The sequence below is a fragment of the Bifidobacterium sp. UTCIF-38 genome (assembly GCF_006454495.1).
In the GTDB taxonomy this organism is placed as follows: Bacteria; Actinomycetota; Actinomycetes; order Actinomycetales; family Bifidobacteriaceae; genus Bifidobacterium; species Bifidobacterium callitrichos.
The window spans coordinates 57,672-115,342 of sequence record NZ_JFAL01000012.1; the positions used below are offsets into that span (position 1 = coordinate 57,672).

At 65.0% G+C, this 57,671-nt stretch carries 38 protein-coding genes and 2 tRNA genes (2 of these 40 cut by a window edge); 15 read left to right on the top strand and 25 right to left on the bottom strand.

The window, feature by feature from the left end; genetic code table 11:
* A protein-coding gene (locus tag BW11_RS05035; protein ID WP_140444908.1) for a hydroxyacid dehydrogenase crosses the window boundary here: on the bottom strand, positions 1–89 show its beginning. 919 nt of this gene lie to the left of the window's left edge; only the first 89 of its 1,008 coding nucleotides appear in the window; the start codon lies at positions 87–89; its stop codon lies beyond the left edge, outside the window.
* 70 nt (positions 90–159) lie between these two features.
* Entirely contained in the window at positions 160–1,431 is a 1,272-nt protein-coding gene (locus tag BW11_RS05040) for an AGE family epimerase/isomerase (protein WP_140444909.1), read from the bottom strand.
* Between the two features lie 122 nt (positions 1,432–1,553).
* Here BW11_RS05040 and BW11_RS05045 point away from each other — a divergent pair, with 122 nt between their 5' ends.
* On the top strand, positions 1,554–2,213 hold the full coding sequence (locus BW11_RS05045; protein WP_140444910.1) for a YitT family protein: 660 nt from the start codon (positions 1,554–1,556) through the stop codon (positions 2,211–2,213).
* An 89-nt stretch (positions 2,214–2,302) separates the two neighbouring features.
* Positions 2,303–4,168 (top strand): dihydroxy-acid dehydratase, encoded by a 1,866-nt coding sequence (ilvD, locus tag BW11_RS05050; RefSeq protein WP_140444911.1) that lies wholly within the window; start codon positions 2,303–2,305, stop codon positions 4,166–4,168.
* Between the two features lie 83 nt (positions 4,169–4,251).
* Here the strand turns inward: ilvD and BW11_RS05055 are convergent, their stop codons facing one another.
* The gene (locus BW11_RS05055; RefSeq protein ID WP_043165173.1) at positions 4,252–4,617 is read right to left on the bottom strand and encodes a phage holin family protein; all 366 of its coding nucleotides are present in this window, start codon (positions 4,615–4,617) and stop codon (positions 4,252–4,254) included.
* A gap of 162 nt (positions 4,618–4,779) precedes the next feature.
* On the opposite strand from BW11_RS05055, the gene BW11_RS05060 reads away from it, so the two are divergent.
* The 6 genes from BW11_RS05060 to BW11_RS05085 all read left to right on the top strand — a co-directional run bounded on the left by BW11_RS05060 (position 4,780) and on the right by BW11_RS05085 (position 12,781).
* Positions 4,780–5,859, top strand: coding sequence for a LacI family DNA-binding transcriptional regulator (locus BW11_RS05060; RefSeq protein ID WP_140444912.1), 1,080 nt, complete (start codon positions 4,780–4,782; stop codon positions 5,857–5,859).
* A gap of 299 nt (positions 5,860–6,158) precedes the next feature.
* Complete coding sequence (locus BW11_RS05065; protein WP_043165165.1) at positions 6,159–7,505, top strand: MFS transporter; 1,347 nt, start codon at positions 6,159–6,161, stop codon at positions 7,503–7,505.
* Between the two features lie 126 nt (positions 7,506–7,631).
* Positions 7,632–9,209, top strand: coding sequence for a GH32 C-terminal domain-containing protein (locus BW11_RS05070; RefSeq protein WP_140444913.1), 1,578 nt, complete (start codon positions 7,632–7,634; stop codon positions 9,207–9,209).
* Positions 9,210–9,369: 160 nt separating this feature from the next.
* Entirely contained in the window at positions 9,370–10,152 is a 783-nt protein-coding gene (locus BW11_RS05075; protein ID WP_107044126.1) for an ABC transporter permease, read from the top strand.
* 219 nt (positions 10,153–10,371) lie between these two features.
* Positions 10,372–11,442 (top strand): ABC transporter substrate-binding protein, encoded by a 1,071-nt coding sequence (locus BW11_RS05080; protein WP_043165159.1) that lies wholly within the window; start codon positions 10,372–10,374, stop codon positions 11,440–11,442.
* Between the two features lie 82 nt (positions 11,443–11,524).
* Complete coding sequence (locus BW11_RS05085; protein WP_140444914.1) at positions 11,525–12,781, top strand: nucleoside hydrolase; 1,257 nt, start codon at positions 11,525–11,527, stop codon at positions 12,779–12,781.
* Between the two features lie 190 nt (positions 12,782–12,971).
* On the opposite strand, the gene BW11_RS05090 is transcribed toward BW11_RS05085, so the two are convergent.
* The 6 genes from BW11_RS05090 to BW11_RS05115 form a co-directional block, all read right to left on the bottom strand.
* A complete protein-coding gene (locus BW11_RS05090; protein ID WP_043165158.1) occupies positions 12,972–13,763 on the bottom strand; it encodes an isoprenyl transferase in 792 nt (263 codons plus the stop codon).
* 5 nt (positions 13,764–13,768) lie between these two features.
* A complete protein-coding gene (recO, locus tag BW11_RS05095) occupies positions 13,769–14,518 on the bottom strand; it encodes a DNA repair protein RecO (RefSeq protein WP_140444915.1) in 750 nt (249 codons plus the stop codon).
* A 16-nt stretch (positions 14,519–14,534) separates the two neighbouring features.
* Positions 14,535–16,262 carry a S9 family peptidase gene (locus tag BW11_RS05100; RefSeq protein ID WP_258184562.1) on the bottom strand — a complete coding sequence of 576 codons (1,728 nt, stop codon included), beginning with the start codon at positions 16,260–16,262 and terminating at the stop codon, positions 14,535–14,537.
* A 78-nt stretch (positions 16,263–16,340) separates the two neighbouring features.
* On the bottom strand, positions 16,341–17,576 hold the full coding sequence (gene ispG, locus BW11_RS05105; protein WP_181162512.1) for a flavodoxin-dependent (E)-4-hydroxy-3-methylbut-2-enyl-diphosphate synthase: 1,236 nt from the start codon (positions 17,574–17,576) through the stop codon (positions 16,341–16,343).
* Complete coding sequence (gene dxr / locus BW11_RS05110; protein ID WP_140444955.1) at positions 17,576–18,757, bottom strand: 1-deoxy-D-xylulose-5-phosphate reductoisomerase; 1,182 nt, start codon at positions 18,755–18,757, stop codon at positions 17,576–17,578. The genes ispG and dxr overlap by 1 nt, the downstream gene beginning before the upstream one ends.
* Positions 18,757–20,493, bottom strand: coding sequence for a DivIVA domain-containing protein (locus BW11_RS05115; RefSeq protein ID WP_140444917.1), 1,737 nt, complete (start codon positions 20,491–20,493; stop codon positions 18,757–18,759). The genes dxr and BW11_RS05115 overlap by 1 nt, the downstream gene beginning before the upstream one ends.
* 266 nt (positions 20,494–20,759) lie before the next feature.
* On the opposite strand from BW11_RS05115, the gene BW11_RS05120 reads away from it, so the two are divergent.
* Positions 20,760–20,833: transfer RNA gene (locus tag BW11_RS05120), tRNA-Val, on the top strand.
* A 160-nt stretch (positions 20,834–20,993) separates the two neighbouring features.
* On the opposite strand, the gene BW11_RS05125 is transcribed toward BW11_RS05120, so the two are convergent.
* Together BW11_RS05125 and BW11_RS05130 are read right to left on the bottom strand one after the other, a co-directional pair.
* Positions 20,994–21,410 (bottom strand): DUF3052 domain-containing protein, encoded by a 417-nt coding sequence (locus BW11_RS05125; RefSeq protein ID WP_043165149.1) that lies wholly within the window; start codon positions 21,408–21,410, stop codon positions 20,994–20,996.
* Positions 21,411–21,482: 72 nt separating this feature from the next.
* Positions 21,483–22,418, bottom strand: a complete 936-nt coding sequence (locus BW11_RS05130) for a PDZ domain-containing protein (RefSeq protein WP_140444918.1) — start codon at positions 22,416–22,418, stop codon at positions 21,483–21,485.
* A gap of 106 nt (positions 22,419–22,524) precedes the next feature.
* Between BW11_RS05130 and BW11_RS05135 the strand changes: the two genes are divergently transcribed.
* Positions 22,525–24,315 carry a zinc-dependent metalloprotease gene (locus tag BW11_RS05135; RefSeq protein ID WP_140444919.1) on the top strand — a complete coding sequence of 597 codons (1,791 nt, stop codon included), beginning with the start codon at positions 22,525–22,527 and terminating at the stop codon, positions 24,313–24,315.
* Between the two features lie 20 nt (positions 24,316–24,335).
* Here the strand turns inward: BW11_RS05135 and BW11_RS05140 are convergent, their stop codons facing one another.
* The 6 genes from BW11_RS05140 to BW11_RS05165 form a co-directional block, all read right to left on the bottom strand.
* The gene (locus BW11_RS05140; protein ID WP_140444920.1) at positions 24,336–26,396 is read right to left on the bottom strand and encodes an ABC transporter ATP-binding protein; all 2,061 of its coding nucleotides are present in this window, start codon (positions 26,394–26,396) and stop codon (positions 24,336–24,338) included.
* Positions 26,393–28,189, bottom strand: a complete 1,797-nt coding sequence (locus BW11_RS05145; protein WP_258184564.1) for an ABC transporter ATP-binding protein — start codon at positions 28,187–28,189, stop codon at positions 26,393–26,395. Before BW11_RS05145 ends, BW11_RS05140 begins: the two co-directional genes overlap by 4 nt.
* Positions 28,190–28,329: 140 nt before the next feature.
* Positions 28,330–28,893: a MarR family winged helix-turn-helix transcriptional regulator gene (locus tag BW11_RS05150; protein ID WP_081887438.1), complete on the bottom strand. Its 564-nt coding sequence runs from the start codon at positions 28,891–28,893 to the stop codon at positions 28,330–28,332.
* 794 nt (positions 28,894–29,687) lie between these two features.
* Complete coding sequence (locus BW11_RS05155; RefSeq protein WP_140444922.1) at positions 29,688–32,096, bottom strand: glycoside hydrolase family 3 N-terminal domain-containing protein; 2,409 nt, start codon at positions 32,094–32,096, stop codon at positions 29,688–29,690.
* Positions 32,097–32,212: 116 nt separating this feature from the next.
* On the bottom strand, positions 32,213–33,490 hold the full coding sequence (locus BW11_RS05160) for a glutamate-cysteine ligase family protein (RefSeq protein WP_140444923.1): 1,278 nt from the start codon (positions 33,488–33,490) through the stop codon (positions 32,213–32,215).
* 113 nt (positions 33,491–33,603) lie between these two features.
* Positions 33,604–38,823 (bottom strand): acyl-CoA dehydratase activase-related protein, encoded by a 5,220-nt coding sequence (locus tag BW11_RS05165; RefSeq protein ID WP_140444924.1) that lies wholly within the window; start codon positions 38,821–38,823, stop codon positions 33,604–33,606.
* Between the two features lie 3,143 nt (positions 38,824–41,966).
* On the opposite strand from BW11_RS05165, the gene BW11_RS05170 reads away from it, so the two are divergent.
* The gene (locus BW11_RS05170; RefSeq protein WP_140444925.1) at positions 41,967–43,298 is read left to right on the top strand and encodes an MFS transporter; all 1,332 of its coding nucleotides are present in this window, start codon (positions 41,967–41,969) and stop codon (positions 43,296–43,298) included.
* Positions 43,299–43,845: 547 nt separating this feature from the next.
* On the opposite strand, the gene nrdG is transcribed toward BW11_RS05170, so the two are convergent.
* The 5 genes from nrdG to BW11_RS05195 form a co-directional block, all read right to left on the bottom strand.
* Positions 43,846–44,544 carry an anaerobic ribonucleoside-triphosphate reductase activating protein gene (nrdG, locus tag BW11_RS05175; RefSeq protein WP_140444926.1) on the bottom strand — a complete coding sequence of 233 codons (699 nt, stop codon included), beginning with the start codon at positions 44,542–44,544 and terminating at the stop codon, positions 43,846–43,848.
* A gap of 188 nt (positions 44,545–44,732) precedes the next feature.
* Positions 44,733–47,132: an anaerobic ribonucleoside-triphosphate reductase gene (gene nrdD / locus BW11_RS05180; RefSeq protein WP_043165132.1), complete on the bottom strand. Its 2,400-nt coding sequence runs from the start codon at positions 47,130–47,132 to the stop codon at positions 44,733–44,735.
* Between the two features lie 373 nt (positions 47,133–47,505).
* The gene (locus tag BW11_RS05185; RefSeq protein ID WP_140444927.1) at positions 47,506–47,847 is read right to left on the bottom strand and encodes an exodeoxyribonuclease VII small subunit; all 342 of its coding nucleotides are present in this window, start codon (positions 47,845–47,847) and stop codon (positions 47,506–47,508) included.
* A gap of 127 nt (positions 47,848–47,974) precedes the next feature.
* Positions 47,975–49,318 (bottom strand): exodeoxyribonuclease VII large subunit, encoded by a 1,344-nt coding sequence (xseA, locus tag BW11_RS05190; protein ID WP_140444928.1) that lies wholly within the window; start codon positions 49,316–49,318, stop codon positions 47,975–47,977.
* Positions 49,319–49,381: 63 nt separating this feature from the next.
* Positions 49,382–50,344 carry an endonuclease/exonuclease/phosphatase family protein gene (locus BW11_RS05195; protein ID WP_181162516.1) on the bottom strand — a complete coding sequence of 321 codons (963 nt, stop codon included), beginning with the start codon at positions 50,342–50,344 and terminating at the stop codon, positions 49,382–49,384.
* A 628-nt stretch (positions 50,345–50,972) separates the two neighbouring features.
* Between BW11_RS05195 and BW11_RS05200 the strand changes: the two genes are divergently transcribed.
* From BW11_RS05200 to BW11_RS05210, 3 genes are all read left to right on the top strand, one after another.
* A tRNA-Arg gene (locus tag BW11_RS05200) sits at positions 50,973–51,048 on the top strand.
* Positions 51,049–51,269: 221 nt separating this feature from the next.
* Positions 51,270–52,280, top strand: a complete 1,011-nt coding sequence (locus tag BW11_RS05205; RefSeq protein WP_140444930.1) for a DNA-processing protein DprA — start codon at positions 51,270–51,272, stop codon at positions 52,278–52,280.
* A gap of 195 nt (positions 52,281–52,475) precedes the next feature.
* Positions 52,476–53,102 (top strand): hypothetical protein, encoded by a 627-nt coding sequence (locus tag BW11_RS05210; RefSeq protein WP_258184551.1) that lies wholly within the window; start codon positions 52,476–52,478, stop codon positions 53,100–53,102.
* 866 nt (positions 53,103–53,968) lie between these two features.
* On the opposite strand, the gene BW11_RS05215 is transcribed toward BW11_RS05210, so the two are convergent.
* Genes BW11_RS05215 through BW11_RS05225 form a run of 3 tightly spaced genes read right to left on the bottom strand, consistent with a single transcriptional unit; the run spans position 53,969 to position 57,049 of the window.
* Positions 53,969–54,835: an aldo/keto reductase gene (locus tag BW11_RS05215; RefSeq protein WP_258184552.1), complete on the bottom strand. Its 867-nt coding sequence runs from the start codon at positions 54,833–54,835 to the stop codon at positions 53,969–53,971.
* An 11-nt stretch (positions 54,836–54,846) separates the two neighbouring features.
* Positions 54,847–55,815, bottom strand: a complete 969-nt coding sequence (locus tag BW11_RS05220; protein WP_043165123.1) for a Ppx/GppA phosphatase family protein — start codon at positions 55,813–55,815, stop codon at positions 54,847–54,849.
* Positions 55,816–55,873: 58 nt separating this feature from the next.
* The gene (locus tag BW11_RS05225; RefSeq protein ID WP_181162517.1) at positions 55,874–57,049 is read right to left on the bottom strand and encodes a pyridoxal phosphate-dependent aminotransferase; all 1,176 of its coding nucleotides are present in this window, start codon (positions 57,047–57,049) and stop codon (positions 55,874–55,876) included.
* A 201-nt stretch (positions 57,050–57,250) separates the two neighbouring features.
* Between BW11_RS05225 and BW11_RS05230 the strand changes: the two genes are divergently transcribed.
* Positions 57,251–57,671, top strand: partial view of a Gfo/Idh/MocA family protein gene (locus BW11_RS05230; protein WP_140444932.1) — the beginning only. The gene runs 650 nt beyond the window's last position; 421 of the gene's 1,071 nt are visible here — the first part of the coding sequence; it begins with the start codon at positions 57,251–57,253; its stop codon lies beyond the right edge, outside the window.

Sequence of the window (57,671 nt, forward strand, 5' to 3'; positions counted from 1 at the left end):
AGACGAGCCCACTGGGTGTCGTTCATGAGCTTGTCCACCAGCTCCGGCGGCTGCATGGTCAGGACGACTTTCGGCTTGGATTTGGTCATGGTGTATGCACTTCCTTTGATTGCCTGTAATTCTTGCTATTTGGTGAGTCTAGGTCTATCGGACGCTATTTCAGAACGCCTTACCGGCCTTCTTGGCCTCGCCGAGGGCGGGCACGACGGACAGAGCCGGATCAAGGCGCGGGATCAGCGTGGACTGGGTGGCGTGGTACAGGTCGGACTTGCCTGGCCACACGGTGCCGATCACGTGGTTGTCGCGATCGAGCTGGTGGAACCAGGAGCCCTTGACATGGTCGACGACGCACTCGTCGATGTACTTGCAGAACCGCGCGTAGTACTCGTCGTAGAACGGATCGCCGGTCACCTTGGCGAGCGTGGCGGAGGTGTTGACGGCCTCGGCGATGGTCCAGTGCATGCGGTCGTGGACGACGGGCCTGCCCTCCCAGTCGGTGGTGTAGACGATGCCGGGCTGGCCGTCGGCGTCCCAGCCGTCGGCGACGGCGCGGCGGAACAGCTGTTCGGCGGCCTCGACGTACGGCTTGCGGGCGGCCTCGTCGTCCGGGTAGGTGGACAGCGCCCACTGGGTGATCAGACGCGCCCATTCGATGCCGTGGCCCGGGGTGGCGCCGTACGGCTTGAACTGGTCGTCCTTCTTGTCCGCGTTGAACTCGAGCTGCGGCTCCCAGCCGGAGTTGAAGTGCTCCGGGATGCGCCAGCCGTTGTTCCGGGCCCAGCCCAGCACGTGGTCGATGATGCGGCCGGCGCGCACGCGGTAGGAGTTGTCGCCAGTCACGTCGGCGACGGCGAGGAACGCCTCGGTGGTATGCATGTTGGCGTTGAGTCCGCGGTACGGGTCGAGCTCGGTGAACTCGGTGTTCCACGTGTCGACGGCGAGTCCGAGCTTGTCGTCCCAGAAGTGCTCGTCGTAGGTCCTGAGCGCGAGGTCAAGCAGCTCCTTGGCGCCGGGGCGGTCGACGTAGACGGCGGAGGTGGCGGCGAGAATCACGAAGGCGTGGGCGTAGCAGACCTTGCCCGGAGCGTGGGTGCCGTCGGTGAAGACCTGCGGGTACCAGCCGCCGTGCTCGTCGTCGTGCAGGATGCCGGTCAGGCCCTTGAGGGCGGCGTCGACGAGTTCCTCGGAGCCCGGGTGGCCGTAGAGGACGCCCAGCGAGTAGACGTGCGCCATGCGGGAGGTGATCCAGGTCTCGACGCCGTGGGAGAGATCCGGGTTGCCGTTCTCATCCAGCCATGTGGATCCGCCGTCCTTGTACGGGAAGCGCTTTCCAAAATTGAGCAGATCGTTGGTCTCCTCGTCAAGGAACGCCGTGTTCTCGGTGGTTCCGCGCTGATACTTCACACTTAGCTCTTCTTGACCTTGCGTCATTGTGATATTCCTTTCGCAGCTTTGCGGTAAGCCCTTACCGAAAACAAGTGTACAATGATCCCTGACATCTGTCGACCGGGTTTGGGAAAAAATCGGAAAAAACTGTAAGGGCTTGCTGAACTATGCCGTACATCATCAAACGTTTCCTCTGCTTCATCGCCGGAATCAGCATCGAATCCTTCGGCATCGCACTCATCACGAAAAGCGCGCTCGGCACCTCGCCGATCTCCAGCATCGCGTGGGTCGTCGCCCTGCGATTCCCACAGATCAGCTTCGGCGTGACCACCTTCGCGATGAACGTGATCTTCGTGATCATCGAGGTGATCCTGCTGCGACGCGATTTCCACGCCTTCCAGTACCTCCAGCTGGCCGTCACCTTCTGGTTCAGCGCCGTGCTGGACGTGAGCATGACCATCCTCGGCTGGTTCGACCCGGATACGTGGTGGATGCAGGGCGCGGGGCTGCTGCTCGGCTGCTTCGTCCTCGCCCTCGGCATCTGCATGGAGGTGGCACCGGGGATCATCATGGTGCCCGGCGAGGGCATCGTGCACGCCTTCTCCGTGGTGACCAAGGTCCGCTTCGGCACGGTCAAGGTGTACTTCGACGTCTCGCTGATCATCATCGCCGGCGTGCTCTCATTCGTCTTCTTCCACCGGCTCAACGGCCTCGGCGTCGGCACCGTCGTGGTTGCGGTCATCACCGGCCAGATCGTCAACCTGCTCAACCGGCACTTCCGCTTCGTGCCGGCGATCCGCAAGACGCAGGCCGTGCGGGAGGCGTGAGGGAGCCGAGTGTTTGGTAACATCCTCGTGAATTCCATATTCTGACTCTTGACAAAACGCGTGTCCCGATTAGGGACTTGAATGGAAGCATGACTGAAATGCGTTCTGCCAAACTCATGTCGGGCCGCGTCTTCGCAGGTGCCCGAGCCCTCTACCGTGCCGCAGGCGTCAGCGGCGACGACATGGGCAAGAAGCCCATCATCGCCATCGCCAACTCCTTCGACGAGTTCCTCCCCGGCCACGTCCACCTCAACAAGGTCGGCCGCATCGTCTCCGAAGCCATCAAGGAGGCCGGCGGCATCCCGCGCGAGTTCAACACCATGGCCGTCGACGACGGCATCGCCATGGGCCACACCGGCATGCTGTACTCCCTGCCTTCCCGCGACATCATCGCGGACACCGTCGAATACCAGTGCAACGCGCACTGCGCCGACGCCCTGATCTGCATCCCGAACTGCGACAAGGTCGTCCCCGGCATGCTGATGGCGGCCCTTCGCCTCAACATCCCGACCGTGTTCGTCTCCGGCGGCCCGATGGAGGCCGGCACCACCGTCCTCGCCGACGGCACCGTCAAGAAGAACACCGACCTCATCTCCGTGATGTACGCCTCCGCCGACAACAGCGTCTCCGAGGAGGACCTGCTCAACTACGAGAAGACCGTCTGCCCGACCTGCGGCTCCTGCGCCGGCATGTTCACCGCCAACTCGATGAACTGCCTGACCGAGGCCATCGGTCTCGCCCTGCCCGGCAACGGCACGATCCTCGCCTCCCACGGCTTCCGCAAGGAGCTGTTCCGCAAGGCCGCGCGCCAGGTCGTCAAGATCGCCAACCAGTACTACAAGGACGACGACGATTCCGTGCTGCCGCGCTCCATCGCCACCAAGGAGGCGTTCGAGAACGCGATGACGATGGACGTCGCGATGGGCGGCTCCACCAACACCGTGCTGCACATCCTCGCGATGGCGCAGTCCGCGGACGTCGACTTCACGCTCGACGACATCGAGCGCATCTCCCACACCGTGCCGTGCATCTGCAAGGCCGCACCGTCCGGCAAGTGGGAGATCTCCGACGTACACCGCGCGGGCGGCATCTGCGGCATCCTCGGCGAGCTTGACCGCGCCGGCAAGCTGCACAGGAACGTCCATTCGATCGACTACCCGACGCTCGAGGACAAGCTCGCCGACTGGGACATCATGCGCGACACCTGCACCGAGGAGGCCAAGACCCTCTACCACGCGGCGCCGGGCCACATCATCTCCCCCGAGCCGTGGACGCACGAGACCCTGTTCGACTCCCTCGACACCGACCGCGTCAACGGCGCGATCCACGACATCGACCACCCGGAGATCCACGAGGGCGGTCTCGCCGTGCTGCGCGGCAACCTCGCGCCCGACGGCTGCGTCGTCAAGACCGCCGGCGTGCCGCAGGAGATCTGGAAGTTCCGCGGACCGGCTCTGGTCGTCGAATCCCAGGAGGAGGCCATCAAGGTCATCCTCGACGACACGTTGAAGCCGGGCATGGCGCTCGTGATCCGCTACGAGGGCCCGAAGGGCGGCCCGGGCATGCAGGAGATGCTCTACCCGACCTCCTTCGTCAAGGGCAAGGGCATCGGCAAGCAGGTCGCCATGCTCACCGACGGCCGCTACTCCGGCGGCTCCTCCGGCCTCGCGATCGGCCACATGGCCCCGGAGGCCGCGAACAAGGGCCCGGTGGCGCTCATCAAGAACGGCGACATCATCGACATCGACATCGAGGCCCGTTCCGTCAACGTCGAGCTGACCGACGAGCAGCTCGCCGAGCGCCGCCGCGAGCTCGAGGCCGGAGACGGCTACGTCGCGCACCGCGACCGCAAGGTCTCGCAGGCCCTCAAGGCCTACGCCGCCTTCGCTCGTTCCGCCGACAAGGGTGCGACTCGTGATCCGGAACTCATCAACAAGCTTTCCGGCCTCGCCTGATCGGCTGGCGACATCAGCTGACGAATAGACGAAAAGCCCCGCGGTTCAAAGCCGCGGGGCTTTTCATATGTCTGAAATTCATATCAGTCGCCGATGATCGCGCCGACGATGCCGGAGACGATGGCCATGATGATCGAGCCGATCGTCGCCCACAGGAAGCCGTGCACGTAGACGCCGACGCCGAACAGGCTCAGCGCGAACCACGACGCCAATCGCATGCACAGCCAGTTGACCACCAGATAGAACACGCCGAACGTGAGGATCGTGATCGGCAGGGAGACCAGCTGCATCACCGGCTTGACGGATGCATTGATCAGCGCCATGAACAGGGAGAACACGGCGATGCCGAGGATCGGCGGCTCCCCCACCGTCGTCATGCCGGGCAGCAGCACCACCATCACGGCGGCGGCCACGGTCAGTATCAGCCATTGCGTCAGAAACTGTCTCATAGCCCCATGCTATCCGCGAGGCCGGCTCTGGCATGGCCGGATCGGACCTTGTTTCACACAAGACCCCTATCTCCATGCATCAATCGATCTTCCATGCGTACGAATGTACGTATAGCGAGTCAGTTCGGGAGCACGCCAGACATACGGTGTATCGTTTGACGTATGGTTACGATGAAGCAGATCGCGCAGGAGACGGGGGTTTCGGTTTCGACGGTGTCGCTGGTGATGAACCACCGCGACGAGGGGCGCGTCAAGCCGGCGATCGCCTCGCACGTGCGCGCGGTGGCCGAACGCCTCGGCTACAGGGTCAACCCGATGGCAAGCTCCCTGAGAACGAACCGCACGCACATCCTCGGCTTCATCAGCGAGGAGGTCGCCACCACCCCATACGCCGGCGGCATGATCCTCGGCGCGCAGTCCGCCGCCAGCCAGTACGGTTACATGCTCATCACCGTCAGCACCGACGGCGGCATGGACGAGGACGACGAGATCGCCGCCCTGAAACGCTACGGCGCCGACGGGTTCCTCTACGCGAAGATGTCGAACCGCATCACCGACGTGCCGCAGGCGCTCGCCGACCTGCCAGTCGTGCTCGTCGACGCCACCGATCGCAACGATGGAGACAGCCTCGCCGATGGCACCGGTTCAGCTCCGGTCCCCAGCGTCGAACCGGACGAGTTCCGCATCGGCTACGACGCGACCCGCCGGCTCATCGACGCCGGATGCGAGCGCATCGCGTACGTCGGCTGCAGCGAGGACATGATCGCCCAGCACGGGCGTCTCGCCGGCTATCGCGCCGCGCTTGAGGACGTCGGCCACAAGCCCGACGACCGGCTCGTCGTCAACGTGCTCAACAACGGTCCGGCACTCGCGGCCGTATCCGACCTGTTCGACTGGGAGCGGCCGGACGGCTTCTTCTGCTTCAACGACGCACGCGCCTGGTACGTGTACGAGTGCGCGGCGCGGCGCGGGATGACGGTGGGGCGCGACCTGTCCGTCGTGGGCGTCGACAACCACCGCGTGTTCGCCGAGACCCTCTCCCCGCAGCTGACGACGATCGAGCTGCCGCACTTCGAGATGGGATACTGGGCCGCGGCGAAGCTGATCTCGCTGATCGAGGGACGCGATCTCGACGAGAGCGAGTGGCCGAGGACGACCGCGCCGATCCCGCCGCTCAACGCACCCGCGCCGGCGAAGATCCACTGCACCCTGATCGAAAAGGAGTCGGTCAGAAGGGGCTGACTTTGTTCTTCCGAGCCTGCGACACGCCGGAGTGTTGCGGGCTCTCGTTTTGGGACGGTCGACAAAAACGGCGTTATATCAATCGTTTGACGCGTTGACTCGTCTGTTGTCGAACCGGTTTACATAGAACGTTTGACGTAAATCGTTTGATGCGTTATATTGATAACCGTCAACACGATTCCCCACACGGCGTGGCAGCCGCGGGAGGAACCCCAGCCGGCATCCGGCACCGATACGACAAAACGCCATACAAAAGGTCCATCCGCACGGCAGCGGATGGGAGAGACAAGGGAATACACATGGCAAGCACATCCAAGTCCGCATGGAGGAACCCCTCCTATCTGCAGAGCTCCTTCGGCATCTTCATGTTCTTCTGCTCCTGGGGCATCTGGTGGTCCTTCTTCTCGAGGTGGCTGACCGACCCGACGCACGGCCTCGGCATGACCTCCGCCGAGCAGGGCCAGATCTACTCGATCAACTCGCTGGCCACGCTGATCATCATGTTCGTCTACGGCGTGATCCAGGACCAGCTCGGCATCAAGCGCAAGCTGGTCGTCTTCATCTCGATCATCGCCGCGCTCGTCGGACCGTTCGTCCAGTTCATCTACATGCCGATGCTCACCGCCGGCGGCACCACGCGCTTCCTGGGCGTTCTGATCGGCTCGATCGTCCTGTCCGCGGGCTTCATGTCCGGATGCTCCCTGTTCGAGGCGGTCACCGAACGCTACTCGCGCAAGTTCGGCTTCGAGTACGGCCAGTCCCGCGCCTGGGGCTCCTTCGGCTACGCGATCGTCGCCCTGTGCGCCGGCTTCCTGTTCAACATCAACCCGCTGATCAACTTCTGGGTCGGCTCCGCCTGCGGCCTCGGCATGCTGCTCATCTACGCGTTCTGGATCCCGTCCGAGCAGCGTGAGGAGCTCAAGAAGGAGGCCGATCCGAACGCCGCCCCGACCAACCCGTCCTTCAAGGAGATGCTCGGCGTCCTCAAGATGCCGACCCTGTGGATCCTCGTCGTCTTCATGCTGTTCACCAACACCTTCTACGTCGTGTTCGACCAGCAGATGTTCCCGAACTACTACGCCGGCCTGTTCCCGACCACCGAGATGGGCAACAGCACCTACGGCGTGCTCAACAGCTTCCAGGTCTTCCTCGAGTCCGCGATGATGGGCGTCGTGCCGATCATCATGAAGAAGATCGGCGTGCGCAACGCCCTGCTGCTCGGCGCGTTCGTCATGTTCGCCCGCATCGGCCTGTGCGGCGTGTTCCACGACCCGATCACCGTCTCCATCGTCAAGCTGTTCCACTCCATCGAGGTGCCGCTGTTCTGCCTGCCGGCGTTCCGCTACTTCACCCTGCACTTCGACACCAAGCTGTCCGCCACGCTCTACATGGTCGGCTTCCAGATCGCCTCGCAGATCGGCCAGGTCATCTTCTCCACCCCGATGGGTGCCTTCCACGACTACATGGCCGCCCTCATGCCGGCCAACGACATGGGCTCCCGCGTGACCTTCTGGGTGATCTCCGGCATCGTCCTGCTCGCCCTGATCTACGGCTTCTTCATCATCAAGAAGGACGATCAGGAGGTCGGCGGCGACCCGTTCTACACCGATCGCCAGCTCAAGGCCATGGAAGCGGCCAAGGCCTGATCGCACACCACACTTGCGTCCGACCGTGACGGTTCCCCCTTCCCCGTCCGGTCGGGCGCAATCCCACATCCGCACCGAACCGCAACCACACCCGCAACCACACCCATACTCACAAGGAAGTGCATCATGACCACCGACTTCACCCCCGACTCCCCCGTGCTCACCCCGATCCGCGACCACGCCGCCGAACTCGCCCGCGCCGAGGAGGGCGTCGCCGCGCTCGCCGCCAAGCGCAACGACCGCTGGTACCCGAAGTTCCACATCGCCTCGAACGGCGGCTGGATCAACGACCCGAACGGCCTGTGCTACTACAAGGGACGCTGGCACGTCTTCTACCAGCTGCACCCGTACGGCACCCAGTGGGGACCGTGCCACTGGGGCCATGTCTCCTCCACCGACATGGTCAACTGGAAGCGCGAGCCGATCATGTTCGCGCCCTCGCTCGAGCAGGAGAAGGACGGCGTGTTCTCCGGCTCCGCCGTGATCGACGACAACGGCGATCTCAAGTTCTACTACACCGGCCACCGCTGGGCCAACGGCCACGACAACACCGGCGGCGACTGGCAGGTGCAGATGCTCGCCACCCCTGACAACGACGAGCTCACCTCCGCCACCAAGCAGGGCATGATCATCGACTGCCCGACCGACAAGGTCGACCACCACTACCGCGACCCGAAGGTGTGGAAGACCGGCGACAAGTGGTACATGACCTTCGGCGTCTCCTCCGCCGAGCGCCGCGGCCAGATGTGGCTGTTCTCCTCCGACGACATGGTGCGCTGGACCTACGAGCGCGTGCTGTTCGAGCACCCGGACCCGGACGTGTTCATGCTCGAATGCCCCGACTTCTTCCCGATCCGTGACGAACACGGCGTCACCAAGTGGGTCATCGGCTTCTCCGCGATGGGCTCCAAGCCGAAGGGCTTCATGAACCGCAACGTCAACAACGCCGGCTACATGATCGGCACCTGGGAGCCGGGCGAGGCGTTCCAGCCCGAGACCGAGTTCCGCCTGTGGGATTGCGGCCACAACTACTACGCGCCGCAGTCGTTCCACGTCGACGGTCCGGAGCACGGCGGCGAGGGCCGTCAGATCGTCTACGGCTGGATGAGCCCGTTCGTCCAGCCGATCCCGATGGAGGAGGACGGCTGGTGCGGCCAGCTGACCCTGCCGCGCGAGATCACCCTGCGTGACGGCGACGTCGTCACCGCGCCGGCCGCCGAGATGGAGGGCCTGCGCGCCGACACGTTCGACCACGGCGCGATCACCCTCGACACGGACGGCGAGCGCACGATCGCCGACGACGCCGAGGCGGTCGAGATCGAGATGACGATCGACCTCGACGCCTCCACCGCCGAGCGCGCTGGCCTGCGCGTCCACGCCACCGAGGACGGCGCATACACGTCGGTCGCGTACGACGACCAGCTGGGTGCGGTCGTCGTGGACCGTGGTGCGATGAGGAACGGCGACCGCGGCTACCGCGTCGCCCCGCTGACCGAGGCCGAGCTCGCCTCCGGCAGGCTCGAGCTGCGCGTGTTCGTCGACCGCGGCTCGGTCGAGGTGTACGTCAACGGCGGCCGTCAGGTGCTGAGCTCCTACTCGTACGCCTCCGAGGGCCCGCGCGCGATCAGGCTCGCCGCCGAATCCGGCTCGCTCAAGGTCGACTCGCTCAAGCTCCACCACCTGAAGTCCATCGGACTGGAGTAAGCCTCTCCCAAAACCATCCCCTTGCCGGACTAACCGCGTCGCTATACTGTGACGCGGTTAGTCATGTCCGGCTGGCGCGCAGGCTCCTCACCTTACTGCTCCACGCCCCGGCATCAGGCGTCGGACAGGCCGGCGCCACGGAAGGCAAGGTGAACCTCACATGTCCATCGTCGCGCGCGTCAGACGCCGCATCCCCACCATCATCGCCGTCATCGCACTGTTCTCCATCTGGGAGGCGTGGGTGCGCATCGGACACGTGCCCTCGACGATGATCCCCGCGCCGAGCGAGATCGCGCAGGCCACCATCGAGGTGTGGCCCACGCTCGGACCGGCCGCCGCCGTGACCACCTACGAGGGTGTGACCGGCTTCCTGTTCGCCGTGCTGCTCGGCATTCTCATCGGCATCGGCCTGTACTGTTCGCGCGTGTTCAACGCGGCGTTCTATCCGCTGCTCGCCGCCGCGCAGACGATGCCGCTCATCTCCATCGCCCCGCTGTTCCTCATCTGGTTCGGATTCGAGACCGAGGGCAAGATCGTCATCACGGCCGTGTTCGGCCTGTTCCCCGTCGCCGTGCAGACCGTGCGCGGACTGGAGGCGGTGCCGCAGTTCTACGAGGACGTGGCATTGACCTGCGGCGCCACGCGCGTGTGGACGCTGTGGCATGTCAAGCTGCGCGTCGCCGCCCGCCAGATCTACGGAGGCATTCGCGTGACCGCCGCCTACATCTTCGCCACCGCCTCGACGGCCGAGTATCTGGGCGCGCGCAAGGGTCTCGGCATCTGGCTGCAGGCCGCGTACAACTCGTTCCGCACGCCGCTGATCTTCTCCGCCACGTTCACGATCATCGCGATGACGTGTCTGCTGCTCATCGCCGTGAACATCAGCGAGCGCGTGCTGCTCGGCCCGGTGGGCGAGGACGCGGATCCGGATGCGGATCAGTGAGGGGCCGCCGGCAGGAGAGGTAGTGCCTGTCCCCTATAATGGGGGGCGCTTGTCCGACGTGTGGCAAACGGCCTCTCCCCCTTTTCTAGCGCTTCGACCGGGAGACGCCGGGGCGTCGGTCGGGCGGATCGTCAGGCCCTCCATATCGTTCTCTGCCGATCATCCGCCCGAAGCGTCACCCAGAGAACGATCGAGAGAACAACGAACTAGGGATTCATCATGAAGCACAGCCTTGTGAACAAGGCCATCGCCCTCGTGGGCGCCCTCGCCATGACCATCGGTCTTGCGGCGTGCGGCCAGAGCAACGACACCTCTTCCTCCTCCGCTTCGAACGGCGACCTCAAGAAGGTCACGTTCATGCTGTCCTGGGCTCCCGACACCAACCACATCGGCGTCTACGTCGCCAAGAACAAGGGCTGGTTCAAGGATCAGGGCCTCGACGTCGACATCGTGGCCGTGGCGCAGGCCGGCGCCGAGCAGGCCGTGAACAACGGCAACGCCGACTTCGCGCTGTCCAACCTCACCAACGTGGGCATGTACAACATCAAGGGCGCGCACCTCAAGCAGGTGCTGCAGGTCCAGCAGAAGCCGAGCGCCATCTGGTGCGCGCTCGCCTCCAACACCGCCATCAAGTCCCCGAAGGACCTCGACGGCAAGACCTTCGCCACGTTCGGCTCCAACGAGTCCGACGCCGTGGTGCGACGCATGATCCAGACCGACGGCGGCAAGGGCGAGTTCGACAAGGTCACCGTCGGCACCTCCACGTTCCAGACGCTCCAGTCCGGCAAGGCCGACTTCGGCGGCTTCTACGCCACCTGGGAGGGCGTGCAGGCCGAAATGTACGGCCCGAAGCTCAACTGCTTCACCGAGCCCGACTACGGCGTTCCCGGCAACGCGGACGCCATCGGCGTGATCACCAGCGACAAGACCATCAAGGAGAACCCGGATCTGGTCAAGAAGTTCACGCAGGCCACGCAGAAGGGCTACGAGTACGCCTACTCGCACCCGGACGACGCCGCGCAGATCCTCGTCGACGAGGCTCCGGAGGCCAACCTCAAGGTCGACTTCGTCAAGAAGAGCATGCAGACCATCGTCGACGGCCAGTACTGGGGAGACCCGGCCAAGATCAAGGACGGCTCGTTCGTGCTCGGCACCAACGACTTCGTCGAACCGCAGAAGTACTTCGACTTCCTCGCCGAGGAGGACGCCTACACGGACAGCCACGACAAGGTGATCCACGAGGCGCCGAACACCAAGGACTTCGCCACCAACGAGTTCCTTGGCAAGTAGTCCCGCGATCTGGGAACACAATGAGCAGCAAAGCGCCCGTTCGCGGGCGCTTTGTCGTCACGGCACTGAAAGGAGACATGCCATGCCCCACTCCCCCACCCGCATCGTCGCCTGCGTCGACACCGGCGTTGACGACGCGATGGCGCTGGCGTATCTGCTCGCCTTGACGCACGAATGCGAGTTGCTCGGCGTGCTCGCCGGCTACGGCAACGTGGACGCGGCCACGGCCGAACGCAACACGCGCCTCGTGCTCGACCTGTTCGACCATACCGACATCCCGGTGTTTCGTTCGTCGACGCATCCCTCATGGGCCGACTCGTTCATTCCCGACGCCGGATGCGCCAAGTTCCACGGTACGGACGGATTGGGCGGATTGAGCGGACGGACCGCGGTCCGCACCGACACCGCCGCACATGTCGTCACGGCGCATGGCCCGGCACGCGGCTCGCATCCGCAGACCACACAATCCGCATGGCCCACGCATTCGCAGCCGCACGGCATCGTATCGGTAGGCGGGTATCCGCTGGACGACCCGCATGCGAATCCGGCCGTGCCGGCCGCCCCACCGCACGAGACCGGTATCGGAACCGTCACCGGGACCGCCACCGATATCGCCACCGAGCCGGCGGCACGACTCTCGTCGGAGCAGGACGTCCCCTGTGGCATCGACTTCCTCATCGAACAGGTGCGCGCATACGGGCGTGACGTGACCGTGCTCGCCACCGGACCGCTGACCGACGTGGATGCGGCCCTTGCCAAGGCGCCGGATATCGCACCGAAGCTGCGACTCGTGATGATGGGCGGCACGCTCACCCAGCCGGGCAACTGCTGGGATGCGGTCGCCGAAACGAACGTCATCCAGGATCCCGAGGCCGCGGACCGCGTATTCCATTCGGGCGCGGACGTGACGATGGTCGGTCTCGACGTGACGCATCAGTGTCTGCTGTCCAGAGACGCCGCCGCACGGTGGCGGGCCGCCGGAGAGACGGCGGCGGAAGTCCGTGGCCGTTTCCTCGCCGGTCTCGCCGAGTTCTCCATCGCGGCGAATCTCGAGGCCGATCCGGCGATCTTCGCCGGAGGCATGCCGCTGCATGATCCATTGGCGGCCGCGGTCGCCCTCGACCCGACGCTCGTCGGCTGCTTCGACATCGCCTTAAAGGCCGAGACCGCGACCGGCGACTTCCACGGCGTGCGTGGGCGCACCACGGGAGACCCCGCGGACCTCGTCATCCCGGACGCCCCGCGCGTCCACGTGGCTCTTCAGGTCGATGCGCAGCGGTTCCTCGAGGAATTCACCGACCGTCTGGCATCCCTATGCCGTTCCGTCGGCGTTTCCTAGGCACTTTTTGCATTTCCTAGGCAGATGTCGTCGGAAACCGGATACGGAACCGACTCCAAAACTTAAGGAAATCAAAGACATTCCGAAACGCGGCTTCCAATTCACTGCGGACGGACCTGCCTAGGAAACGCAAAGTGTGCCTAGGAAACGCGGTTTCTCCCCCAGTCAGCTCGCTGCCAGGCCTCGCGTCCTACTTCTTGACGCCGCCGAAGCGACGGTCGCGGTGGATGTAGTGGTCGATCGAACGCCACAGGACCTCGCGGCCGCAGTCGGGGAACAGTTCGGGCACGAAGTCGAGCTCGGCGTAGGCGGCCTCCCACGGCAGGAAGTTCGACGTGCGCTGCTCGCCGGACGTGCGGATCACGAGATCGCAGTCCGGGATGTCCGGATTGTAGAGGTGGTCGGCGATCATCTTCTCGGTGACGCGGTCGCCGGAGATGCGCCCGTCGCGCACCTCGCGCGCGATCGCGGCGCAGGCGTCGGCGATCTCCGCGCGGCCGCCGTAGTTGATGCAGAACACCACGTCGATGACCTTGTTGTGCTTGGTGCGCTCCATCGCGACCTCAAGCTCGTCGATAACCGACTTCCACAGCTTCGGACGGCGTCCGGACCAGCGCACGCGCACGCCCCAGTCGTCCATCTGCGCGACGCGGCGGTGGATGATCTCACGTGAGAAGCCCATGAGGAAGCGCACCTCCTGCGGGCTGCGCTTCCAGTTCTCGGTCGAGAACGTGTACAGGCTCAGATAGCGCACGCCGGCCTCGATCGCGCCGGCGATCGTGTCGAAGACGACCGGTTCGGCGGCCTGATGGCCGTTGGTGCGGATCATGCCGCGCTGCTTGGCCCAGCGTCCGTTGCCGTCCATGATGACGCCCACGTGGCGAGGCACCTTGTCCTTGGGAAAATCGGGGATGCGCGAAGGGTCGGAGAATGGTGCCGCGGGAATGTCCAGCGAAGTGTAGTCGACGTTTTCGAAAGCCATGACTGTCAATCTAGCAGTCGCATGGAACGTAGGGGGCGTTCGAGATAGTACTCGGCCCATTCCTCCACTTCGCGTTCGGTTTCCTGCGCGAGCTCGGTGCCGTCGAGCGTGGCCCAGTCGCCGTCGACGAGCGCGCGCAGCTGCGTGAGCGCGAGCGGCGAGAGCCGGTGCGAGTCGGGCGTGTGGTCCTTGCCGCACATGAGACCGCCGGCCGGCATCGACAGGTACATGCCGAAGGCGAAGCCGTTCGATTGATCGTCCATCGCGGGTCTCTCCCCGCACACCACGCAGGTCCTGAGGCGCGGCTCCCAGCCGGCGAGCGCGAGCGCGCGCATCACGTAGGACGCGGAGATGTGCGATGGCGCGTGCGCATGTCTGGCGAGCGCGTTCAACGCCCCGACGAGCAGCCGGTATTGTCCGGCGACGCGCTCCTCCTCGGTGCTCACGAGCTTGTCGACCGTTTCGACGATGACGTTCGCGGCGGTGTACGCGTCGTAGTCGGCGCTGATCGGACCGGCGTAGGCGGCGATCGATTCGGCCTGCGAGACGACGTCGAGCGAGTGTCCCTGCGCGATGAGCAGATCGGCGCGCATGAACGGTTCGAGGCGCGCTCCGAATCGCGATTTGGTGCGCCGCACGCCTTTGGCGACGGCACGCACCTTGCCGTGGCCTTTGGTCAGCAGGGTGATGATGCGGTCGGCCTCCCCCAGCTTCGCGGTGCGCAGCACCACCCCTTCATCCCTGTACAACGGCATGGACGATTGATCTCCCTCAGTAGACGAACAGGCCCCAGAAGGCGAAGAAGAACAGCACGTGAAGCATCGTGACGGCGGTGAGCCAGAACAGCACGCGGCCGAAGCGCGTGGTGGCGAGCACCGGTTCGGCTCCGCTGACCACACCGCGGATCGATCCCGCCCGCGGCGGCCAGGCGAGGATGCCGCGTTCGGTGGCCACTTCGATGAGCCGGGCGAACACGCGCGACCACGCCCAGACGACGAGCGTGCACACGATCTGGATGACCGGCCAGCTCCACCACATGACCCCGGGCTCCTCGGCCGGCGCGGCGCCCCATGCGAGCCTGACCACGCCCATGATGACCTGCCCCAGACCGGAGGCGAACAGCAGCAGCGTGGCCATCGTGGTGACGGCGAGGGTGATGAGGGCGCTGCCGAATCCGTGCCGGAATCCCAGCCCCGGATAGCGTACGCCACGGTTGGCGCGGTGCAGTCGGAACGCCGCGTGCCGCCACAGCGCCGCAAGCCATGCGAGCGCCGTGGCGACGAGCAGCACCAGCATTCCCGCGTGCAGGATCGCACCGTAGACGGTCAGCGACCGTCTGGGCGTCAGATCGTCGGGCACGGCGATCGACTGGTAGATCACATCGCCGGCGACGCGCTCGCTGGTCTGCGTGAGTCCCGCGACGGTGCCCAGCGCCCACGAGGTGACGTCGTCGACGTACTGGTCGGCGAACTTCGTGCCGGTTTCCGCCTCGTCGCCGACGCGCAGCACGTGGTTGGCCACCGGGTAGCTGCGGACGGTGACGTCCCAGTTGCCGGCCCGGTGCGCTTCGAGGAGGATGTGTTTGACGCCTTCGACCTGTGCGGTCATCACGTCCTTCGACCCGTAGGCGACGAGCGTCGGTATCGCGTAGGCGTGCGATTCGGGCAGGTCGAGGTCGAAGTTGGTCAGGCCGAACAGGGCGGTGTCGGCGTTGAACACGCGCCGGACGATCGACTGGTAGCCGTCGTTGGCGCCGACGAGCGCGAAGTCCTGGGAGATGAAGAAGCCGAGCGATCGGCGGGGCGTGAACACCATGGGGCTCAACAGCACCTGGAAGGCGATGTCCGGATCGTCGGCGAGCAGGTACTGGCTGATCCACGTCGATTCGCTGGTCGCGTAGATGCCGACCTTGTCGGCGTCCACGTTCTCGAAGCCGCGCAGCAGGTCGATGGCGGCGGCGTAGACGCGCGCGGACGCCGGATAGTCGCGGGTGACGTCGGAGGTGGACCAGACGGGCTTGTCGATGACGGCGGTGACGAATCCGGCGGAGGCGAGCGTGGTGGCCATGTCGCCGAACGAATTGTATGCGGTGCCGAATCCGGCGCCGTGCATGAAGACCACGCCCGGACGCCTGACCGGTTTGCCCGAGGCCTCGACCGGCTCGCGTATCAGCACGGTGATGGTCTGCGTCTCGTCCGCGCCCGATCCCTGCACCTTCCAGGTGTCGTCCGCGTCCGGGTCGACGGCGACACTGCGCGGTCCGCCGACCTGCGTGCCGTCGCGGCGCATGGTCAGTTCGATGGCTCGCTCCTCGACCTCGTACGTGCCCGCACGGTCGAGCGTGCGCCCGGCCGTACCGCCCGCGCCGCCGGCACCGCCCGCCGCGTCCGTGTCGAACGTGACGGCCGTGTCGTCGGTGAGCGTGGCGATGGTCTGTCCGGTGGGATCGTTGTTCCACGGGACGGTGGTGAGGTTGGAAACGGAGACGAGCAGCCCCATCAGGATGATGAAGATGGGCAGGCTGACCGTCAGCCGACGCCAGAAGGACCACGGGGCAGGATCGGTCAAGGCGCGTCCTCAGCCGTTGCGGCGGTTGGGGTGCTGGATGGGCACGACGACCGGGCCGGTGGAACCGTCCGGCACCTTGCCTTCGGCCTCCATCTGCGCGGCCATGTCGTTGGCGATCTCGAGCAGCGTGTCGACGATCTGATCCTCGGGCACGGTCTTGATGACCTTGCCCTTGATGAAGATCTGGCCCTTGCCGTTGCCGGAGGCGACGCCGAGATCGGCCTCGCGCGCCTCGCCGGGGCCGTTGACGATGCAGCCCATGACGGCCACGCGGATCGGGGCGGTCACGTTTTTGAGGCCCTCGGTCACGGCGGAGGCGAGCTGGATCACGTCCACCTGCGCGCGACCGCAGCTCGGGCAGGAGATGATGTCGAACTTGCGGGGCCTCAGGCCCATGTATTCGAGCAGCTTGCAGCCGACCTTGACCTCCTCGACCGGCGGGGCGGACAGGGAGACGCGGATCGTGTCGCCGATGCCCTCGGCCAGCAGCGCGCCGAACGCGAGGCACGACTTGATCGTGCCCTGCCATTGCGGTCCGGCCTCGGTGACGCCCAGATGCAGCGGCCAGTCGCCCTTCGAGGCGAGCAGACGGTAGGTCTGGACCATGGTGATCACGTCATGGTGCTTGACGGAGATCTTGAAGTCATGGAAGCCGACGTCCTCGAACATGTGGGCCTCCTTCAGCGCGGAGGCGACGAGCGCCTCGGGCGTGGGGCCGCCGTACTTGGCGTACAGCTCCTTGTCGAGGGATCCGGCGTTGACGCCGATGCGCAGGGAGATGCCCGCGTCGGTCGCCGCCTTGCAGATGTCGGGGCCTACAGACTCGAACTTGCGGATGTTGCCCGGGTTGACGCGCACGGCCGCGCATCCGGCGTCGATCGCCTGGAAGACGTACTTCGACTGGAAGTGGATGTCCGCGATGACCGGGATCGGCGACTTCCTGCAGATCTCGGGCAGCGCGTCGGCGTCGTCCTGGCTGGGCACGGCCACGCGCACGATGTCGCAGCCGGCGGCGGTCAGCTCGGCGATCTGCTGGAGCGTGGCCGGCACGTCCGCGGTGAGCGTGTTCGTCATCGACTGGACGGAGATCGGCGCCCCTCCGCCGACCGGCACCGGGCCGACCATGATGCGGCGCGACTTGCGACGCGGGTGCAGCGGCGACTCGCTCGTGAGCGCGACCGGGTCGCCGGTCTTGCGGAACGGCTTGGAAACGGGATCGGTATTCAACGTGTTCAACGTATTCATCACTGCTTGTCTATCAGGTCGTCTGCCAGGCGGCGGGCCTCGCGCTCGAGCTGTTCCATTTCCTCCACGTCACGGAACAGCGGGTCGCCTCGCAGTTCGGCGTCCATCTGGTCGAGCACGGCCTTGACCGTGTCGACGATGCCGAGATACGGGAGACGATGGTCGAGGAAGGCATGCACGGCCTGCTCGTTGGCGGCGTTGAGGACCGCGGTGTGCTTCTCCGACGCCGTCAGGCAGTGGCGCGCGAGCGAGACGGCGGGGAACGCCTCGTCGTCGAGCGGCTCGAACGTCCACGAGGCCGCCTTGGTCCAATCGCATGCGGCGGCCACGTTCGTCATGCGATCCGGCGCGGACAGGCCCAGCGCGATGGGCAGGCGCATGTCCGGCGGCGACGCCTGCGCGATGGTGGCACCGTCGACGAACTCGACCATCGAATGCACGATGGACTGCGGATGGACCGTCACGTCGATGCGATCCGGCGGCACGTTGAACAGGCGCGACGCCTCGATGACCTCGAGGCCCTTGTTCATCAGGGTGGACGAGTTGATGGTGACGACCGGACCCATGTTCCACGTGGGGTGGTGCAGCGCCTGCTCGGGGGTGATGTCGGTCATCTGCTCGCGCTTCATGCCGCGGAACGGGCCGCCGGAGGCGGTGACGATGAGGCGGGCGACCTCGGCGTGCGTGCCGGAGCGCAGCGACTGCCAGATCGCGGAGTGCTCGGAGTCGACCGGATTGATCTGGTCCTCGCGCACGCGCGCGCCGAACAGGAGGTGTCCGCCGGCGACGACGGACTCCTTGTTGGCCAGAGCCAGCTGCGATCCGGCCTTCAGGGCGGCGATCGACGGTTCGAGGCCGATCGAGCCGGTGATGCCGTTGAGGACGACCGAGGCGCCGAAGCCGGCCATCGCGACGACGGCGTCGTGGCCGGCCTGCACCTGCGTGTAGGGGGCGCCGGCCTGATTGAGGGCCTCACGCAGCTCCTTGACCTTGGACGTGTCGTTGATGACGACCTGCGGCACACGGAAGCGAGCCGCCTGGCGGGCGAGCAGATCGATGTGCGAACCGCCGGCCGCAAGGCCGACGATGGTGAATCGTTCGGGATGACGGGAGATGACGTCAAGAGCCTGGGTACCGATCGAACCGGTGGACCCGAGTACGACGACGGTGTTGCTGTGGATCACTGTTCCTTCTTTGTCGTGTCCTGTATCTCATCCGACATGTTTCCGTTGATGGACGGGAACGAGAGGTCGGGGATGCCGAGATCGTGGTTGTTGGCCGACAGCAGCGAGAAGGGCGGCTGCGGGGGTTGCGTGGAGCCGCGTTCCGGCTTCGCGGCGGGCGCGAAGGACGGGATCGCGGCGGACGTGGAGACCGACGGTGAGGTGGATGATGGGGTGGGTGATGCCGTGGCGGAGGACGCGACGGGCGCGGACGGCGCCGAGGCCGGGGCGGACGGCGTGACCGCCGGCATCGAGGTGAAGGTGTTGGGCACGTCGAGGCTCGGCATATGCGGCTCGAACGGGGAGGTGCCGTTCACTTTCGGAAATTCCTGTGAGGCCTCGGCCATCTGCGCAAGCGCATCCAGCGAGGAGGTCGTGTACTTGTCGTCCGACTGTGCGGGAGCCGGGGATGCCGGTTTCGGCGACGCGGACGGGGCGAAGGACGGGGACGGCGGCGTCGCGAACGACGGCGGCATCTCGATCGGAGCCGTCGGCGTGGTGTACGACGCCGGCGCCGACGCCGACGAAGGCGTCACGGGTGCCGCAGCGACCGGGACGACGGGAGAGACGATCGGAGCAGTCGAGGCGACCGAGACGGCCGAGGCAGTCGATGCGGTCGGGGCTGCGGCGGAGGTCGTGGGCGCGGCCGAGGCGGCCGGGAAGAGCGGCGCCACCGGAGTCGATGCGACCGACGCGACCGGTTCGACTAGCGGCACGGACGGTGTCGACGCCGATGCCGCGCTTCCGGCCGATGCCGAGAACAGGCTCTGCTCGGCCTGGCTCAGCGCGTTGAAGCTTGCCGCCTCGTCAGCCTTGACGGACGGCGCGTAGCCGTGCGGGGTGTCGTCGTCACCGTCGGTCGAACGGCGTCGGGCGTCGGCGGAGAACAGGGGCGCGACCTGTCCGCCGGCGATCGCGGTGGCCGACTGCGCGGCGGAGGATGCGGCGTTCGCAGCGGATGCGACGGGTTGCGCGGCGGATGCGATGGACGCCTCTGCCTCCATCGGCACCGCGCGGGGGCGCGGCTGGGAGCCGATCGAGGCGGCGGAACCGTCGGCGTCGCCGTCGGCGGTGATGTAGTCGGAGATGCGGTCGAAGGATTCGATGCGGCTCAGCAGCTCCACGCAGGAGTTGAGGAAGTAGTCGACCTGACGTTCGTCATAGCCCTTCCTGCCCTTGCGCTGGGTGAACACGGAGTCCGCCACGTAATCGGGGGTGATGACGTCGAGCTTGGGATCCTTCTCGGCACCGTCCACGCCGAGTTCGGCGGCGCATTTGTCGACGATCCGGTCGATCAGGCGATCGACCTGTTTGCGATCGTAGGAGGGGGACTTTCCCCGCCCTGGCGCGAACCGCTCGCCCTCCCCTCGGTCGGCATGGCCGGCGATCTCGCGGTACAGCTCCTCGGTGCGCGCCTTCCACGCCACGCGACCCTGCTTGGAGATCTCCCATGTGGTCTGCTTGTCGACCACCGCGCGCTCCAGCCTGGCGAGCGCCGCATCGACCTGCGCGATGACGTATCCGCCCCTCTTCAATTCGAAGGACACGTTCTGAATGTCCTGCTGGGTCAGCTGCGCGTCGTCGCTCTCGTACAGCTTGTGCGCCTTATCCAGAAACTCGTCCACCTGATCGGGGTCGTATCCCCACTTGCGCTTGCCCGCCCTGGGGATTCCGGCTTCGGATTGCTGCGCCATGGGCTTCAAACCTCCTCAAGGAACATACGATACTGTGTGCCACATTACGTGACTGTTGAGACGCATGAGCGCATTCGGCGTCGATCAACAGGGAAATAACACGGCGTTTTCACCACCGGGCCGCCGTTTTCCCGCCGGCGAAGGCTGCCAATAGGGGCGTTTCCTCCACTACCGGCGTTTTTTCGCGTTGCTTCCCCCATCCGGCTCCATCCGCCCCCATCAGGCTTGCGGCTTGTGCCCGGGTTGCGCTATGGTTAATTGTCTGCGGGCGATTAGCTCAGTTGGTTAGAGCGCCACCTTTACACGGTGGATGTCACAGGTTCGAGTCCTGTATCGCCCACATAGTAAAAGGCCCGGAATCCCAACGATTCCAGGCCTTCGTCATAGGTCAGTCGGATGTCTTGCCCACATTTTACCCACACCGTGACAACGGTATGACAACAATCGTCTTCGTCTCACCAGCATCATGCCCGTCGGACGAAGACGTTCGTTTCGCGGGCTCAGCGGCCCTTGCCGAAGGCGCGCAGGCGGATGCCGTTCCAGTCGGGACTGACGGTCAGCGGAGTCGCTGCGTTCATGCCGGCGGTCTTCGCGGCGGACTGGACGGTCGAGGAGCTGGCGGCACCCGGGCGGCCGGGCTTGGGGGTCAGGACCCACAGCGGACCGTCGTTGCCGACGACCGCGTACGCGTCGACGATCGTGTCGGACAGCTCGTCCTCGTCATCGCCGTCGCGCCACCACAGAATCACGCCGTCCACGGCGGAATCGTAGTCCTCGTCGACGAGATCCTCACCGGTCAGATTCTCGATCTTCTCCCTGATCGAGTCATCCACGTCATCATCCCACAGCCATTCCTGCACGATGTCGCCGGGCTTGAAGCCAAATTCCTCTGCGTTCTGTGATGCGGTTTCATTCACGAGAGTCAAGAATAGCAATACACGACGAACAGCGGCGTTAACACGCGATTAAATCGCTGAAATATGGGACGGCTACCGCTTGATCTGTTTGTCGACCGTGTCGACCGTGCAGTGAGGCAGGGAGTCGCCCTTGCCCTGGCCGATCGCGACGAGCGCGTCGTACGCCTCGTCGAGCGTCGAGACCTTCACGTCGCGCAGGCCGGATGGCACGTGGCCGACGACCTCGCCGCAGTTGGCCTTAGGGGCAAGGAACCATGTGGCGCCGTCGCGCTTGGCGCCGAGCATCTTGAGCCTGATACCGCCGATCGACCCGACCTTGCCCTTGGCGTCGATCGTGCCGGTGCCGGCGATCGTCTTGCCGCCGGTCTCGTCGGCGGGCGTGAGCTTGTCGATCAGGCCCAGCGTGTACATCATGCCGGCGGACGGACCGCCGATGTCGTCGACATGCATCGAGACCTTGAGCTTGGACAGATCGGCGCCCGTCAGACCGGCCGATTCGGCGACGTCCGCATTCGCTGCAAGGAAGCGTTCGGCGGCCTTGATCGCGTTCGACTGCGAGCTGGACATCTCCCTGTCGGTCTCCTTCTTGTACTCCTGCGTGGTCTGGCCGACCGGCACGACGGCCTCGCGCGGCATGACGACGCGATCGGGGGCGATCCAGCCCCACAACACCTCGGCGTTGGTCACCGGATAGCCGGGCACGCCGTTGGCGGAGACGGTGACGAGCAACAGCCTGCCGGAGTCCTTGTGCGTGTCGGCGCCGGAGACCTGAATCACCTGATCGTCGACGGACTTGCCGTCGCCGCCGACCGTGCCGAGCACGTCGCGCGTCGGCCCGGGCCATTCGACCGAGTAGGCGCTCGGCAGGCACATCACCAGCACGCACAGGGCGACGGCGAGGAAACCCGCGAGGAATCGGGGCGAACGGGTGGTCAGGTACCTGCCGATTGCGGCCGGGATCTTCGGCACGCGGCGCAGGATATCGACGATCGAATTCAGGAACGGCATACCGCGCATGATACCAGCGCTTGCTTTACGCGGAAAAACATGCGGCCGGACGCCTGTGCCCCCTAGAATGGCAGGAAAAGACCGCGAACGACCAAGAGGTTCCGATATGGACGAGAACGCAATTCACGAGTGGCTGATCAAATGCTTCGGCCCGGTCCAGGGCGAGATGGCGTGGCAGCAGATCTCCCAGCTGCCCGATTCGATCCGCGAGCAACTCATGAGCCAGGATCCGAGCACGCTGCCGAATCCGGCCGAGGTGCAGCAGATGATGGCCGCGTTCACGGCCGGCGGCCTCAACACGATGGGCGACATGGCCCACGTGGTCGAGGAGGGGCCGATCAACGTGAAGCTCGCCAAGTCGCTGGCATTGCAGCAGGCGAACGCGAACGGCTCGCGCACGTCGGTCTCCGCCGTGGAGGGCGGTGAGGTGCGTCGCGCGATGAGCGAGGCGAACCTGTGGCTCGACACCGCGTGCGAGTTCGATCCGGCGCCGGGAGAGGCGCAGGCGCTCACCCGCGCCGGTTGGGTGGAGGGCACGCTCGACGCGTGGGCGAAGTTCGCCTCCCCCGTGGCCGCGTCGATGGGCGATGCCCTGGCCGCGGTGATCTCGGAGCGTCTGGGCGATTCGTTCAACGGCGAGGTCGCAGGCATGTTCGCCGGCCCGATCCCGATTCCGATCCCGGACGGCATGAAGGACCCGAAGCAGCTGGTCAAGCTGCTGGGCAACACCTCGTTCGCGATGCAGCTGGGCAACGCGGCCGGCACGCTGAGCCGCGAGGTGCACGGCGGCTTCGACCAGGGCATCGCGCTGCTGTCCAATCCGGCGGGCGCACTGGTCGTGGAGAACGTCGAGGAGTACACGAAGCAGCTCAACGGCGAGGCCGGGGACGGAGTTGAGGCCGGCGACGTCGGTGCCGGCGATACCACCAGCAATGGCACCGGCAATCAGATCGGGTTCACGTCGGCCGCCGCCCCGCAGGCCGAACCCAAGTCGGACGGCGGTGCCGACAACGACGCCGACAACGACGGCACCGATGCCGAGGGCACCGGTACGCCGCATCACCCGGCGTCAGACCCGCAGACCGAGGCGCTGTTCGCCGAGATCGTGCGCCCGAACGACACGATTCCGGCCGACGAGGTCATGTCGTTCCTCGCTCTGCGCGAGGCCGCGCACGCACGCCTCTACTCCGCCGTGCCGTGGCTGATGCCGCGATTCGAGGCGCTGATCGGCAAGTACGCGCGCGGCATCTCCATCGATCTGGACGCGATGGAGGAGCAGCTGCGCGACGCCGGCGCGCTCGACCCGGATTCGATCTCCGACGCGGTGAACCTCACGAAGGTCGGCATTCCGGACACACCCGAGCAGAAGGAGGCGCTGCGCTCGCTCGAAACCATGCTCGCGATGGTCGAGGGATGGGTCGACTGCGTGGTGTGGCGCGCCGGCATGGCGCACCTGCCGCATATCGAGCAACTGCGTGAGATGATGCGCCGCGAGCGCGCGACCGGAGGCCCGGCCGAGCGCACCTTCGAAAGCCTGCTCGGTCTGGAGCTGCGTCCGAAGCGCATGCGCGAGGCCGCGGCCCTGTGGGAGATGATCACCTCCGCCGAGGGCGTCGAGGGACGCGACTCGAAGTGGTCGCACCCGGACCTGCTGCCGACGCTGGCCGACGATACGACGGCGGCCGGCTCCGCGGGCACGGCCGGCACCGGCCCGGATGCCGGCACCGCCGACTCCTCCAAGGGGGAATCCTCCACCCAGTCGGGTGCGCAGGACTCCCCCACGACCGGCGGGTCCTCCGGGGCCGGCTCCACCGGCACCGACTGGGACGCCGAACTCTCCAAGCTCCTCGGCGAGGAGGGCGGCGAGGACGACGGCGACGCCGGCAAGGCCGACTGATTGCTCCTGATTGCTCCTGATTACTCCAGCTCCACCGCGCCGGTGTAGAGCTGATAGTACTCGCCCTTCAGGGCGATGAGCTCGTCGTGGTTGCCACGCTCGATGATGCGGCCATGGTCGAGGACCATGATCACGTCGGCGTTGCGCACGGTGGACAGGCGGTGGGCGATGACGAACACCGTGCGCCCCTTCATCAGCGCGTCCATGCCGGCCTGCACGACCTCCTCGGTGCGCGTGTCGATCGACGAGGTGGCCTCGTCGAGGATCAGCGCCGGGGAGTCGGCCACGGCGGCGCGGGCGATCGAGATCAGCTGGCGCTGACCCTGCGACAGGCCCGAACCATCGCCCTCGAGCACGGTGGAGTACCCCTGTGGCAGCATGCGGATGAAGCCGTCGGCGTTCACCAGCTTCGCCGCGGCGATGCACTCCTCGTCGGTGGCGTCGAGTCGACCGTAGCGGATGTTGTCCATCACGGTGCCGGTGAACAGGTTCACGTCCTGCAGCACGATGCCGAGCGAACGGCGCAGATCGGGCTTGGCGATGTTCTTCACGTCGATGCCGTCGTAGAGGATCTGGCCCTCCTGGATGTCGTAGAACCGGTTGATGAGGTTCGTGACGGTGGTCTTGCCGGCACCGGTCGCGCCCACGAGCGCCATCTTCTGACCCGGCTTGGCGAACCAGGTGATGTCGTGCAGGACCGGCTTGTCGGGGTTGTAGCCGAACGTGACGTCGGTGAAGCGCACATCGCCCTGCAGCAGGGTGAGACGCCCGTCGGGCGAGGTGATGGCGTGTTCCCTGGCCTTGAGCGCGACCTCACGGGCCTTGCCGTGCAGCTTCTCGGCGGCCTTGATCGAACGCGTGCCGTCGTCGCCGGCCTCGCGCTTCCACGCCCAGTGGCCGGTCTCGTGGTCGACCTCGCGCATCGTCACGCCGTCCTCGCCGAGCTCGACGTTGACGAGCGTCACGGTGCCGCCGTCGGTCTCGACCGGCTCGTCCATCAGCGCGAAGATGCGGGATGCGCCGGCCAGGGCCATCATCACCATGTTGAGCTGCATGGAGACCTGTCCGAGCGGGTTGATGTACGAGCGGGACAAGGTCAGCAGGGAGACCAGCGTGCCGATGGTCAGCGGGCCGGAGCCGGACAGGCCGAAGTTGCCCACGCCCGCCAGCGCCATCGCGCCGCCGATGATGGCGAGCAGGATGTAGAGCACGTAGCCCATGTTGCCGACGACCGGCATCGTGACGTTGCCCCACGTGTTCGCCTCGGCGGATGCGGCGAACAGCTCGTCGTTCTTCTCGTCGAAGGTCCTCTGCGTGGCGTCCTCGTGGTTGAAGACCTTGATGACCTTCTGTCCGTTGACGGACTCCTCGACGAACGCGTTGACGTCGCCGATCCAGCGCTGCTGCTGGACGAAGAAGCGTCCGGCGCGGCCGACGATCGCCCTGATGATGAAGAACAGCATCACGGTGAACGCGAGCACGAACAGGGTCAGCGGCACGGACAGCCACAGCATCGAGATGACCGCGGCGAGCGCGGAGATCAGCGAGGCGAACATCTGCGGGAACGACTGGCTGATCGCCTGACGCAGGGTGTCGGTGTCGTTGGTGTAGTGGCTCATGATGTCGCCGTGCTCGTTGGTGTCGAAGTAGCGGATCGGCAGCTTCTGCTGGTGGGCGAACATGTCGTCGCGGATCTTCTTCAGGGTGCCCTGCTCGACGGCAACGATGAGGTACTGCCAAGCCCACGACGCGACGATGCCGGCCACGTACAGGCAGCCCATCAGGGTGATGGCGCGGATCAGCGGGTTCCAGTCGGGGTTCGTTTCGCCGACCATCGGGATGATGTACGTGTCGATGAGCGACTGGAGGAACAGCGCCGATCCGGCCTGCGCCACCGCGCCGATGAGGATGCATGTGACGATGGTGACGACATGCCAGCGGTAGGAGAGGATGTAGCCGAAGAGGCGCTTGGTGGTGCCCGGCGCCGGCTTGCCCATGGCCGGCTTGCGGCCGTTGAAGGTCTGCTTGTCCCGCGCGTCGCGCGCGTCGCGGGTGTCGCGCTTGGTGTCGTTGCCGCTCATCGGGTCTCCTCCTTTGCTTCCTGGTCCTTTGCTTCCTGTTCTGCCTGTTCGAGCCGGTCGAGTTCGGCCTGTCCGGCGGCGGTGTTGCGGGTCTGCGACTCGTAGATGGATCGGTATTCGTCGCAGGTCTTGAGCAGCTCGTCGTGCGTGCCGCGCGCCATGATGCGTCCGTTGTCCATGACGAGGATCATGTCGGATTCCTGCACGGAGGCGACGCGCTGGGCGATGATGATCTTCGTCGTGTCCGGGATCTCGTGGTGGAAGGCCTCGCGGATGAGCTTGTCGGTCTTCGTGTCGACGGCCGAAGTGGAGTCGTCGAGGATGAGGATCTTCGGCTTCTTCAGGAGCGCGCGGGCGATGCACAGACGCTGGCGCTGGCCGCCGGAGACGTTGGTGCCGCCCTGTTCGATGTACGTGTCGTAGCCCTTGGGGAACTCGCTGACGAATCCGTCGGCCTGCGCGAGCTGGCAGGCATGGCGGATCTCCTCGTCCGTGGCCTTGGGGTTGCCCCACTTGAGGTTCTCGGTGATCGTGCCGGAGAAGAGGATGTTCTTCTGCAGCACCATCGCCACCTGATCGCGCAGGGTCTCCAGATCGTAGTCGCGCACGTCGCGGCCGCCGACCTTGAGGCAGCCGCCGGTCACGTCGTAGAGGCGCGGGATGAGCTGGACGAGGCTCGACTTGGCGGAGCCGGTGCCGCCGACGATGCCGACGGTCGCGCCGGACGGGATCGTCAGGTTGATGTCGTCGAGCACCGGATTCTCGGAGTTGTCCGAGTAGCGGAACATGACGTGGGCGAATTCGATGGAGCCGTCGGCGACCTCCATGACCGGCTCGGCCGGGTCGACGACGGTGCTCTCCTCCTGCAGCACCTGGCAGATGCGTTCGGCGGAGGCCTGGGAGATGATGATCATGACGAAGATCATCGAGAGCATCATCATGGACATGAGGATCTGCATCGCGTAGGTGACGAGGGCCGTCAGGTCGCCGGTGGTCAGTCCCATGGCGGCGTTGTTGCCGGAGGCGACGATCTGCTGGGCGCCCATCCACGAGATCATGATCATCGAGGCGTAGATGCAGAACATCATGATCGGGCTGTTGAAGCTCATGATGCGTTCGGCGAGCTTGAAGTCCTTGAAGATGCGCTGCGAGATGCGGTCGAACTTGGAGACCTCGAAATCCTCGCGGTTGTAGGACTTGACCACGCGGATGCCCTGCAGGTTCTCGTCGACGACGTTGTTCAGGGCGTCGTACGTGTGGAACACGCGCTCGAAGACCGGATGGACGAGCACGGCGAGTCCGCACAGGCCGATCGCCAGGATCGGGATGCAGGCGAGGAACACCATCGAGATCGACGGGGAGATGCGGAACGAGAAAATCCAGGCGACGACAACCATGATCGGGGCCCGCACGCCCATGCGGATCATCATGCCGTACGCCATCTGCAGGTTCGTCACGTCGGTCGTCAGACGGGTGATGATCGAGCCGGTGGAGAAGCGGTCGATGTTGGTGAAGCTGAACGCCTGCACCTTCTCGAACTGATCGTGGCGCAGGTTCCTGGCGAAGCCGGCGGCCGCGATCGCCGCGAACTTTCCGGCGAGGAAGCCGGTGATGAGCGAGACCGCCGAGCAGCACAGGAGGATCAGGCCGAACTTGACGATGGCGTTCATGTTGCCGCCGGTGACGCCCTGGTCGATCAGCGAGGCCATGATCGTGGGGATCACGATCTCCAGCACGCTCTCGACGACGACGAACAGCGGCGTCAGCAGGCTTTCCTTCTTGTATTCGCGCATCGATCCGGCCAACGTGCGGATGATGTGCTTCGGCCTGGCGGGTGCCACGGCCTTGCGGGACCTTTCGATCGCGGCCTCGGTCGCGGCCGCCTCGGCGTCCGTGCCCGCCGCGGCCGCGGTCTTCGTTGGAGTGTTGTCGCTCACTCGTGCTCCTCCTTCGTTTCGTTCGTATCCATGTCGTTTTCTTCGGCCCTGTCGGCTCCGTCGCTGGCGAATCCACCGGTGCCGGCAGTCCCGTCATCGGCGGATTCGCGTTCCTCGAACTCGCACCGCGCGGCGTCGATGTTCGCCCGCATGCGCTCGACGTAGCCGGCGAGCGCCGCACGCTCCTCGTCCGAGAACCCCTCGACCAGCCGCTGTTCGATCCGCTCGCCGTTCTCGACGAGGATGCTGACGATGGCGTCGGCCTTGTCGGTCAGGACGATTTTCTTGAGCCGGGCGTCATGCTCCACCGGCACGCGTTCGATCAGACCCTTCTTCTCCATCAGCGCAAGCACGCGCGAGGCGGTGGACCGCGTGATGCAGAATTTCTGTTCGATCGTGTGCTGGTAGATGTCGCGATCGCGGTTGCGGGCGAGGAACATGATGATGCGGGCGTTGCCGCCGGTGGCGATGCGCGCCGTTTCGGGCATCGTCTCGCTCAGCAGGCGGTTGAGCGATTTGACCAGGGCCCTCAGGTCGAAGCTGAGGATGTGTTTGTCCATATCTCCTCACTTCACTGCCGTTGATCCGCGACGAACCGTCTTGACGTACTGCCCTGCACTGCAGGACCCTGCAGGGCGGTGTCGCACTTGCGTCGACGGTCCATCACAGATGAATTGTTGCATATGCAACCTTTACCGACGGCCATGGTAATACGTTCCGTATACAACAGTTGCATATGCAACAATCGGCGTGTCGCGCGACCGAGGACCGCCGACGACACGGCATCGGGGCACAACATCGGCCTTCACGCGGGGAGACCTTCGCCAGTCACAATCACCTGTCTCCGTTTCAGCGGCGGACGTGGAAAACCCTGCTTCGCCACCTTCACGCCCGTTGCCATAACCCGATCATTGCGGCCGTATTGGCGTGATGTGGCAAAATCCGCTGCCACAAGTGTTCGAAAACGGGATTCCGGGCGAGTCGTGACAGCATGCTCCAGAAGCACTTGAGGACCGATTCAAATAAAATGGCGGAATTCCAAGGATTCGGCAATGGGAGGTACGCCACGACGCTTGCATTACGCCGATTTCGTCGTGTTGTGGCCGGACCTGTTGCCACAAGTGTTCGAAAAAGCGAAATCGTCGATCCCGTGGCAGGGATTCCCGCCACAGGATCGCACAAGTACGGTTCCGGTCGTGTTGTGGAAACGCAGGGGGCCACAACAGCGCGGAATCGGCGCGCAGTGCAAGTTGTGGCAGAAACGCCCCGACACCGAGTGCCTTTTTCTTTCCCGCCGGCAACACGACTGCCGGCAAGAGTCACCGGACACCGCAGAGGACGCGAAGCGACACTGTCACGCCACGGTGAAGGTGGTGCACTTCAGGTCCTCGCGCCTCGACGAGTGGCCGATGAGCAATTCGAACTCGCCGGGTTCGACGATGCGGTTGGCGTCCGGGTCGACGATCGTGCAGTCGGCGACCGGGATGTCGAACGTGACGGTCCGGGTCTCGCCGGGCTCGAGCTCGACGCGACGGAAGGCCTTGAGCTCGCGGTCCGTCCAGCTGTACGAGGTGATGAGGTCGCCGATGTACGCCTGCACGATCTCGGTGCCCTCGCGCTCGCCCGTGTTGGTCAGGGTGATTTCGGCGTGCACGGTGTCGGTCTCGGCGAACGTGCCGTCGGCGTTGCTCGCGCCGCCGGTGATGACCGGCTCTCCGTACTCGAACGTCGTGTAGGACAGGCCCTCGCCGAACGCGAACGCCGGATCCTGCGTGAGATCGGCGTAGCGGTTGCCGTGCTGGCCGCGGATCTGGTTGTAGTAGACAGGCAGCTGGCCCACGTGGCGCGGGAAGGTGATCGGCAGCCTGCCGGACGGCTCGGTGACACCCAGCACGATCTCGGCGACGGCGCGGCCGCCCTCCATGCCCGGGTTGGCGGCCCACAGGATCGATCCGATGCCGGACTCGGGGTCGCTCACGCGCTTGGCGAAGACGCCGTTCTCGCCGGCGATGGAGGCGGGGAACACCTGCGGCTTGGAGCTGACCAGCACGGTGACCATCGGCTTGCCGGTCTCCCTGGACACGGCCGCGAGCGCGTCGAGCAGCGCGTTCTGGCCGCCGAGCAGGTCGAGGGTGGCGGTGGAGCAGCCTTCGCCGATCAACTGGACCACGTCTCCGACCACGGCGACGATCAGGTCGGACCGGCGGGCGTTGGCAACCGCCTCGTCGATGAGCTTGCGGTCGACGGATGCGGCCACGCCGACCTTCGGGCGCGGCTGTCCGTCCGGATAGAACTCGCCCGCCGGGTCGGGGACGAGGTCGATGATGTTCGCGCCGCGCGAGTAGACGACCTCGCATTCGTCGCCGGCGATCTGGCGGAAGCCGTCGAGCACGGTGGCGATCATGTCGCGCGGCTGGCCGTCCGGCATCCAGGAGACCTGTCCGGAGTTGCCGGTCCAATCGCCCAGCTGGTTCTGCGCGTCGTCGGCGAGCGGTCCGATCACGGCGATGCGCCGCTTGCGTCCATCGTCGGCGCCGTCATCGGCGCCGTCGGCGTTGGCGTCGAACGGCAGGCCGCCGTCGTTGCGCAGCAGTACGACGGACTCGCGGGCGAGTTCGAGGTTGGCCCGGCGATGCGCCTCGCATCCGATGACGGCCTTGATGCGCTCCTCGTCCGGCAGGCGAGGATCCTCGAACAGGCCGAGACGGAACTTGAGCGCGAGGATGCGGGAGACGGCCTCGTCAATCAGCGATTCGTCCAGCAGACCAGTGCGCACGGCCTCGATCGCTCCCTCGTAGAACTGCGGGGTGGTCATGATCAGGTCGTTGCCGGCCTTGACGGCGTCGGCCGCGGCGTGCACGTAGTCCGGCTTGACGTGCTGCTCCCAGACGGAGCGTCCCACGTTGTCCCAGTCGGTGATGAGCGTGCCGTTGTACTGCCATGCGCCGCGCAGCTTGTCGGTGAGCAGCCACTTGTTGAACGTGACGGGCACGCCGTCGATGGACTCGTAGCCGAGCATGAACGTGCCGCATCCCTCCTTGGCCACTCGCTCGAACGGTGGCAGGAACCACGATTCGAGCTTGCGGTGGCTCAGGTCGGCCTCCGAGGCGTCGCGGCCTCCCTGGGTTTCGGAGTAGCCGGCGAAGTGCTTGGCGCAGGCGAGGATCGCATCCTTGGGCAGGGGTTCACCGGCCTTGGCACCGCCCTGATAGCCCCTGACCATGGCGGAGGCGAATTCGCCGATCAGTGTCGGATCCTCGCCGAAGGTCTCGTCGACGCGGCCCCAACGGGTGTCGCGGGCGATGCACAGGACCGGGGAGAACGTCCAGTGCACGCCGGTGCAGGACACCTCTTCGGCGGTGGCGCGTGCGGCCGCCTCGACCTTGGCGGGGTCCCAGCTGACGGCCATGCCCAGCTGGGAGGGGAAGATCGTGGCGCCGGGCCAGAACGAGTAGCCGTGGATGCAGTCGTCGCCGATGATCAGGGGGATGCCGAGTCGGGTCTTCTCGTTGACGATGTCGACGGCGAGCGACAGATCCTTGCGGCTGGTGTGCAGGATGGATCCGACGTGCCTGTTCACGATGAGATCGTTGAGATCGTTGCTGCGCGCGTCGAGCTGCATCATCTGCCCGACCTTCTCCTCGAGGCTCATGCGGGAGATGAGGTCGGCGATGCGCTCGGATACGGGCAGATCGGGGTTCCTGTATGGCGCGTCGGCGGTGACGGGTGCGTATGGGGTCTGGTTGGCCGTTTCCTTGGTCATGGCTGTGTTCCTTTCGGCTGGGATGAGCGGAAAGCAAATGGGCGAGGTGACCAGCGGTGTCACCTCGCCCATGCACGAGCCCATAGTATCCCTTTTGAGATCCCTTTGAGATCCCTTTAGCCCTGGAACACCTCGGGGTGCTTCGGATCGCCGGGGATGTCCTCGAGCAGGCCTTCGAGGCCGAGGAACTCGCGCCAGAAGTCGAGCGGCTGGCCGTAAGGGTTGGAATCGCGGCCATGGGCCTGGATGTTGGCCTTGGCCTCGAACACGTCCTCCTCGGTGAGCCCGTCGAAGTAGCTTTCGAGGCGGATGCGGTTGGACGGCACGTAGTACAGCGAGTTGATGATCTCGGTGAGCCTCTCGGCGCGTTCGATCGGCAGGGAGTCCCAGTGGCGGAACTCGATGAAGTTCTTGAGACGCACGTCGTTGAAGTGCGTGGAGATGATGTGGTTGATCTCGTACGCGTTGAGCTCGCGATCCGGGTACACCTCGCCCGCGTTCTCGCGGAACGCCGCGTGATGCAGCTCCTTGCGGCTCAGCCCGGCCTCGACGGCCTCGGGCGTGTGCGTCAGATCGGCGAACATGAGCGGCGTGGACAGCACGTCGATCGCGTAGTCCTCCCAGCCGAATCGCTGGTCATACAGGCCCGGGATCACGTTCGTGCGCTGGAAGTCGAGGTAGTCCCACATGCGCTGACGCAGCAGCGGATACGGGTTGAGACGCCCCTCGAAGTACGGGGTGTTGCGGAAGAACCATGCGAGGATCGGGCCGATCGCGGTGCCGACGCGCATCTTGTCGATCGAATCCTTCTCGTCGACGAAGTCGATGCTCACCTGCGTGGAGGCGGAGCAGCGCATCATACACGGGCCGAACTGGCCGACACGTCCCAGATAGTCGGTCATCGCATCGTAGCGGTCCTTCGGATTGACCGGCACGTCGGCGAAGCTGGACTTGGGCTGGTAGCCGTAGTTGACCAGACGGAAACCGAGTTCGTCGAGCACCGGGTCGACCTCGCGGCGGAAGGTCGCGTACGTCTGCAGCAGATCCTCCGGCTTGTGCAGGATGCCGATCGAGGTCTCGACCTGGCCGCCCGGCTCGAGCGACACGGCGATGCCGGGGCGCGAAAGGCCCACCAGATGATCGTTCTCCCAGTACTCCTTGTCGTGATCGTAATACGGGGCGATGCGCTTCAACAGCGCCTCGATGCCATTCGGCTCGTAGTAGCTCACCGCCGTATCGTCGCTGTTGTGCACCGGCAGATGCTCGATCTCGACACCGAAGCCACCGGTGCCGCGCTCGGACCGGCCCGCCTCGAAGAACTTCAGGAGACTTTCGACATGCTTCGGATTCGGCTTGGCGAGCAGGTGCGCGTAACTGATTCTGGGAGTAACCATAAGCGGTATGGTATCGGCCCTCCGGCCGCGCCCCGCCGTACGCCCGCCAATCGGCTATACCTTTTTCCGATAGCGGGCGATTTCCATGGGTTTCCGGCCAACGCAGCCGACGTTCAGTCGGCGGTCGTGAAGCCCTGCGGCTCGTCGCCGTCGGCGAACTTGGCCTTGTGCGCCTTCTTCGCCGCCGCGATCATGAGCTTGATGCGGTTGAGCTGGTTGGCCTCGGAGGCGCCCGGATCGTAGTCGATCGAGACGATGTTGGCCTCCGGGTGCAGTCGGCGGATCTTGCCGAACATGCCGCGGCCGGTCACGTGGTTCGGCAGGCAGGCGAACGGCTGCGCGCAGATCACGTTCGGGCAGCCCTGTTCGATGAGTTCGAGGATCTCGGCCGTCAGCAGCCATCCCTCGCCGGCCTGCACGCCGATCGACGTGACCTCGGCGGCCTTCTTGACGAGCTCCGGCATCGGCTCGTCGCGGCGGAACTTGCCGTGCGAGGTGTCGAGCGCGGCGTTGATCGGCGCGAAGTAGCGGTCGAGGCCCCAGCGCATCACGGCGTAGGCGAACTGGTTGCCGCCCATGCCGAGGTTGTGCTCGTTCCAGTCGGTGATGTACGGCTTGGTGGTCATGAACTCCATGATGCCGGGCACCACGGCCTCGCAGTCCTGCGATTCGATGACGTCGACGACGTGGTTGTTCGCGTCCGGCTGGTACTTGACGAGGATCTCGCCGACCACGCCGACGCGCACCTTGCGCGGGATGTCCTTCAAGGGCAGGGCGTCGAACGACTTGACGATCTCCTTGGCGAGGGTCGGGTACGGCAGCCAGCCCTTCTTCAGCCACGGGGTCTTCGCACCGGTCTTCGAGTAGCCGTGATGCTCGATCGTCTCGCGCACGATCGTGTCCCACTGCTCGTAGAGCCTGTTCGCCGAGCCCTTCTCCACCTCGTACGGGCGCACGCGGTAGAGGCACTTCATCAGGAGGTCTCCCAGGATCAGCGCCTTGACCGCGCGATGCAGCATCGGCACGGTGGCCTTGAATCCGGGGTTGTCCTCCAAGCCTTGCGTGGAGATGGCGATGATCGGGATCTGCGGGTAGCCCGCGTCGATCAGGGCCTTGCGGATCAGACCGAAGTAGTTGGTCGCACGGCACATGCCGCCGGTCTGGGTGATGGCGAGCGCCACGTGGTCCGGATCGTACTTGCCTTCGAGGATCGCGTCGATGAGCTGGCCGATGACCATGATGGCCGGGTAGCAGGCGTCGTTGTTGACGTATTTGAGGCCGGTCTCCACATCCGCGCGGGAGGCGTGCTTCAGGACGTCGAACTTGTAGCCGCCGGAGCGGATGACCGATTCGACGAGCGAGAGGTGGATCGGGCTCATCTGCGGGGCGACGATCGTGTAGTTCTTCTTCATGTCCTTGACGAACTTCTCGCGATGCGCGTAGCGGGACATGGTGGCGTTGTTGTGGCCCTTGGTCTTCCCGTTGCCGGCGGACTTGCCGGTCTTCTCGGCATCGGAGGTGGTGCCTTCGCCGAGCGCGGCGAGGCGGGCGGCCTCGATGTCGCGTTTGGCGGCGCGCTTGGACGCCTCGCGCATGCGTTCGGTGAGCTTCGGGTTGGCGGCCATCGTCGTGTCGAGGAGGATCTGGCGGCCGGGGGTCGGCGCCTTGGATCCGGTCCTGCGGAATCCGGTGGACTTCGGCGCGCCGGCGGGAACGGAGCCGGAGACGTCACCGGACGCGTCGCCGGACGCATCACCGGACGCGTCGGAGGCGGCCTGCTCGGCCTTGACCTTGGCCTCGGCGGCGTCGACGGCGGCCTGCGCCTCGGCGAGTGCGGCCTTCGCGGCGGCCAGATCGGCTTCGGCCTTGGCCTGCGCCTTGCGACGTTCCTCCATCTGTGCCTCCAGTTCTGCGGATTTCGCGGCGATCGCCCTGTCATCCAGCAGCGGCTGATCGCGCTTGTCGACGCCGGCGGACCGGGCCGCCTCAAGGGCGCGTGTCGCCTGCTCCTCGCGGCGCTTGTTGGCCTCGCGCTCCTCGACGGCGGCCTTGAGCGAGCGCAGGCGGATCTTGGCGGCGCCGAGGTTGGAGACCTCGTCGATCTTGAGCAGCGTGTACACGTCGGCCTTGTCCGCGAGGATCTCGGCGACCTGATCGGTGGTGATCGCGTCGAGACCGCAGCCGAACGAGTTGAGCTGGACGAGCTCGAGCCCCGGATAGGAGGCGACGAAGTGGGCCGCCGCGTACAGGCGGGAGTGGTAGGCCCACTGGTTGGTCACGCGCAGCGGCATGCGCGTGACGGTGCGGTCGCCGACATGGCGGAACCCGTTGGCGTTCTTCCTGCGCGGATCCTCCTCGCCTTGCGCGAGGAATTCGGTCAGGTTGAGCTTCTCCCCCGGCTGCAGCTCGCAGATCGAATCCTCGGAGAGGACGACCATGCCGAGCGCGCAGATGGTCTCGGGGATGCCGTGGTTGATCTCCGGGTCGATGTGGTAGGGGCGGCCGGCGAGCACGATGCCGCGGCAGTTGTGCTCCTTCATATAGGCGAGGGCCTTGAGGCCCTCCTGCTGCACGTCGTGCTTGAAGACCTTGTCCTCGGCGTAGGCGGCCTTGACGGCGGTCTCCGCCTCCTCACGCGTGACGTTCGCCCACGCGAACTCCTCGACGATGCGGTCGACCATGAGCTCGTGGTTGGCGAGGTTGAAGTAGGGGTGCATGTAGCGCACGCCCTCCTCGCGCAGTTCGGGCATGTTCGCGCCGACGACGAGCGGGTAGTTCGCCACGACCGGGCAGTTGTAGTGGTTGTCCGTGTTGGGCACGAGGTTCTCCTCGTAGCTCACGCACGGGTAGAAGATCGTCTTGACGCCCTTGCCCAGCAGCCACTTGATGTGGCCGTGCACGAGCTTGGCCGGGTAGCAGATGTTCTCGGAGGCGATCGATTCGATGCCGGTCTCGAACAGTTCGTGGCTGGATCGTCCGGAGATCATCACCTTGAAGCCCAGGGAGGTCAGCAGCGTAAACCAGAACGGGTAGTTCTCGTACATGTTGAGGGCGCGGGGGATGCCGATCTCGCCGCGCGTGGCCTTCTTGTCGGTGAGCCTGCGGTAGGCGAAGCAGCGCTTGTACTTGTAGTCGTAGAGGTTCGGACGGTCGGAGCGCTGCTTCTTCGCGTCGCCGCCGCGCTCGCAGCGGTTGCCTGTCACGAAGCGCGAACCGTCGGAGAACGTGGTGATGGTGAGCTTGCAGTGGTTCTGGCACAGCTTGCACACGTCGCGTTCGGTGGTCATCGACATGTTGTCGAGCGCGTCGCCGGTGAGAATCGACGAGGCGGTGTGGTGCACGCCGTCGATGACGACCTCACCCTCGTGCGCGTCGGCGTTGGGCGTGTCGCCCGCAGCGGACTCCTCGGCCTCGGCCTCGGCCGAATCGGTCGCGCCGGCCGAATCGCCCGCGTCCTCGAGGGAGGTGCCGTCCGCCGCGACGTGATCGTGGTCGTCGTCCGCGACGTCCTCATAGTGCATGCGAGCGGTCAGGGCCGCGCCGTACGCGCCCATGAGTCCCGCGATGTTCGGGCGGGTCACCTCACGGCCCGTGAGCAGTTCGAACGCACGCAGCACGGCGTCGTTGAGGAACGTGCCGCCCTGCACGACGACCGTGTCGCCGAGCTCGCCAGCGTCGCGCAGCTTGATCACCTTGTACAGGGCGTTGCGCACGACGGAATAGCACAGGCCGGCGGCGATGTCCTCGATCGAGGCGCCCTCCTTCTGCGCCTGCTTGACCGACGAGTTCATGAACACGGTGCATCGCGATCCCAGATCGACCGGATGCGTGGAGGCGAGCGCCTTGGCCGTGAACTCCTGGATCGTCAGTCCCATCGACATGGCGAAGGTCTGCAGGAACGAGCCACAGCCGGACGAGCACGCCTCGTTGACGGCGATCGAGTCGATGACGCCGTCGGTGATGGCGAGGTACTTCATGTCCTGGCCGCCGATGTCGATGACGGCGGTGACGCCGGGGCTGACCATTTCGGCGCCGCGGTAGTGGGCCATCGTCTCGACGACGCCCTCGTCCAGATGCAGGCCTGTGGTGATGAGCCCCTCGCCGTAGCCTGTGGCGCACGAGCGGGCGATCCACGCGTCGGCCGGCAGTTCGGACTGGATCTGTTTGACGATGTTGATGGCGGCGGTCAGCGGGCTGCCCTCGTTGTTCGCGTACGAGGACCAGACGATCTCGCGATCGTCGTTGACGAGCGTGGCCTTGATGGTGGTCGATCCGGCGTCGATACCAAGGAAGTGCGGACCGTGCGCGTCCTCGAGCGTGCCGATGTGGATGTGCTCGCGGTGGTGGCGTTCGTTGAACGCCTCGCGATCGGCCTCGGTGGGGAACAGCGGCGGCATGGTCGGGGTATTGGAGGGCAGGTTCTTGAGCTCCTCCAAGCGCTTCAAGATATCGGCGCAGGAATGCGCTTCGAAGTGATGGCCCTCGTCGTCGACGTCGGTCTCGGCCTGCAGGGCCGCGCCGTACGCGACGTACAGGTGGGCGTTGGTCGGCACGATGAACTCGTCGACCTTGCCGTCGAGCGCGCGCTGGAACGCGGCTCTCAGCTCGCTCATGAAGAACAGCGGTCCGCCGAGGAAGATCACGGTGCCGTGGATCGGGCGTCCGGAGGCGAGACCGGCGATGGTCTGCGTGGCGACGGCGGTGAAGATGGATGCGGCGAGATCCGGCTTGGCGGCACCGTCGTTGATCAGCGGCTGCAGGTCGGTCTTCGCGAACACGCCGCAGCGCGACGCGATCGGATACAGGTTCTGGTAGCTCTTGGCCATCTCGTTGAGGCCTGCGGCGTCGGTATCAAGCAGAGTCGACATCTGGTCGATGAACGCGCCGGTGCCGCCCGCGCACGAACCGTTCATGCGCTGCTCCGGGGTGGGCTTGAGGTAGGTGATCTTCGCGTCCTCGCCGCCGAGCTCGATGATGACGTCGGCCTGCGGGTACTCCTTGTCGATCGCCTCGGTCTCGGCGATGACCTCCTGGACGAACGGCACGCGCAGGTTGTCCGCGAGCGCAAGTCCGCCGGATCCGGTGATGGCGAGGCGAATCGGCTCGTCGCCGCGCCCGAGCTCTTCGAGCTTCTTGCGGATGTCGACAAGCAGCCCCGCGACGGTGGCGCGCACGTTGGCGTGATGTCGGCGATAGTCGGAGAACAGGGTCTCGGACAGGGAGTCGGACTGGTCGAGCACGACGGCCTTGACGGTAGTGGAGCCGATGTCCAATCCCACGCGCAAAGGCTTCGTATCGTGGTTCGACGCCACGGTATGTGCTTCGTTCACCATGTAAACCTCTTCAACCGATTTTCCGGGACGCCCCTTGCGCGTCGCGCACAGATAGCGTATGGCCCGGCCGCTCAAAACCCATACTGTAGTCCGAAGCCCCGCCCAAGAGCGGCGGGTGACGCGGTCATTCAGCGTGATTCATCTAACAGGAAAAGCCGCAAACGCAACGTTCCCGCGTGTCCTGTCGGGACTGGGATTGGGTCGGTGCGAGCCCATCCGCACGAACGCACGAACGCACGAACGCACGAACGCGTAGATGAGCTGGCGAACGCCCTGCGCCGGCATTCGTCAACGAATGCACGACGAGGCATGCTTTGCGTTATTGCACATGGAAGTGCGGTTCAGGGTATACGCGCAGGAGACGGGGGACGCCACCTGCCGCGATCATCCGCGGAGCTCAACGCGGTCGCGGGACCCAACGCGGTCGCGGGCCCCAACGCCACTTCGCCCCATTCCAGCACTGAATCCCCGATATGGCGATGCAGAACAAACCTCCCGATACCTCATAACGATTCCATCCCGCTACACGCGAGTCGTGGACTGCCAGCCGGCTGTGGTGTCCACACGCTCGCACGGCCAAGTCATCTCTCCATCTGCGTCAAATAGATCTACATGACTCCGTTGCCCTGTTGCGATGATCCCTGTGCTGCCTACCTAATGCAATGAGGCGCTATTGCTGTTTTCGCGGGTGGTTGCTCGCCATTGAGCCTCAGGGAAAGGGCCTTTCCATTGTCGAAACGGCGGCATTCGAATACTCGATCCCGAATTTCGCCCATTTGCGCATTCTCCTGCGGTCTGTCTCGGCAGCCTCGCGTGGGACTCAACGCGGTCAAGGCCGATTCCGGCCCTGAGTCCCACGAATCCGGGGGACTCAACGCGATTCCCTGCGTTTTCCGCTCTGAGTCCCGCGACCACACCCGCCCACACCGGCACCGGGCTGGAAACGCCCCGTCAATACCGCCGTAAAACGGCGGAATTCCAACGATTTCCATTCTGCGGACGACAGGCGGTCACGGAGTCGGGCGTTCAGGCCGTGGGACTCAGCGACGAAATCGCCTATAACCGCGTTGAGTCCCGCGAATCCGAGGGATTCAACGCGATTCCCCGCGTTTTTCACGTTGAATCCCCCGGAACAAGCAGAGACGGCTAGTACCCTGCGCCGTGAATCCATTGTTGAATTTGAATTGACAACTCCTCGGACCCGCTTTGCAGGCCGGCTCGTCCTGCAATTACGGACACACGCGTCATACCGACTCGCCTGCCAGCTTGCACGTTGTCTACAAGCAGCTCCGCCGTTTGCTCCGCGGCAACGTCCCGACAAGGGCAGCCAAGAATGAGACCAACGAATTCCCGGCGCAATATGCTAGACGCTCGACCGAGCCATCACAGGCCAACTCAATTGCGCCACTCGGCCGCACCACCTCAGTCATGGCGCCCGGCCACGCCACTTCAGCTATGCCGCCCATCTGCGCCCCGACGGTGCCGTCCAGCTATGCATGCCACTTCAGCCATACCGTCCGTCCCAGCCACACCGCCCAGCCGCACCCCAGCTATACCGCCCGGCCGCACCCCGGCTGTGTCGCCCAGCTATGCCACTTCAGCCATACCGCCAGCCATACCGCCCGGCCGCACCCCTCCTGTGTCGCCCAGCTATGCCACTTCAGCCATACCGCCAGCCATACCGCCCGGCCGCACCCCTCCTGTGCCGCTCAACGCATTTTTCGGCGGTTTTGGCGTTGAGCGGCACGACGATGCGTCATTGCCACCCCCATCACCTTTTTACATGTTGTCAAAATGGCTATTTTCCAACGATTCTGCAATGGCCAGTATCGCAAGGACCGCCCCCGCCGCCGATCTGTCTGCCGTTCAACGCGAAAAACCACCGAAATCGCGTTGAGCGGCACGGTTTTCTGCCACTCAACGAACATCAACCGATTGACATGCACCGAGTGGCAGACCCATCACGACTCATCACGCATCCATTCCCTGATCCACTCCGGTCGCCGTGTTGGACCCAAAGGGATCGAACGTTTTCGCAACCCCACAAGCCCCATAACGCCGGACCGTGGGGGAACGGACGCAATGGAACGAGAAAATGAGGACTCTCGCAGCGGATCCTATAGGATCGGACGTTTCCCAACCGTGCAACCTCCCATAATGTCGGATCCTACGGGATCGAACGCAATGGAATGAGAAATGGAAGCTCTCGCGGCGGATCCTATAGGTTCGGACGTTTTCGCGACTCCGCGACCTCCCATAGCGTCAGATCCTACGGGATCGAACGTAATGGAATGAGAAGTGTGGGTTGTTGTGGTGGATCCTATGGGATTGGACGCAATGGGCTCGGACCGGACTGGATGCTCGAGTCGGATTTGTTTGGCAGGCGGCTAGTTGACGTAGATCTGTGTGATGCCTAAGTGACGCAGATCTGACATCGCACTCCAGAAATTCGTTGGACTCGTTTCCAGCTCCCCTTGTCGGGACTCCCCTTGTCAGGCGGGACGTTGCCGTGAGGTAAACGGCGAAACTGTTTGCAGGCAACGTGCGAGCCGACAGGCGAGCCAGTAAGATGCACGGGCATAGCGCGCGTCCTTTATACGGGATGAGCTGGCCCGCGAAGCGGGACTGAAGGGCTGTCAGCAGGACCAAGGGGTGGCCAGCAGTGTGTTTTGGCAAGTTGGTGTCCGCCGAACAAACATTGAAGCAATACAGCCAGCAGGACCAAGAGGTAGCAAGTGGAACCGAGGGGCAGCCAGCGGGATGAAGGGCAGCAGTTCATCAATGAAGCTACAGCGCGGGATACTAGAGCACCGCGAACCAGCGCATCAAAACCTAGAACACCACAAACTCAGACAGAATCAAAACCCAGAACACCACAAACTCAGACAGAATCAAAACCCAGAACACCACAGCCCAGAACACCACGGCTCAGAACACCACAGCCCAGAACAACGCAAATTCATCGCACCGAAGTCCAGAATATCAAACACAAACTCACTTTATCGAACGAATTGTCACTACCCACGTCTATAGATGTTTACGCAAACATCTTATGGATACACACCGGGCAGCAATCCCACACAGGTGACGAATGCCACAAACTGCATGGGAAATAAGCCCTATGAGAAGAAGAGGCACCGATCATGTCTGACAGATCATTCAACTCGGCCGGCAACGGTCCTGATAACGCAACCACATCACTCGAAGCCACATCGGATCAACCGGTCTACGGCGTCACCAACGAGCAGCAGCCGAAGCTGCCCACCCGTCTCGGCCTCGGCCTCATGGTCGGTCCGGCCTGCTGGATGATCGCCTACGTGGGCGTCTCGGCCACGCTGCTGCCCGCCAAGCTGCAGTTCTTCGCCCCCGACCAGAAGGTCGCGCTGATCCCGCTGTTCTCGCTCGTCGCGATGATCGCGGCAACCATCTCCAATATCATCGCCGGCGCGCTGTCGGACATCACGCGCTCACGCTTCGGCTCGCGATCTCCGTGGATCTTCTGCTCGTCGATCGCCTGCGCACTGCTGTTCGTCTGGTTCGCGTTCGCCAACTCGTGGCCGATGCTGCTGGTCACCTGGACCCTGTACAACGTGGCCCTCAACTGCGTGACCGCCCCGATGATCGCCCAGATCTCCGACCGCATCGCCCCGCGCTGGCGTGGCACGATCTCGTCGTTCTGGGGCATCGGCATGGCCATCGGCAACTACGGCTCCGGCATCATCGCCTCCAGCTTCATCAAGGACAACACGGCGGCCACCACCGGCATCCTGATCTTCGCCGTCATCGCCGCGATCGGCGGCGTGGTCTCCCCGCTGCTCATGCGCGAACCCAGCAACGCGCACGTCGCCAAGGTGAAGTTCGACGCCGCCACCATCAGGCAGAACTTCATGTTCCCGACGAAGAATTGCCGCGACTACTACCTCGCTCTCGTCGGCAAGATGCTCATGGTCACCGGACAGTACGTGATCGTCGGCTATCAGCTGTACATCTTCTCCGACTACATGAAGCTCGACGCCGACCAGCAGTCCGCCTCCCTGAAGATCATGTCGATGATCCTCATGATCACCGGCATCGTGTTCTGCATCATCGCCGGACCGCTCGCCGATCGCTTCCACAGGCTCAAGCTGCCGGTCGCCATCACGACGATCCTGCTCGGTGTCGGCGCGTTCTTCCCGTTCCTCGCACCGGAACCGTGGACGATGTATGCCTACGCGGTGATCGCCGGCATCGGCATGGGCGGCTACAACGCCGTCGACGGCGCACTCAACGTGGCCGTGCTGCCCGATCCGAAGACCGCCGCCAAGGATCTCGGCATCATCAACATGGCCAACACGCTCGGACAGATCTTCGGCCCCGCCGTCGCCGGCTTCATCCTGACGATCTCCGGCAACAACTACCAGTGGATCTTCCCGACCGAGACCATCATCTGCGTGGTCGGCGGCCTGCTCATCCTCGCCGTCAAGCGTGTGAAGTAGGTTCCGGCGCCACGCCTGACAGTCCCTGCGCCTGGCGTCGCGACGACGCGCCACAACACGTAGCATAACGGCGTTTCATCGCGTTATGGCACAGACCCCTGCCACAGCTTGCGGAATCGAATGGTTTTCGCGAGTTGTGGCAGGCGCTCCAGACGCACGATTTCGACCTCTCGGCAAGAATGGCGGAATTCCAAGCCTCTCGAAAATCAGCTTTTGCCATAACTCACGAAACGATGCCGTATTGTCGCGTTGTGGCATGGGCCGTTGCCTCAAGTGGATGGAATTCTCGTTTTTCTTGAGTTGTGGCAATGATCCTCGCCACAACTCAAGCATCAATCGATCGATGGATGAGTTGTGGATCAGCAGAGTCAACATCCGCTCGTGCAATTGCGCGCGTAGCGTGTCCGCAATTGTTTCTCCTGTGGCCGACGTGCCGATGGCATAAGGCTGAAAGACTGCTAAATACGCGAGACCCCAAGGCGTATCGAAGGAAGGCGTATCGAAGGAAGGTACGTCTACCGAGGAGCAGCGCAGATGACACGCCGCGTCAGGAGGCCTGGGCGCCTTCGCCGGCCTCGCGGTCCTTCAGATATATTTCAGGAATGTCGCGCTCCTGATCGTGCAGCTTGGCCCAGATGATCGGCCGGCCGGCGTCAAGGGATTTCGGCACGTCGATGATGCGCTGGTTCTTCGAGCCGCGGAACTGCAGCAGCGAGTCCTTCTGATCCTTGAGATATCGCCCGTCGACGAGGATGTCGATGAGCTTCAGCAGCTCGAGCTTGTCGGGGGTCTCCCCGGGGCGCATGAGCTCCTCCCACGTGTATCCGGTCCACGACCAGATGTCCTTGGAGTCGCCGAACTCACGCCGGATGCGCTGCGCCAACGGCAGCAGCACCGGCGTGTTGAGGAACGGCTCGCCGCCCAGGAACGTGATGCCCTGCACCCACGGGGCCTTCAAATCCTCGATGATGCGATCCTCGAGCGCCTGCGTGTACTCGTGTCCGGCACGGAAATCCCAGATCGACGAGTTGAAGCAGTCGACGCAGTGGAACGGGCATCCGGACACGTACAGCGAGTTGCGTACGCCCTCGCCGTCGGTGACGACGAACGTCTTGTAGTCGGCGATCATCCGCTTGGACATCCGCCGCCCGTCCCACTGCCCCGCGCGAGGATCGTTGGCGAGCCCATGCGAGGGCACGGATGGCCCCCGCCCGGTCTCCCCGGAAGCAAAATCCCGTCGAACCATCCCTCGCTCCGTCACGTCGCTCTCTCTTTCTGTGACCGTATTTCCGCCGCTCCACTCAACCGAAACGTTGAGCGAAACGAGCATCGGCCTTCGCAATGGATTGACTGACCGTAGGCTTGGCCGAACGGCCTTGAGTGTGTCAGGCGATCCATTGCGAAGGCCGATGCGGACCCTCGCGATACCAGTAGTTACTTGGTCTCTTCGAACCACTCGCGCGTGGAGCCGTCGTCCAGCGTCACGTGGCCGGTCTCGCCGCTCATGTGCTTGACGCGGTGGGAGATCTCCTCGTGACGGCCGTGGACCATCGGACGGGACACCGGATTGCCGAGGTAGCCGCAGGTGCGCTTGGTGACGTTGCACTTGTCCGGGTCGGAGTTGCCGCACTCGGGGCACTTGAAGCCCTCGTCGGTGGGCTCGAAGTCACCCTGGAAGCCGCACACGAAGCAGTGGTCGATCGGCGTGTTAGTGCCGAGGTAGCCGATGCCGACGTTGTAGGCGTAGTCCCACACGGCCTCGAGCGCCTTCGGGTTGTCCTGCAGGCACGGGTACTCGCAGTAGTTGATGAAGCCGCCGGAGGCGTAGTACGGGAAGTCCTTCTCGTAGTTGAGCTTCTCCATCGGGGTGGGCTGCAGCCACACCGGGTAGTGGAACGAGTTGGTGTAGAAGTCGTGGTCGGTGACGCCCTCGATGCGGCCGAACTTCTCGCGGTCCATGCGGTTGAAGCGGTCGGTCAGGGATTCGGCCGGCGTGGAGTACACGGAGTAGTGGTAGCCCTCCGCCTTGCTCCACTGCTTGCACAGCTCGCTCATGCGCTTGACGATGGACAGCGCGAACTCCTTGCCCTCCGGATCCCAGCCGTGGTCGCGGATCCAGTTCTTGCCGTAGAACACGGCGGTGGCCTCCGCCAGGCCGATGTAGCCGAGGGAGACGGTGGCACGCTCGTTCTTGAACAGCTGGTCGACGTTGTCGTTCGCGCCGAGGCGGCCGAAGGCGCCGTAGCGGAACAGGGTCGGGGCGTTGACCGGGGTGGCCTGCTTGCAGCGCATGATGCGGAACTGCAGGGCCTGATGCGCGACCTCCATGCGCTCCTCGAACAGCTTCCAGAAGCGGGCCTTGTCGCCGTGGGATTCGATGGCGATGCGCGGCACGTTCACGGAGACGACGCCCAGGTTCATGCGACCGTCCTCCTCGTCCTTGCCGGTGGCGGGGTTGATCCAGCCCTGCAGGAAGGAGCGGCAGCCCATCGGCGCCTTGAAGGAGCCGGTGATCTTGACGATGTTCTCATAGAACACGACGTCCGGGTACATGCGCTTGGTGGCGGATTCGAGCGCCAGCTGCTTCAGATCGTAGTTCGGGTCGCCCGGGTCGGCGTTCACGCCGTGACGGACGGTGAACACGAGCTTCGGGAAGATGGCGGTGTGGTGCTCCCTGCCGAGGCCGCGGATGCGGTTGAGCAGGATCGCGCGCTGGATCTCACGGGAGAACCAGTCGGTGCCGAGGCCGAAGCCGACGGTGACGAACGGGGTCTGGCCGTTGGAGACGCGGTTGGAGTTGATCTGGTACTCCATGGTCTGCATGGCGTCGTAGATGGCCTTGCGGGTGCGGATCTTGGCGAGGATCTCGCGCTCCTGCTCGAGCTCGTCGACGTCGGTGTGGAACGGGGTGTCCATCGGCAGCGGCTCGCGGCCCTTCTCGAAGTGCAGCTTGGCCGGCTCGTTCGCCTTGGCGTTGGCGACCTGACGGCGCGCGAACTCGATCGGCATGTCGTCGGGGATCATCTCGCGGGCCTCCTCAAGGAACTTCTCGTAGTCGAGGCGCGCGTAGGTGGCGAGGTGCTCGTCGGCGCGGTTGGCGGTCTGGCCGCCGTACTGGCTGGAGGCCACGTCCTTCATGATCTGGGTGATCTGCGTGGCGGCGATGGCGATCGACTTCGGGGATGCCATCGGCGCGTTGCCGAGGGTGAAGCCGTTGGCGAGCATGTCCCAGAAGTTCGGCAGGGAGCAGTTGGACTGCGCGGTGAACGGCGAGTAGTCGGCGTCGTGGAAGTGGATATCGCCCTTCATGTGCGCGTTGGAGACGGCCGGCGGCAGCATGTTGAACGCGGCGGCCTTGGAGACGGCGCCGGCGAGGAGGTCTCGCTGGGTGGCGTAGACGTTGGCGTCCTTGTTGGCGTTCTCGTGGATGAGGGTCGGGTCCTGGTTGATGAAGCGGGACACGGCCTCGTTGACGTCCGTGGCCTTGGCGCGCTGGATGTCCTTGTCGAGACGGTAGTTGGTGTAGGCGCGCGCCACGTCGTACAGGTGCGCGTCGATCAGGGCGTGCTCGACGAGGTTCTGGATGTCCTCGATCTTGGCGGGGCCGGCGTAGCGCTCCTTGATCTCGCCTTCGACCTGATTGGCGAAGCCGCGGATCATGGCCTCCTCCTCGGGGCCGACCTGCTTGTCGAGATCGCCGAAGGCGGCCTTGACGGCCTCGATGATGTTGATCGGGTCGAAGTCGACGATACGGCCGTCACGCTTCTCCACCTGCACCTGACGGCTGGTGTTCCTGACGGTTGTGGTCGCGGTATCGATCGCTGCGGTATCCATCGCTTCTCCCTCTTTCTTCCTTACGTACCTGCATACCCCAAGCGGCCGTTTTCAAGGCGTCCGGCAGAGGTGATTCAGGTGAATTCCGAGTGAATCACACGGGTGTAATTACTTGAGCCTCAGATACTGTACGGCAACCCCGACCCTATATCTAGTCGCGACGCGCCGCGACGACACTAGGGGTAGTGGTTTTTGGCGGAATAAAGCCGAATCGGCAACGTGTGACTAATGTGACAATCGCGCGTTCCCGCGTGTCGTGCGACAGACGTCCCCACTCACTTGACTACCCCTCAGTCCCGCTTCGCGGGCCAGCTCCCCTGACAAGGGGAGCCGAGGTATGAAGCGAAGCGAGCCGCTATGCGGCGAGGGGAACTCAGTCCAAGTTGGACTGAGTTCCAGCGGTGTTCGCCGTGGCCGCCTGCGCATTCTGCGCGGCGTCGAGGCGGGCACGCACGTCGCTCAGCAGGCTCTGGGCGCGCTTGGCGAGCGCCTCGCCGATCTCCCACTGGCGCATCGACTGGTCGAGGTTGAGGCCGCCCGCCTCGAGCGCCTGCACGGCCTGGATGAGCTTGTCACGCGCCTCCTCGTACGGCATGTTGGCGATGATCTCGCGTTCCTTGTCGGTCAGCGTGGAGGCGGGGGCGGCGGACGCGGCCTGCTCCGTGGCGTTCTCGGTGGTCTCAGCGTTCTGAGTGTTCTCGGTGTTCTCGGTCATGACGTTCTCCTTTGCTTCCTTTGCTTACGTATGTTTGCATGATTTGTATGCCCTGACTGCCCCTCAGTCCCGCTTCACGGGCCAGTCCTTCCGGCCTTTCCGACAAGGGGAGCCGAAAGGCAGCGGGTCAGTCGGCCTTGGCGGTGACGACGCCCTTCTTCAGGGTCAGGGTGAGTTCGTCGCCGGACCTGACGGCCGCGGCGTCGTCGAGCACACGCCCGTCGGCGGTCTGCACGACGGCGTATCCGCGATTGAGCGTGGACTGCGGGCTTAATGCGGTGAGCGAGGCGTGCGCCTTCTCGATGGTGAACGAGGCGTCGTCCACCATGCGGCGCAGTCCGATGTCGAGTCGGTTCACCGCATCGTCGATGAACCGCTGATGCGGCTCGAGCATCGTGAGCGGCTGCGTCAGGCTCGGCCGGTTCGCATAGCCCTCGATCAGGCGGATCTCGTTGTCCACGCGAGCGGAGATGCGCAGTCGCATCTGCCGCACGGCGTTGTCGATGAGCTGCCACTGCTCGCGCACATCCGGCACGACCTTCTTGGCGGCGTCGGTCGGCGTGGACGCCCTCAGATCCACGGCCAGATCGATCAGCGTCCAATCGTCCTCATGTCCGATGGCGGAGACGATCGGCGTGCGGCAGGCCGCGGCGGCCCGCACCACGCCCTCGTCGGAGAAGCCGACGAGATCCTCGAACGCGCCGCCTCCTCGGGCCACGATGATCACGTCCACGTCCGGATCGGCGTCGAGGCGACGAATCGCCTCGATGATGTCCGGCGGACACTGCGCGCCCTGCACGTGCGCGTGCACGATCTTGAATCGCACGGCCGGCCACCTCAGATTCACGTTGGTGACGACGTCGCCCTCGGCGCGGGCCTGCGGGGCGCAGATCAGGCCGATGCACTTGGGGAACTCCGGCAGCGGGATCTTGTTCTCCGCGTCGAACAGACCCTCGCCCTTGAGCTTCTTGCGCAGCTCGTCGATCTGCTCCTTCAGGCCGCCGGCGCCGATCTTGCGGATGTCGTCGCCGATGAAGCTCAGTCGCGTCTGCTTGACCCAGATCTCGGCGCGGCCGTGGATGACGACGCGATCGCCCTGACGGAACTGCGAGGCGGCCGCGGCGAACCCGCGCCAGCCGGAGACGGATATCGCGATGTCCTCGAAGTCGTCGCGCACCGTGAGGTAGGCGGATCCGGCGCGACGCGTGTTGATCTCGGTGATCTGGCCGCAGATCCACGCGGCGGGCCATTTCGCCACGGCGTTGTGGAACTTCTGGCTCAGCACGCTCACCGGCCACGGGTTCTCGGCCGTGGTCTCGGCGGCGAGCCGGGGCAGCTGGTCGAGCGGACGAGGGCCGGCGGGCGGCTGCGCCCCCGATCCCGCCGGACCATTCTGGGCCTGGCCATAGCCTTGGCCATAGCCCTGGCCATAGCCCCGACCGTAGCCGTTGGCGTTCATGTCATAACTCATGGGGTCCACTATAGTTCAGGCCCGCTGTCAGGCCGGAAACCGGATACGGCCAATGTGGATAACTCAGCTCTCAACTGCAAGAGTCGCCAACAGCGCCTCGTGATCGGACCCGGCGATGCGCTTGACCTGCATCTGCCCCGCGACGATCCCCCTGTCGACGACCACATGGTCGATCCCGGCGAACGCGGGAGGCACGACCCGATCGGCCGGCCAGGTGAACGTGAACCCGTGGCCCGACTGGCGGGCGGCGTCGCTGAAGCGATCGCCCAGGAACCCACGGAACGGGGCGTGATCGTAGGTCGCGTTGAAATCGCCCATGAACACGTACGTCGCGTCCGTGTGCGAGCGCATCAGCGCCAGTTCGTCGAGCGCGCGCCTCCACTGGTTCCAGTACCCGGGCACAGGGGCGGTGGTGTGCACGGAGACGAATCGGATCAGCTTCGCGCCGCCGGCGAACGAGACGGTGCCGCCCGGCATGAACGAGGCGCTGGAGTTCACGTCGTCGTCGGCCGGATCGGCGAGGGGCGTCGCGGACCACAGTCCGTTGCCGTACATGCCGTCCGAGCTGGAGACATGCGCATACGGCAGATAGTCCCCGATGCCGGCGGCCTCGAGACGGGCGACGAACGCCTCGGTCGTCTCCTGCAATGCCAGCACCTCGACGCGCTGGTCGCGCACCGTGTCGACGATCGCCTGCGCGTCGGCGCGACCTTTATATACGTTGAACGTCATCACGCGCGCGTAGGAGTCGTCGAGGATCGGATTGGCCTGCGCGGTGGCGGACAGCGCCCGGCCCGGAAGCTGCGCCGACGGGTGGAGGAACGGGTACTGCCAGTACACGTTCACCGCGAGCAGGGCGAGCGCGACCACGGCGGTCACGACGCGTTTCGAGACGAACGCCAGCACCAGCGACAGGGCCGCAAGCAGGATGAACCACGGCGCGGCCGACACGATGATCGGCACGTAGGGCGTCGTCTGCAGATCGGAGGGCAGCGCGCGGGCGGCCACGCCGACGAGCGCGAGCATGGCGAACAGTGTCGAGCATGCGCCCGCCACCCGATGCCTGCGCGAGTTTCCGCCGTAATCCCCATGTCCGTTCATGCTGCGCTTCCTTACCGTGATCCTGCGCGCCGTGCGGGTTGCGGATGTGCGCGACGCTCCGGCGCGTCTCGCCGGCTTACCACCGGAGCGCGATCCCGACGAGCGCGCACCGTTCACGCGCTCTGCGCGAGCACGCTCTCTGGCGTCCGTCTCGGCGCGGGCGATCAGTTCGTCCCGGCCGGAGTCGAACCTCGGCGACGACCGGGATGCACCGGATGAACGACCTGAACGGGACGGACGGGACGAGCGAGGCGAACCCGCCGAACGGGATCCACTTGCCGAACGCGATGCGCCACGCTTGTTCCCTCCCGCCGATCGACCTGCCACCGCACCTCCTTACATCTCCGGCCACATTACTGTTATCGCGATGCGAGGAGACATGTTCGAAGGACGATTTCACAAGTTCGCCCCCATGCCGGGCAATGTAGCGCGAACCGACGCGCACGGGCAATACCGGCGACCGACGCACACGGACGTAACCGACGCACGCGGACACCCGTTCTGCCACGCGGGATGCGTGTTGACCACCCCCCGTGTACAATGGACCGCTGTCGCCTCGGTAGCTCAGGGGATAGAGCACCGCTCTCCTAAAGCGGGTGTCGTCAGTTCGAATCTGATCCGGGGCACCATGAACCCCTTGGAACCATTGCGTTCCAAGGGTTCTGCTTGTTACCTGCCTTCGGTGCTTTGGACATCCCCACATACGTCATCATTCCTTATATCGTAACTGGTTATCTTGGGCCAAAGTCACTCCAGTTCCATTGCGAGCTCCATGAAAGCGAGATGTTGTGGTGGGGCTTGTAGACTGGTGTTCTGATTGGTTTCGGGTGTGGATGGGAGCGTGGTCGGTATGGTTGCGCAGGATCGCCTGCTGGAGGAGAACGCCGCGCTGGTGGCGTTGCTCACCACGATCGACGAACACCGCGACACGTGGTCGTCGGTCGCGAACACCGTGGCACGTCAGGGCAGCGCGGTCGCGGTGCTCGACCACGAAATGGACCCCGTGCACCATCACCTCATCGACGACGACCCCCTGTACGACGGCGATCCCGCATTGTTTGACGAGGACGACGTGCCCCCGACGGCCGAACGACGCCACGCCTTGGACAAGGCGCTGCAGTCCGCCCGCCGCGAAGTCCAAGAGTGGCACGGGCGGGACTTGGATTTCGTGTCGGTGCTGGACGGGCGCTACCCGAATCGGCTGCGCCAGATCGCGGACATGCCCCCGTTCCTGTTCGCCGACGGCGCGATGGTCCAGGACGAGCTCGCGGTGAGCGTGGTCGGTTCGCGCGAGGCCTCCTCCGAGGCCCTCGGGTTCGCGCGAGACACCGCGTCCATGCTGGTCGCCTGCCGGTTCGCCGTGATCGCCGGGCTCGCGGCCGGCATCGACACCGCCGCCCACGAGCAGGCACTCGCCGAGGACGGGCGCACGGTCGCGTTCATCGGCACCGGCATCACCCGCCAATACCCACGCCAGAACGAGGCACTCCAGCGCGAGATCGCCCGCAGGGGGCTCGTGCTCTCCCAGTTCTGGCCCGACCAGGGGCCCACGAAGACCACGTTCCCCATGCGCAACGCGTCCATGAGCGGCTACGGAATAGCCACCGTCGTGGTCGAGGCCAACGAATACTCGGGCACACGCATCCAGGCAAGGCAGGCCCAGCAGCACGGACGCCCCGTCATCCTGCGCGACACCGTCGCCGCCAGCACCGAATGGGGCCGCAGGCTCGCCGGCAGGCCCGGCGTGTACGTGGCGTCCACCGTCAGCCAAGTGCACGACATTCTGCTGCGGCTCCTGCACCTGGGCGACGAACTCGACCACGCCATCGACCAGCTCGTCTCCTCCACGGCCACCGCATGATCAACCAGTACGGGCTCCGACTCGACCAGATACTCGACGACACGGCCGGCAGCTACTTGCAGACCGTCCGCTACGAGTCGCACCACGACCTGCTATGCCCGGTATGCGGCGGGTTCAGGAACCCCGCGTACCCGCGCTGCCGCAGCTGCGAGACGCTCGCCGCACAGACCACGCGCACTACAGGCCGGACTCGGCATGACCGGCCCGACGGTGGCCGCGGACCGGATCGCGTGCGGAGTGTACGCGACGGAACCGGCAAGCCAGACGCTGAAGATGATGTACGGGTACAAGGCGCCGCACCCGCCGTCGGACTACCGCAGGATCATACGCGCGCTCACCGCCCTCGCCCTCGTCGGCCACGGCCAGTGTCTGGACGAGTCCGCCGGCATGCCGGTGAGTGGATGGGCCATGGTGCCGTCCGCGACCGGCTCGCCACGCTTCCGCCAGCCCCACCCGCTCCACGACATCATCCAAGGAGTGCTGCCCAACGTCCCGGAGATCCGCCTGACGGCGCGGAAGGCCAAGACCCGCAACCTCGACACCGACGCGTTCGCGTTGGCCGACCCGTCGGACAGGCGCCATCTCGGCGGCGACGTCGTGCTGGTCGACGACTCGTGGGTCACTGGCGGCACCGTGCTGTCCGCCGCAGCCCGCCTTAAACTCGAGGGAGCTGCACAGGTGTCGGTCTACTGCGTCGCCCGCATCGTCAGCACCCGATACCTCGACACGATCAACCCGGCATACACCCGAGCCTTCCACCGCAAAATCAACTACATCAGCGGCTACTGCCCCTGGCACCGACGCACCGAACCCGACGCATGACGCCCAGCGGCAAGCAACACATGGCCCAGACGTCATCCAACCAGCAATACACCCCTTATAACATCCTCTGTTATATGTGTGATGAGTGATATTTCGGGGTTGAAACCGTTGGAATCACAACGATCGTCAGACACGTCATCGGCTAACGAAAAATAACAGCTGTTATTGGGAAGACACGCGATCCACTACGTTCATGCCGTTCAAACCCCGGGAACGACATAGCAAGAAGTTCCGGCGCCCACAGTACAACGCGCTCCACAACAGCCCACGAAAATCACACCCGGGTGCAATCCGGGTGTAATGACCTCTCAAAACACCCACACACACCCAACATCGACAATATCCAGCTGATCCAGAAACCGCCATTTTTCAACGATTACAGCATCCAAGAAAAAGTCCACCAAGCAGTAACCGACGCCCCGATCTAAGCGGGTGTCGTCAGTTCGAATCTGATCCGGGGCACCATGAACCCCTTGGAACCATTGCGTTCCAAGGGGTTTTCGGTTTACGCGTCCTCAGTGCTCCAGCCACTTACTGCCGCTCAACGCAATTTCCGCCGCTTTTCTCGTTGAGCGGCAGCAGCGGGCTTCCACCAAGCACCATCATGCGAATCACGATTTCCAGAATCGTTGGAAAATAGCCGTTTTGGCACCACGTCAATTATCAGGGGGGCGTGGAATGCGAATGTTCGCTGCCGTTCAACGCGAAAAATCAACGATTCGTCGTTGAGCGGCAGAAAACACTGCCACTCAACGCAATTTCGAAGGATCTTTTCGTTGAGCGGCAGTTACCCCGTCCACCCGGACACCCGGACACCGATTGACGCCGAGCCGTCATCCCACGACCTCGGTTCCGACGCCACGCCGTCACTGCATGTCGAGGGGCTCCTTGTCGCTCGGCGCGGGGAAGGCGTCGTCCAGCGCCGCGAGCTCGTCTGCCGTCAGTTCGATGTCCCGCACGCGCAGGTTCGCGAGCACGTGACGTGCGTCACCCGAGCAGGGAATCGCGATGACGTCGTCACGGCGCAGCACGAACGCGAGCAGGATCTGCATCGGTTCGACGCCATGCGCGTCGGCGATGCGGCGTACGACCGGCGAGGAGAGCAGCCCGTCGCGCAGCACACCCGCCTGCGCCAACGGACAGTAGGCCATGAGCGGCACGCCATGCGCGTCCGTCCAGTCAAGCAACGAGAATTCAACGCCGCGCGAGCCGAGATGGTAGAGGTCCTGATTGACCGCACAGGCGTCGCCGCCCGGCACGGCGAACAGCTCGCGCATGTCGTCGACGTCGAAGTTCGAGACGCCCCAGTTGCGGATCAGCCCGTCCGCTCTGGCCTCCTGCATGCACGCCACGGTCTCGGACAGCGGTATCGAGCCGCGCCAGTGCAGCAGGTACATGTCGAGATAGTCGGTGCCGAGGCGCGCGAGCGACGCCTCCAGACTGCGCCGCAGCCGGCCGCGCCCCGCGTTGTGCGGGTAGACCTTGGAGACGAGGAACAGCTTGGAACGGTCGTATCCGGCGATCGCACGGCCGGCGAGGCGCTCCGCTCCCCCATCGGCGTACATCTCCGCCGTGTCGATCAGGGTGATTCCCGCGTCGAGTCCGGCCCGAAGCGCGTCGATCTCCTGCTGTTCGGATCGCCGTCCCTCGGCCAGATGCCATGTGCCCATGCCGAGTCGCGGCATCGGCGTGCCGTCATGCAGGGTGACCGTGTCCTTGAATGACATGCTCATACTCATGCATCCTAGAAGCCGAGGCGGGTGCGGCCGAACTGGTCGAGCCATCGCAGGATCGCGCCCTCGCGCAGCGCCCACGGGCAGATCTCGATCTCCTGGATGTTCAACGCCTTCATGATCTCGTCGGCCACGACGCCGCCGCCGACGATCTGCATCGTACGCTCCGGGGTGATGCCCGGCAGCGCCACGCGCTGCTCCGGGGCGATCGCGGCGAGACGCGGAATCCAGTCCTCGAGCTGCTCGCGCGTCATGATGAGCGTGTCCTCGCGTCCCGGCTGGCGAAGCACGGCTCCGGCGAGCCGGGCGAGCGAACGGAACGTCTTCGACGTGCCGACCGCATGGTTCGGATGCTTCGACTTGGGGAACGCCTCGACCATCGGCTCGAGGATCTTGCGCACATGCCGGCGCACATCCTCGAGCTGCTCGGGCGTGGCGGTGCCCTCGGGCAGGTACTTGGTGGTCACACGGCCCGCGCCGGCCGGCACGGACAGCGCGACGGTCGGCTCCTCGTCGGAGCCCATCGCGACCTCGAGCGAGCCGCCGCCGATGTCGAGCATGAGCAGACGGCCGGCGTCCCAGCCGTACCAGCGTCGGGCGGCGAGGAACGTGAGTCTCGCCTCGTCGGTGCCGGACAGGACCGTGACGCCCTGACCGATGCGCTCCTCGATCTTGCGTAGCACCTTGTTGCCGTTCGGCGCCTCGCGCAGGGCGCTGGTGGCCATCGCGAGCAGCTGCGTGATGTCATACTCCTCGGCGAGCTTCATGCTCTCGTCGACGGCCTCGAGGATCGCGTCGATGCCGGCCTTCTTGATGGAGCCGTCCTCCTTGAGGTACTGCATCAGACGCACGGTGCGCTTCGTGCTGGCCTCCGGCTCGGGGCGGGCGCCGGGAGCCGCGTCGACGATGAGCATGTGGATGGTGTTCGAACCGATGTCGAGCACGCCGAGTCGCGTGGTGTGCGCGCGCAGATTGACCATGTGGGTTGGATTCCTTCTTCTTTTTTCTCTGATCTTTTCTCTGATCAGGTATCAAATCTTATCGCAGGGTGGGCAGCCAGCGGCCGAGACGGTCGAGGCCCTCGGCGAGCGCCTCGCGCGATGCGGCGTAGCTCAGGCGCACGTGCGTGTCCGCGGTGGCGGCGCCGAAGTCTCGGCCCGGGGTCAGCGCGACGTGCGCCTCGTCGAGCGCGCGCTCGCAGAACGTCCATGCGTCCAGTCCGGTCGAGGAGATGTTGAAGTAGGCGTAGAACGCGCCGTTCGGCTCCACTTCGACGGGCAGGCCGATGCGTTTCAGGCCGTCGACGACGATGCGTCGGCGTGCGAGCAGCTCCTGCCGGCGACGCTCGCATTCGGCGAGGCTGTCGGGCGTGAAGCAGGCGAGCGCGGCGTGCTGGGTGGGCGTGTGCGCGCACAGGTAGTAGTTGGTGGCGAGGTCGTCGACCGCGGTGAGCACGGCGGGGTCGTCGGGGACGATGGCCCAGCCGAGCCTCCAGCCGGTCATGCCGAAGAACTTGGAGAAGCTGTTGCACACGATCGCGCCGTCGTCGCAGGCGAGGACGGATTTGACCTCGGTGCCGTCCGGTTCGCGGTCGGCCAGGTCGAGGTAGGTCTCGTCGACGATGCGCCACGCGCCGTGTTCGCGCGCGAAGGCAGCGACCTCGGAAAGCACGCGGAAGTCGATGGTGGTGCCGGTCGGGTTGGACGGCGAGGTGATCATCACGGCCTTCGTGCGTTCGGTCCAGTGCGCGGCGACCAGTTCGCGGTTCAAATGGAATCGGGTGGCAGCCGAGGTGGGCACGTCGACGACCCTGCCTTCGAAGCTGTTGACGAGTTCGCGGTTGCACGGGTAGGACGGGTCGGCGATGATGACCTCGTCGCCCGGGTCGACGGTCAGTGCGGTGGCGAGCAGGAGCGCGGCCGATCCTCCGGAGGTGATGACGATGCGTCTGGGGTCGATGCCGAGGTCGTGGCGTTCGCGGTAGAAGTCGGCGATCGCCTGACGCAGTTCGGGCAGGCCCATGGCGGCGGTGTAGGGCAGTGCGCGGCCGTCGTACTGTTCGCGCATCGCGTCGCGCACCGCCGGGGGCGCGCCGAAGTCGGGTTCGCCGAGGGAGAGTTTGATGACGTTCACGCCGTTGGCGATCATCTCGTCGGCCTTCGCGCCGAACACCATGGCGCGGAAGGGCTGCGCCTCGCGGGCGCGTCGTGACATCACGGGCTGCTTTGCTTCACCACTGGTCATACGCCCGTTGTATCGGCATGGCCCGACAGGATGGCCGTGGGGCGGCGGGGTGGTCCCGCCCGCGAGACGTGGCGACGGGTAGGATTGGGCTTGTCCCGTCGGGCCCGTCCCGCACGGGTGGATGCACGATTCGACACGATTCAACGATTCGACACGATTCAAGGAGGAACGATGGGCAGGCTGAACGGCAGGCTGAACGGCAGACGAGCCGAGGTCGAGGCGAACGGCGAGAAGGTGAACGTCGCCATTCTGGGCGCCGGGTCGATCGCGAACACGATGGCGACGACGCTGGTGAAAATGGCCGCAGACGAGCGTTACGCCGGGTGGATCCACCCGTATGCGGTGGCGGCCCGCGACTACGAGCGCGCCGAGGAGTTCCGCGGCAGGTACGGCTTCGACAGGGCGTACGGATCGTACGAGGAGCTGGCGGCCGATCCGATGGTCGATCTGGTGTACATCGCGACTCCGCACGTCTTCCACGCCGAGCAGGCGATCCTGTGCCTCAAGGCCGGCAGGAACGTGCTGGTGGAGAAGTCGTTCACCGCGAACGCGGCGCAGGCCCGAGAGCTGCTCAAGGTGGCCGATGAGACCG

Excerpts from the sequence above, each read along its gene's own strand:
- BW11_RS05040 (WP_140444909.1), bottom strand. The coding sequence starts at position 1,431 with ATGACGCAAGGTCAAGAAGAGCTAAGTGTGAAGTATCAGCGCGGAACC.
- BW11_RS05045 (WP_140444910.1), top strand. The coding sequence starts at position 1,554 with ATGCCGTACATCATCAAACGTTTCCTCTGCTTCATCGCCGGAATCAGC.
- ilvD (WP_140444911.1), top strand. The coding sequence starts at position 2,303 with ATGACTGAAATGCGTTCTGCCAAACTCATGTCGGGCCGCGTCTTCGCA.
- BW11_RS05055 (WP_043165173.1), bottom strand. The coding sequence starts at position 4,617 with ATGAGACAGTTTCTGACGCAATGGCTGATACTGACCGTGGCCGCCGCC.
- BW11_RS05060 (WP_140444912.1), top strand. The coding sequence starts at position 4,780 with ATGGTTACGATGAAGCAGATCGCGCAGGAGACGGGGGTTTCGGTTTCG.
- BW11_RS05065 (WP_043165165.1), top strand. The coding sequence starts at position 6,159 with ATGGCAAGCACATCCAAGTCCGCATGGAGGAACCCCTCCTATCTGCAG.
- BW11_RS05070 (WP_140444913.1), top strand. The coding sequence starts at position 7,632 with ATGACCACCGACTTCACCCCCGACTCCCCCGTGCTCACCCCGATCCGC.
- BW11_RS05075 (WP_107044126.1), top strand. The coding sequence starts at position 9,370 with ATGTCCATCGTCGCGCGCGTCAGACGCCGCATCCCCACCATCATCGCC.
- BW11_RS05080 (WP_043165159.1), top strand. The coding sequence starts at position 10,372 with ATGAAGCACAGCCTTGTGAACAAGGCCATCGCCCTCGTGGGCGCCCTC.
- BW11_RS05085 (WP_140444914.1), top strand. The coding sequence starts at position 11,525 with ATGCCCCACTCCCCCACCCGCATCGTCGCCTGCGTCGACACCGGCGTT.
- BW11_RS05090 (WP_043165158.1), bottom strand. The coding sequence starts at position 13,763 with ATGGCTTTCGAAAACGTCGACTACACTTCGCTGGACATTCCCGCGGCA.
- recO (WP_140444915.1), bottom strand. The coding sequence starts at position 14,518 with ATGCCGTTGTACAGGGATGAAGGGGTGGTGCTGCGCACCGCGAAGCTG.
- BW11_RS05100 (WP_258184562.1), bottom strand. The coding sequence starts at position 16,262 with ATGGGGCTGCTCGTCTCCGTTTCCAACCTCACCACCGTCCCGTGGAAC.
- ispG (WP_181162512.1), bottom strand. The coding sequence starts at position 17,576 with ATGAATACGTTGAACACGTTGAATACCGATCCCGTTTCCAAGCCGTTC.
- BW11_RS05115 (WP_140444917.1), bottom strand. The coding sequence starts at position 20,493 with ATGGCGCAGCAATCCGAAGCCGGAATCCCCAGGGCGGGCAAGCGCAAG.
- BW11_RS05130 (WP_140444918.1), bottom strand. The coding sequence starts at position 22,418 with ATGCCGTTCCTGAATTCGATCGTCGATATCCTGCGCCGCGTGCCGAAG.
- BW11_RS05135 (WP_140444919.1), top strand. The coding sequence starts at position 22,525 with ATGGACGAGAACGCAATTCACGAGTGGCTGATCAAATGCTTCGGCCCG.
- BW11_RS05140 (WP_140444920.1), bottom strand. The coding sequence starts at position 26,396 with ATGAGCGGCAACGACACCAAGCGCGACACCCGCGACGCGCGCGACGCG.
- BW11_RS05145 (WP_258184564.1), bottom strand. The coding sequence starts at position 28,189 with ATGCGCGAATACAAGAAGGAAAGCCTGCTGACGCCGCTGTTCGTCGTC.
- BW11_RS05150 (WP_081887438.1), bottom strand. The coding sequence starts at position 28,893 with ATGGACAAACACATCCTCAGCTTCGACCTGAGGGCCCTGGTCAAATCG.
- BW11_RS05155 (WP_140444922.1), bottom strand. The coding sequence starts at position 32,096 with ATGACCAAGGAAACGGCCAACCAGACCCCATACGCACCCGTCACCGCC.
- BW11_RS05160 (WP_140444923.1), bottom strand. The coding sequence starts at position 33,490 with ATGGTTACTCCCAGAATCAGTTACGCGCACCTGCTCGCCAAGCCGAAT.
- BW11_RS05165 (WP_140444924.1), bottom strand. The coding sequence starts at position 38,823 with ATGGTGAACGAAGCACATACCGTGGCGTCGAACCACGATACGAAGCCT.
- BW11_RS05170 (WP_140444925.1), top strand. The coding sequence starts at position 41,967 with ATGTCTGACAGATCATTCAACTCGGCCGGCAACGGTCCTGATAACGCA.
- nrdG (WP_140444926.1), bottom strand. The coding sequence starts at position 44,544 with ATGGTTCGACGGGATTTTGCTTCCGGGGAGACCGGGCGGGGGCCATCC.
- nrdD (WP_043165132.1), bottom strand. The coding sequence starts at position 47,132 with ATGGATACCGCAGCGATCGATACCGCGACCACAACCGTCAGGAACACC.
- BW11_RS05185 (WP_140444927.1), bottom strand. The coding sequence starts at position 47,847 with ATGACCGAGAACACCGAGAACACTCAGAACGCTGAGACCACCGAGAAC.
- xseA (WP_140444928.1), bottom strand. The coding sequence starts at position 49,318 with ATGAGTTATGACATGAACGCCAACGGCTACGGTCGGGGCTATGGCCAG.
- BW11_RS05195 (WP_181162516.1), bottom strand. The coding sequence starts at position 50,344 with ATGCTCGCGCTCGTCGGCGTGGCCGCCCGCGCGCTGCCCTCCGATCTG.
- BW11_RS05205 (WP_140444930.1), top strand. The coding sequence starts at position 51,270 with ATGGTTGCGCAGGATCGCCTGCTGGAGGAGAACGCCGCGCTGGTGGCG.
- BW11_RS05210 (WP_258184551.1), top strand. The coding sequence starts at position 52,476 with ATGACCGGCCCGACGGTGGCCGCGGACCGGATCGCGTGCGGAGTGTAC.
- BW11_RS05215 (WP_258184552.1), bottom strand. The coding sequence starts at position 54,835 with ATGAGCATGTCATTCAAGGACACGGTCACCCTGCATGACGGCACGCCG.
- BW11_RS05220 (WP_043165123.1), bottom strand. The coding sequence starts at position 55,815 with ATGGTCAATCTGCGCGCGCACACCACGCGACTCGGCGTGCTCGACATC.
- BW11_RS05225 (WP_181162517.1), bottom strand. The coding sequence starts at position 57,049 with ATGTCACGACGCGCCCGCGAGGCGCAGCCCTTCCGCGCCATGGTGTTC.